We start from the raw sequence: 57,671 nt of genomic DNA, 5'->3' as shown, positions 1-57,671 counted from the left end.
ACCTTTTCCAGGAAGACGTTGCGAATGCTATATTTCATCGTATCGCCGGTCGCACGGTCTTTGCCGTACATATCATAGCAAAACTCAAGCTCGGTAATCCCGTCCCGCGGCAAGTCCGGAATTTCCATCGAGCATACATTCCACTGCCGGTCTTTCAAATTGATGACATTGGAGCCTTCACGGTGATAAATATCGGGAATTTTGATCGTGCCGTCATTTTTTATGCCTACTTTAATATGCGGGTTCGACATTCCGCTGCAGTCCGGGTAAATTTCGAAGGAAATCCGGTTGAAGTTCTCCCAGTTCTCATGATCGAACGTCCGATAGACGCCTACATGCCCGTAAGTGCTGTAATCTCCGTCGCTAGGCGAACCCTCCGGCCATGTATCCATAACAAACGGAGAAGTCAGCTGCAACAGACCGCCTTCAAGCACGCTTGACGCCCCGAGTCCACGATGCATCCACCGATTGCCGCCCGCGGCCTGATCGAGAATGACTACCCTGTCCAATACTTCCTTCTTCAAGCTGTCCGCTTCCAATGACGCACTCTCGTCCACCTTCAGCGGTCTGTGAATCAGATTTGACAGTTCAAGTTCACGTGCTATTTTCGATGCCATGATTCCGTTATCCCCCCTTTTAAGCTTCCAGCTTGGATATCGTTCGTATAGCCATCCATGCAGCGCCCTTTAATCCGATAAAGGCCTCGTCGATCACCGACTTCCTCACGCCGTTAGTAACGAAACGCATCGTCTTCGCCTGCAGCCGGGGCTGCAGCTTATCAATAAACCAGCTTCCATTAACAACACCGCCGCCAAGTACGACAGTGTCCGGATCGGAGAAGCGGACCATATTCATAATCGTTTCCGCTACAGCCTGCAGCGCAGTATCCACAACCTCTGTACAGAGCGGATCACCGTGGTCGTAGCCTGTAAAAATCTCTTCGACACCTACACGGCCTTCATTCGGGATGACAATGGCCGAATCGGGATAGGACGGCTTCAGCGCAACGATCCGATTGTGCATCCCGAGCCCGGAAGCCAACAGCTCCACACAGCCCTTCCTTCCGCATATGCATTGAACATCGCTGTCATAATCTACGACATGATGCCCAACCTCGCCCGCATTGAAATGCCCGCCGATAATCGGCTCGCCGTTTACTACACTACGGGCGGCAATCCCCGTACCGATATTCATATAAATAAAATTGTTCGAATAGGTGCCGCAGCCCCATTTCTGCTCCGCGAGCGTTGCACTGTAGACATCATTGCCGATTGTGCAAGGCATCGCGAACAGCTCGCTAATCTTCTGGGCGAGCTCGATCGGCTGGCTTCTGGAAGTATCAATTTCGAGCCAGATGCCCTCGCTCGTGTTGACCCGTCCTACTACGCCGATACCGATCGCCGCCGCTTCACGCTGCAGTCCCACATGTTTGATATAATCTCTGAGACTTGCCGCTATCGTCTCGAATACTTGATCTTGTGATACTACTGTCGATGCATAAACCTTGCTTCCGAGCACCTCGCCGTCCAGCGAAACTTCCCCGATCAAGATTTTGGTTCCTCCCAAATCAACAGCCAGTACAGACTTCTCCATTGTGGTTCCTCCTGATAGCACTTGCTTTTTTGGCGCAGGAACTGAAGACAAATCATGGTGCGAAGACCTGTTTTTAATTGTCATCCTGAATGAACTCAACGAGCTCGCCGCCCGGCGCGCGAACGTAGGAGAAGCTCAAGCTGACGATTTCGCCCGAGCGGGCCGGAATATTACTATGGCGCGGAACGCCAAGAGGCGTTGCTCCCGCCGCTACGGCCCGACGCACCGATTCCTCGATATCCATCGTACGAACTGCCAGATGCTCCCACATCCCATCGACAAATTCCCTCTTCGTCTCGTAGATTTCCAGGAAATCGCCATCACCCAGATCCACCAACACCGCATGATCCTCCGCCCCATCCTTGCCCCATTCCACGACAAAGCGTGCGCCAAGACCTTCTATATAAAACTTGACTGTACCTTCGATATCCCGTGTCTTTAGGCAAACATGATGGATACCCTGCTTTTTAGTTGTTGTATACATGGTCTCACTCTCTTCCTGGAATTGTGATGAGTTGCCGACGGCAAGCCGGTATTAAACCAAGCTCCAATCAAAAATAACGCAGGGTTTCGTCAATGTGCTGTCAGCAATTCCCGCATACACTTCTCCACATGCGCTTGGCGCATAGATATCATAAATGTTCTCTACCTGGAGCAGCCCGTCGCGAATCCATTCCATAGCTTTCCTGATGCTCCCATGATTGCTGTTAGGATGGAACTCCGAAGAATGTCGCGGAAGGGACCATTCCCAGCCGGAATTAACCTGTACATATCCATAGAAAATGCTGCGCAGCAAATCATGCGCAAACTTGTCCGTAGAACGGAACCAAGGCACGCCGACCAAATACAGTTCCCCGCCCTTGCGCAGGTTGGCAAGCAAGGAATACACCGCCTCTTCCCTGCCGGAGCAATCTATCGCCAATCCAGCCGTTCCTTTCAGTCCCGGCACTTCATCCGGTGAGGTATATACATGGCGCAATCCGCAAGAGCGGGCTGTTGCTCTGCGGCCCTCGTTCGGATCAAAGGCATAGACCTCATAGCCGCAATGCTGCATCACTTGCGCGCACATGAGGCCCACAATGCCAAGCCCCGTTACCATAACCGATTCTGTCGGGCGGATTCGGGAATGAATCATGGAGGTCATCGAGACTGCCGGGAATCGGCCAATCACGGCATGCTCCGGCTTCATTCCCACCGGGACAGGAATATAATCATTGAATTTGACCCGGCTGTACGCCTGATGCGGGGACAACGCAAGCACATGTTCGCCCACTCTCACATTTGTAACCTCTTCCCCCACCTCAAGCACCTCGAGAATAGCGGCATAGCCAGTCTCTACCGGATACTTCATTCCCCCGGAATGGTCCATATATGCGCCCATCTCCGAGCCATTCGAAATGAGCGATACGATCGTTCGCCCTATAATTTCATCGGCTGCAAGCGGCGACGGCTCCCAATCGCACTGCACAAGCGATGCTTGCTGCTTGCCTGTGAATCTGATCGCCTGATTTGTCTGAATCACAGTAACATCTCCCACTGGTTTAGTAACAAAGCTGATGCATTGGCAGCAGAAAACCCTCTTGGCTTCATGAGTTAGCTCATCAGCTTCTGCATGCCACATCTATGCTGTGCTAAACTTCTCTGTCTACAGCCGGCCGAAGCTGCCCCAGTTGCTCCAGCAGCCCGGTATAACACCGTTCTGCGCCATCAAACTGGGGATACTCAATCTCCGATTCATGTTCTACAATCAGCCATTCGGTTCCGGAGCGGCTGCATGCCTCAAGAATAGCCGGCCAATCATTGTCATCTGTAGCGCTGCCGATGAATGTCTCGTGGCCAAGCTTACAGGAGAACGGCTTGCAATGCACAAGCTGTACTCTCCCCGGGTGATCTGCAATAGCCTGGGCCGGATCAGCCTCCGCTTCAATGCAATTGCCTGTATCCAGCTCCAGTATGATGCCGGAATGGGTATGTTCGCTAAGAAGCGACCACGGCGTTGACTCGCCAAAATGCGTATTAAATTCATGCGCATGGGTATGGTAGCCGATGCGGAAATTCCGCTCTTCCGCCAGCCTCGCAAGTTCATTGATGCGGACTGCATACTGCACCCATACATCCGCGCAATCCTCGCTCTGCTTATGTCCAATTTGCCAAGGCCCGCCCAAGGCCGGGATAATAATATTGGTCGTTCCGGCGCGGGTGTGGTAGTCCAGCGTTGCGTCAATCGTATCTGCCTGCAGCAATTTCCATTCCGTATGCCAGCCGCAGTTGACGAGTCCGATTTCCTCCAGCAGATCTTTAATCTTCTCCGGCTCATGAATGAACGGGCCGTAGAATTCCACCCCTTCATAGCCGATGGCCTTGACTCTGCGCAGCGTCGACTCCAGGTCGCGCTGAAGCTCCTTGTATACCGAATATAATCCTAATGCTACTGACATCGAACCCACTGACACATCGCTCCCTCGTTATGTTCTAGCTCTGGCGAGCAGCCCAGTCCACACCGTTCTTCATGAGCTGAATCATTTGAGGGTGGCCCAGCGCCTCCGGATTATGTCCAGGAGTCAGCGCCACTACTTTGCCTGCCCCAACCTTATGTGCCCATCCCCCTACTGCCGTCACATGCTGGGAAGTGCTGAACAGAATCACATCGGTTTTCGTCGTATCCACTTGACAGTAGTAATGCTCGTCGATAGCAACGAACGGCTCGATGCCCTCGATAATCGGATGCTTGAAGCTTGTTACCGGGTTATTCGTCACCTCCACGTGATGGGGAGAATGCTCGATGAATCGGCCGGAATTCAGCTCCAAATAGAACGGGCTGTCCGTCTCGATGAGGACAAGTCCTGCATGTATGAACATAATGCCCATGCCGTTCCTCACCTTCTGGACAATCTGCCGCTGCTCTTCCGGGGTCATATTGGTCTCCCCTTCAGGACGCCCGTTGGTAAAGAACAAGGCCAAATCTACCAATGCCTCGGTCTCAATCAAATCTTTCGCCCGGTCAGTGAGGATAACCTCCCATTGCTCCGAATCGAAAACCTTTTCCATTACCGGATCTATGACTTCCTTCGGGTGGTTTATATCATCGCGAATAATATACACTATGCTCTTCATTGACCTGCACTCCTCACCATTGCGATGTTTTAAGCTTCCATACCTGTCTTCCATAGATAAATCTATCGGATTTCCTCATCCTATCTTTTTAAATCCCGCCCCTTCCCTTGCGGGAAAGGACGGGTCTGTTAATCTTTACTTTTTGGATGCAAGCCAAGCATTGACCTGTTTTTCCACTTCTGCTCTAACCTTATCAAGACCTGCAGCCTTGGCTTTATCCAGATATCTCTGGTATGCCTTATCCACATCTTTGAGAAGACCTGCCTCCAGCGGGTATCCATATTGGCTATTTACATCATTAAGTGCTGTATACTGCGTCTCGAAGCTGCTTTTATCCATTACAAAGCCTTCAAAAATGTCGGGTACCACTTTTTTATTGATCTTTTCCATCATGGTGTCATAATTTACCCAAGCATCGCTTTTGCGCTTCTTGAAGTTTGCATTTGCAAACATACCGCTGGGGAAATAGTTGAAGGATGCACCGTCTGCAATGTTTGACGTATCAATCATTCCATCTGCAGTCAGGTTGTAATTAACACCCTCTGTACCATAAGCAATTAACTTCCAGAGATCTTCATGCTGCTGTATATAATCCAGAACCATCAGTGCTCGTTCAGGATTCTTAGCATTCGTTGAGATTGCCGTCATATTGCTGGTTGTGGAGCCTTGAAGAACGGAGTCTGGATTTCCTTCAAAATACATAAAATAATTCAATTCCCAGCCCTCAGCGCCATGTTCTTTTGCTACCTGTGTCGCATGGTTGTTATAGCCGGGCAACTGTTCATTGAAGGATGCCGCTGCTACTCCGTTGAGTACCTGCGATACGCCCCAGTTAGTGCTGGTAAGTACGCTGGAAGACCAAAAGCCTCGGTCAGCCCAATCCTTCATTTTATTCATATATTCTTTGAATTCAGGGGTCTCGATAACACTGAGCACTTGACCGTTTCTGGGGTCATAAACAAAGTTGTAAAGTCTGTCATGAATTTCATCGATGCCGATATATGGTGTGGTGTAAATCCAGGAAGTACCGTATACCTGACTCTGATAATCATCACTCGGGGTTATTCCCGGCTCATTGTCCTTGATACCCTGCAGATAGGTCTCAATATCATCCATCGACTTGATTTCAGGCAGATTGTGTTTCTTTCTTAAATCCTCTCTGTATACGAAGGCGGGTGCTGTTACTCCTGTTTCCAAACCGGGAACACCATAGATCTTTCCGTTGACAGATGCTGCATCCCATGTCGTTTTCGGAATATTCTTCCAGATGTAAGGTGCATACTGCGGCAGCAGATCATCAAGCGGCTTAAATGCGTTCTTTGATGCATAGCTTTGATAATCCAACCAGCCGGGAGCCGCCTGCATCAGGTCATATTCTTCTCCTGAAGCAATTGCCAGAGCATAGTTGTTTCTGTAATCATTGCCTGCTGCATAAGTGAAATCAATAGTCGTATTAAGTTCCTTTTTTAATCTGTCATTGAGCTTATCCCAATACTGCTTTGCCAGGTCCGTATTATTGGGTGCATCGGAAATCGCATACATTCTCAGCTTCACATAATCCAAATCACCCTTATACTCTGTGCTCTCCGTACTTTCTGTCGGTGCCTTAGTGCTGCATGCAGCACTGCTAAGAACCATCGTTGCTCCCAATAACCCTACCGTCAGTTTCTTAATACTTTTTCTCATCTTTCAGTTTCCTCCTCTTTTTGATATGAATTGTTCCTGCTTTTTGACCCTTGCCCCAATTTTCAAAAATTAGGTTTATATAGTAATTTGCATTACTACCACTTTGGAATTATCCTTTTACCGCTCCGATGGAAATACCCTGAACAAAGTACTTCTGCAGGAAAGGATATAGGAAAATAATCGGTCCTGTTGCCACAATCGCGTTCGCCAGCTTCTGTGTCTCTGTCGGCAGAATTTTGCTGGAAAAGTTCTCCGCTCCGACCGACGCGATCTTGGAGGCAGCATTCAGGATGTTGTATAACCGGTATTGTAGAGGCCACAAATCGGCTTTTGTAATATAAAGGGAAGCCAGGTACCAGTCATTCCAGTATGCAAGTGCCAGAAACAAGGCAATGGTGGCCAGGATCGGCTTTGACATTGGCACGACGATTTGTACAAGGGTACGAAACTCCCCAGCTCCTTCCAGCCTTGCAGATTCCACAAGGGCATCCGGAATCGTCTTCATAAAATTACGAATGAGCAATATATAGAATGAGCTGCAGATGGACGGAATGATCAACGCCCAGATGCTGTTCTTTAATCCCAGCTTGGTAACTACGATATACCAGGGTACCAGACCGCCGGAAAAAAGAGTCGTAAAATAAATAATGAAAGCAATGACATTGCGATATCTTAATTCGCTTCTGGAAATCGCATAACCGCAGAAGGTCATGACCATCAGACCAATGCCGGTTCCCGCACCGGTTACAAAGATACTGACACCATAGGCTTTAGCAATCTGCATCGGAAACAGGAAAATACTACGGTAGCCATCCAGCGAAAATCCCCTGGGCAGAATGGAGTAACCGTTTTGCAATATCTGTGTGCTGTCTGAAAGAGAACCGGAAATCACCAGAATAAAGGGTAGTACACAGACAATAGACACAATTGAAAGAACGATATAGAAAAATATTTTTAATCCTTTTTCACTGGCAGATAATTTATGATTATTCATCTTTCTCAACTCTCCTTATTTAGAATAAGGCGTTTTCCGGACTCGTCTTACGTATGATCTTGTTTACGGTGACCACAAGAATAAGGCCGAATACGGACTGGTAAACACCTGCCGCCGTAGAGGTACCCAGATTGAAATTGACGGTCATCGCACGGTATATGTAGGTATCCAGAACATCCGTTACATTGAATAACTGTCCGTTTCTCTGAACCAGGTTATAGAACAATTCAAACTGTCCTCTCATGATACCGCCAAGGCTGAACAGCACCAGCATAATAAATGTTGGCTTTAACATCGGCAGTGTTATGTACCTGATCTCCTTAAATAGGTTACAGCCGTCGATTTTTGCTGCTTCATAAACCTCCCGGTCAAAGCCCGTGATTGCAGCAAGATAAACCACCATACCAAAGCCGGTACCTTTCCATAGGAAGAAAAATGTGATGATAAATGGCCATATCCATTCAATCATATACACGCTGATCCCGCTCCCGCCCAAAGCCTTCAGCAGCGAATTGAGTACACCATAGTTGCTGTTGAAAATATTATAGGCAATCGTTCCCACGATAACGTAGGATACAAAGTGCGGCAGCAGCATAACAGATTGCGTTACTCTCTTAAAAAGCCGTCCGACAACCGTTGTAATCATGATGGCAAACATACACTGCATGATATTTCCCAGGAGAATAAACACCAGATTGTAAAGGATCGTATTCTTGGTCAAGTAAACAATCGGTGCACTCCATCCGCCGGAAACGAAATACTGAAAATTCTTTAGTCCCACAAACTGACTGTGAAGAATACCCTTGCCAAAGTCATAATCAACAAATGCATAATACACACCCATCATGGGGATATAGCTGAAAATCAGGAAAAAGCACAACGCCGGAAGCGTCATTGCATATAAAGTCCTGTGTCTGTACAGCTCATTGAATACACCACCCTTCTTTTGTTTAATCAACTGGTTCTGCGCTGTCTTTTTCGTCTCCCTGTCCATTCGCATCGCAACTTCTCCCTTTACTATTGGTATCGATACCAAAGCCTCTTTTTAAGGGCATTTCAATTTCAAATTTACCTAACGAAATATTGAAAGCGGTGCCAAAATGATAAAAAAAATAAAAGCAACCTCGATTTATCATTTTCTGGCATTTTACCCCCTAGCCTAAACCGTTTTGGTACCGGTACCAAAATGAAATAAAAAAATATAAGCAACCTCCATTTATCGTTTTTTGGAATTTTTACTTCCTGAACTGAACTATAAATTAAACATTTCATTTTTGTCAAACATAAATTTACATTGACGAAAAATTTGGTATCGGTACCAAAACGAAATAAAAAATAAAACTGACCTCCACTTATCATTTTTTTGGAATTTTCACTTCCTGAACTGAACTATAAATTAAACATTTCATTCTTGTCAACATCATTTTAACATCAATTTTACATTTTCTGTCTGTCCTCTTTATTTTGGTATCGGTATCAAAATCATTTCGATTACGTTGACTTTTAATTTTTCCCATACTACAATTAAGAAAAATATTAGATTACTTGTTTTTCCCTGTTTTTTAAGCATATGGTACACTTTATGCGACATCCTGGTACCGGTTACAATATCATATGTTAGTGTTCCTGTATAGATGTTAGATGTTATAGCAGAGAGGAATTTTTTCATGTCGGATGATCAGAAAAACCTTACCATTTATAAAATCGCAGAGTTGAGCGGGGTGTCTGTTTCCACAATATCCCGCGTTATCAACAACAGTCCTTATGTTTCCGCAAAGACAAAGGCACATGTGACTGACATCATTAACAAATACCACTTCTCACCAAGCTCCGTGGCACGTGCCATGACCAGTAACCATACCCAGACGCTGGGAGTTATCGTATCAGATATCACAAATCCTTACTTTAGTGAGCTGTATCTGGAGATCCAGCGCTACGCAGTAGACTTCGGGTATTCCATCATCTTATGCAACACCTTTTATGGTGGGTCCAACCATGGTGTTTCCGATGCCATACCGGAAAACACCTATTTCCAGATGATGCTGGATAAAAAGGTGGATGGTGTATTGATTTTGGGAGGTGAAATCGACCGAGATCAAATTTCTGATTCCTATAAAGAAGCCTTAAACCGTATGGGCAGACAGATTCCAGTAGTCATTCTGGGACAGTCCGTTCCGGACTGCAGTTGTACCTTCTTGAACCGAAATTTAAGCGGCGGTATATCTGCCCTGATCCATCATCTACTGGCGCTGGGTCGCCGCAGGATAGGCTTTGTTGGAGGTGAGGAAGGGATTCGTACTACCACAGCCAGACTGGCTGCCTATACACAGACGCTGAAGAACCTGGCGATCCCCTTTGACCCTTCCCTGATCTCTTTAAGTAATTATTACGCACCAGACGGCTATCGAGCTATGGCTAAACTGCTGGAACAAACGGAAACGACCCCTACCGCAATTATCTGCATGAACGATGCAGTAGCGCAAGGTGCCATCCGGGCGATAGCAGATAAAGGACTACGTGTACCGGAAGATATCTCTGTTGTCAGCTGTGATCAGTTTCCCTCAGGCGAATATAACTGCCCCCGCCTGACAACGCTGGACCAGCAGAACAGTTACCTGGGACGCATGTCCATCATGACCTTGATAAGCGCTATCAATAATGATTCCGAAGGGATCAACATTTCCCATGAGCCCCGTTTAATCATCCGGGAATCTTGTGGTGCCCGTCTGGGTTTTCAATTCGAACAATAACAAGGGGATCTTCCTAATGGAACGAAAAATCCATGTCACCATATTCAACGAGCACAATCAGGACCGCAGTGAGCCCGTGAAATCAATCTATCCCGATGGTATTCATGCTGCTATCGCCCAGGCTTTTCATGGCTATGATGATTTTGAAGTGACGATTGCCACTCAGGATATGCCTTCCCATGGACTTTCCGAAGAAATCCTGGCGACTACCGATGTTCTTATCTGGTGGAGCCATATCGACAATGCCGCTTTCGATGACACGGTCGCAAACCGCATTTGCTATCATGTCGTCAACCGAGGAATGGGCTTTGTCGCCCTCCATTCCTCCATCTTTTCGAAACCTTGGCAGAGAATGCTCGGCATTTATTATGATGCCGGTCTTTGGGGGCGCTTTCGTACCATGCCCAAGGGCGAAAAGGAAAGAGTCTGGGTCACCAATCCCGGCCATCCCATCGCCTATGGCATCAACGATTGCATCGAAATTCCCGCAGATGAAATGTACGGTGAACCGCAGCTGATTCCCGAACCGGATCAGACCGTCTTTATTGCCTGGTGGGAGGGCGGCGATGTCTGCCGCAGCGGCAACGTTTATTACCGCGGAAGAGGAAAACTGTTCCAGTTCACCCCCGGACACGAAACTTTTCCGATCCTGTATCAGAAGGAAATCCATCAAGTACTGCGCAATGCCGCGAAATGGATGGCACCGAGTCCCGATATGACGATTCCGACATCGGCCGACGGTTACCTCCCCCGCGATGCTCGCGAAAATCTGGATCACAGACTATAAGAAAGGTAGGGTGTTAAACGGATGTATGCAAAACTAAAACAAAAAGGGATCCATCACGTTTGCCTGCGCGTGCCTGATTTACATGTTGCCGCAAACTTTTACAGAAACGCCTTCGATGCCGAACTGGTTGCGGAATGGGGGGCGGAAGGGAAAGAGGATCACGCCTTTATTCTGGATCTGGGTACCGGCGATTACTTAGAAATATTCGGCAGTCCCGAACCGTTTGCCCTTGGCAAATGGCAGCATGTCGCCATTTGGACCGACAACATGGAAGCCGCTTTCGAAAGAGCGATCGCCAACGGAGCCACTGTCGCCTCCAAGCCTGCGATCTCCCACATTCCTACCCGTTCCGGCCAGGTCGTTCATATGAAATACGGCTTTCTTAATGCGCCCGGCGGAGAAACCGTAGAGCTCATTCAGGATGTGGATGCAGATGCCCATATTTAAGCGGGGTAACTATGAAAAGCTGAGTCAGTTTCACTGCTCCATATTGGACCATTTTCATATTTTTTCTCAATGCGATTCTTAATAAATGCCGATAATCGGCCAGATGATACTTTTCAGAAAAGATGAATTAAATAACAAGGGGACCGGCAAAACCAGCCAGACGAATGTCCAAATGCGACCTAGCCACGCAACTCCGGCAACGGAAAAGCCTCTTCTCTCCATTGTACGCTCGATTACGACCCCCGTCCCATTAATTACAAAATAGAGCAACGGCATTCCAAAGCTTTGCCGGACGGGTAAAGAGATTGCCAACTCATGTAATATTCCCGAAAATATAAAGGAGGCGAATGCCGCTCCGTTCTTACCGATACTACCGCTCAGTGGACGGTAAACGCCCAAAGTCGTCATTTCCGAAAATGCCAGATTCCATCGCCGACTCCAAAATTCATTCAAGCTCCTTGACATCGCTGGATTGCGAAATAATGGCTGACAATCAAACCCCGCAAGTCTCCAAATCCCTGCCCATATTTTCAGTAGACCAAAATGGCCCGCAAAACTTAACCCTGCCATCAATAAAACGGTCGCCCCGATCATGCCGTAGCGATAATTCCAGTTCCATTGAAAAGCCGAATGCCATACGAGCCAAGATAAACCCATTAATAGGAGGCCCCATATTACTCTTAGAATTCCCGATACGATATATTTTCCGGCGTCCCTATTGGCTCCTGCCTTCCGTTTCGCGAATACATAAGGTCTCATTCCAATCCAGAGGTGAAAGGCTATCCAATGGAGCACGGGCAGCTTCCGTTTGTCCCGATTTGAACATTCAACGTAAGTAACGGATTTCATGGCATATAACAATACCCCGATAATGGCTATCATCCTTAAAGCGGGAGGTTGGAAGAGCATGATTCTATCTGTTAATAATAGTGCGCACACCGTCATGCCCCAGACTAGTCCGCGTTTTACAGCTATCGATCGCATCTGAGCCATTCGATATCCCAGCACTGGAATACAAACGCAGATTAGCAAAATCAAAGCGGGAGTCATGGAGCCCCCCAGACGCGCAGGAGAGCCGCTCCGCCGTACACGATCGTGAAAAATACGAAGCAGAGGGAAAGCAGCCATTCCCCGTATCGATAAACCCCTCCGCTCGGAATTCCTTTTTTATCGAAATAAAAAAACTGTATAACCAGACGGGCTCCCCAATACAGGGTAATAAAGAGACAGATCGCTGTGGCCAGTTCAGTACCATCCGCCAAACTGGGAGCCAGAAAGATCGACAAAATCGCAAAAAACAAATTGGTGCACAAAATGTAGCCGGCATACGTCCAGAACACCTGCTTGATCAACGTGCGAACGGACGATAATTCGTTTCGCCATTGAAGCAGATAAGGTACGGCAAGACTGCCGACTACGACTCCCAATTGCAAATAACCCGCCCATCTGATCAGTTCCGTCCACTCGTTCGTCATCTGATTCATGCGATGATCTCCTCTCCCACTTCAACGAATCGCTCTCTCAATCCCGCTTCGGGCAGCATACACGCGTCTCTTCTGCCGAACAATCGATAACGTCTCCGTGCGATGACGTCATACGCTTTGTCTCGGATCTTCAAGGGAAATACGACAAGTCCATAAAGAAGCGGCCAACCCCCGTCGAGCTTACGAAAGACGCGGAGAGCTGCATTGGACTTCATATAGTAGCGCCCGTCTTGTATCAGAATGAACGTTTCCTGATTATCCAGGGGCAATTCTACTTGCTTTAGAAGCCGTTGACCCGCCTTCGATTGCAAGGGGGCAAAACGGAATCGGCCTGCCCGATCTCGCCTGTATACAAATCGTGCCAGTCGATGACAGAGCGTACATTCACCGTCAATTAGCAAATAAATCAGCTCTTTCGAGTCGATAGGGTTCTGTTGCATCCCATCATCCCCTCCTCTCCCTTGAATTGTAACGGGTCTGCCGCACGTTGCTTAGTTCCAACTTCTATAGGCGGATGCCAAAAAAGGTACTACATTACGTAGTACCCCGCGTTAAGTTTGCTAAGTGCGATACCTCTCACGCTGTCCTTCTCTATTCCTCGCGCCCTTTCCGGAATAGCCCCTTCCTCTTCACCATCTCGACGGCTTCCTTGCTACTTTTCGCGCCGAACTTTTTCAGTATTTTGTTGACTTGGTTTTTGAGCGTGCTTTCGGCTTTGTACAATTTTCGCTCAATCTGAGCTTGCGTATAACCCTCTTCGATTAGTTCGAACACTTCGCGTTCCGCTTCCGTCAGCTGTTTCAACTGTTCCTCCCGTTTTAATCGGGACAACTCTTTCAGGAGCGCTTCCATTGCCGCCGAATGATGGTGGGCGCTGCGAATCATATGCGGCAATTCCTTGAAGCGGGTCTTGTCCAAATAATGGATTGCCCCTGCCGTAAAAGCCTGCGTCATCACATGCTCGTCGGTTAGAGAGGTCAGCATAATGATTTTGGTAGGGCGAATTTCAAGCATTTCAACCGCCGCATAGATGCCGTCCAAGCCCTTGTCGGTCAGTTGAATATCCATTAATACGACATCGAACGATACCGTATACGCAAGACGGATTGCTTCTTCTGCGCTCGTCGCTGATCCGACCACCAGCATATCCTCTTCCTTATTCAAAAAAGCGGTAATCGCTTTAATCCAATCCGTATCATCCTCTACAAGAAATACTTTAATATGGCTCATACGGATTTCCCCCTATTCGCTTGGATGATTTTGTGACGAGGAAAATAAAGCTCGATCGAGGTGCCGATATTTTCTCGGCTACTTATCCGGGCTAAGCCTCCGCTTTTCTGCATAACCTGATAGACATACGAGAGACCGAGACCGAAATTTCGGGACCTTTCTTTCGTGCTGAAGAATGGTTCAAACACATGAGCCAACCGTTGCGCCGATATTCCCGCCCCGTTATCTTCCACCGTCAGAAGAATGCCTTTCTTAATCGCGTTCAGTCGGATTTCAACCGTTCCTCCGGCAGCAGGCATAGCCTCTATCGCATTCAATAGAAGGTTGTTGACCACTTCTTTCATATGTACGGGATCACATCGTACGGTCGGGCGGACGGAGTAATCTGCAGTTATCTTTATGTTGTGATCATTCAGCAACAATTGCTGTCGGTGATCGAGGCATTCCTCGCACAATTGATCCAATCGACAAGGCTGCTCTCTTAGAACAATTTCCCTCGTCTTCTCGTGAATTCGAGAGACCATGGTCAACATATGTTCGGAAGCGCTCGAAATGATGTCCAGATGCTGTCTGGACGCTTCGTCGTTTGCAGGAATAGTCGATTTTAAGTTTTCGGAGCTGATGGCGATTTTACCGATTTCGTTCTTTATCGTATGATTTAATAAGGCGGATCCCGAACCAACTGCCTTCATTGCGCCTTCAAGAGGATCACGCTCAAACCGCAGCTTGACGCCCAGCACGCCGTATAAAAAAGTACCTAATAATCCCGTGGCAAGAGAATAACCAATAAACACGGATATGTAATTAAAAAAATCGAATTCCGGCCGTATCGCCCTAGCTCCGTAAATAAACACAAGTACGGCCAATAGCGTCGGCACGACAATAATGGCGGTGACAAAGCGCTTCTTCTTATTTAAGTTGTCTCTTTCTTTTAGCGAAGAGACAATAATAACGTAGCAGGAAACTAAGTAATAAGGTGCGGTCCAGACGAGTAAAAGCTTATCATTTATTAAATATTCCGGAGACGAACAAGTCGCTGCCAGCATGATGCCCACGGGAAGCAGTGCCGCCCACTTATAAATCCTCATTTTAGACCGGCTTACTCCTGAATAAATAAGACTGAATACCAGCACTCCATAAGGTGTCATGACAAGGTTAATAAATTGCGTCACATGCGAACCCATATCGAAATTAGCTTTATATAAGGAATCCGTTACCCCGCCGATGGCAGCACAGCACAAAAAGAAGGTCGCCCAACGGTTAGTCTCATTTCGGATGTCATTAAACAAAATAACGACAGCAGCCGACAGTAAGGCAAAAAAGTAAAAAAGCATTTCTTCCAGCTCCGTTTGCAAGATACAGTATTTAACCCATTTGCTCCGAATAAAAGGCTTAGCCGTTCACTAATAACGATATCACAAAATTCAGTTCCTATCAGTTTAACTTCTGAGGCCACCAATTAATAAAAGCAACCTCGAGAGGTTGCTTTAACTTGGTTCGATTACCGGAGCCGTGGCTGGAGCACTTCATCCATTTCGAAATGGCCTTTGTTACTTTTTCCAGCGGCAGACGAGCATCAACTTTTCACCGCGCAGTTCGGCCGTCAACGTACCGCCCATGTTGTTCATCAGACTTTTCGCGATAGGAAGGCCAAGCCCAGATGTTTGGGCGGATCGGGCACGGTCTGCAGTGTAGAACCGATCAAACAAGAGGTTAACATCGCTTCCCACTAATTCCTTCGCATCGTTAATAATCGTCAATTCTACTGTCTCCCGCTGCCGTTCTAACCAAATTTCCACTTGACCGGCCGCATACTTCACCGTGTTGACAAGCAAGTTTTCAACCACTCTCCGCACAGCTGATTCGTCGGCGTATATGGACAAATTTTCCTCCGGTAGGCGTATGTCAGGCATGATGCCGCGTTCGTTGAACGAATCGTAAAATTCGACCAAAATGTCGGAGATCATGGCGGTCAACCCAAGCCTTTCAGTTTTAAGGGGATAATCCAGAGATTCGATCACGGAAAGCTCAAAAAAATCGTTTAACAACGCCTGCAAGCGTTTGGTCCGATTTTTAACGATATTGACGTACTCGAGTTTCTCTTCAGGCGTTATGGTCTCCGCCTCCAACAGTTGGATATAGCCGAGAATAGAGGTTAGCGGAGTACGGATATCATGGGAAATGTTCACGGCCGCCTGCCGAAATTCGTTTTCGATTTGTTTTCTTTGTGCTCCTGCTTCGACTATTAAATGAGACTGACGATTGATTTGCCCAGCAAGCGCTTCGAGCTTCAGGTCGAATAGAGCGACATCGATTTTTTTACCAGTTACTCCTTCGTTGTAGCTTCGCAATTGCTCCGTCATCCGTCCTAACTCTCGCCTTAGCATCAGTAGATGGACAAGCAGGAGAGCTGCTGCCGCCATCGATAAGATCGTCAGGATAAGCAACAATCTCCCCACTCCCATCTATTATTTAATATCCTTTCGGCGGAACACAAAAATACCGAGCATAGCACATAAGGCAATTGTCAGCAACGGCACAAGCAGGAGCGCGGGCAAATCTCCGCTATCGATGCTGGGTTTGCCGATATCCCCAATCAGTTTAAAGATGGAATAATCGTACACCTTACCAAAGAATTCGACTTTCGAACCTATGCCAGCCAAAACTATATCGACCATCAGTAAGAAAATCATCGAAAACCCGATCGTTTTTCCGCTGTCAGTTAGGATTACAGCAATCAGCGCCCCGATGGCTGCGTAGGCCGCCGTATACAATAGCGTCAGCCCAAGCACTCTAGGTATGAAAAACTCAGTACTTCCCTCCGGCAAATGACCAAAGCCTGAAAGCAGCGTGACTTCCACCGTACTGACGATAGGAAAAACGAGAGAAACCAACATGACTCCGACTGCGAATCCGGTTAGTTTTGCCACATACAGTCGCCCTCTTGTGTTGCCCGACGAAGCGATCGTTTTCATGATACCTGTAGCATACTCGTTGGAAATGAAGAATCCGGCCAACACTGCTACACCGAATTTGATAGCGTAGGTATTGCTTGCAATAAAGGTGCCCAGAAATTCGGCTCCCGTGAATTGCGGCTCTCCACTGGACTGGTGATCAAAATAATACATTAAGGGATAAACAAGCGAGATTGCGGCAAGCGCGATCAGCAACGTCCAGAACGATCTGTTCTTACGGAGCTTAAAAAACTCGACTGCAATCAGATTATACATGCGGATTACCTCCAATCCGCTTCGTGAAGTAACTCTCCAAGTCTTCGCTCATAGATGTGAACTTCTCAACCTCCAATCCCGCAGAGAACAGCGCAGAAGAAATTTTACTTGGCTGCTCAATACGGTTATACAATTTGATGCCTCCATCCTGCATCACTTCGAAATCAGTTGTGCCCAGCTCATTCTGAATAACGGCTGTTGCCATGCCCGGATCATTCACTTTAATATACACATACTGCCGGCATTTTTCGTCCAACTCTTTGGCAGTGAGCTGCTCCAGTAGCCGACCGCGATCGATAATGCCATAATGACTTGCCATCAAATGCAACTCGCTAAGTATATGGCTTGAGATTAGGATCGTAATGCCCGACTCCCGATTTAATTTCTTGAGCAGCTCCCGCATTTCAATAACGCCCATCGGATCCAATCCATTTGTCGGCTCGTCCAGAATCAGGAATTCCGGATCGCCCAGCAAGGCGATCGCCAGACCTAGCCTCTGCTTCATTCCTAGTGAAAAATTTTTCGCTTTTTTCTTGCCGGTTTCTTCTAGCCCAACCTGCTTCAGCATTCTGGGAACGCAATCTTTGCCGGGAATACCTCGTAGAATCCGGTTCGCTTCCAGATTCTCGCTGGCGGTCATGTGAGGAAACAGGGCAGGGCTCTCGATACTAGAGCCGATTCGTTTGCGAGCCTGGATTAACGCCTGCTCTTCGCTGGTGCCGAACAGCTCAATCGATCCCTCGGTCGGAAAGGCAAGTCCCGTCACAAGGCGGATCAACGTTGATTTTCCCGCTCCGTTCTGCCCAATGAATCCATAAATCGAGCCTCTGCGAATGGACAAATTAACTTTGTCCAGCGCTCTATGGCCCTTAAACTTTTTGGATAGCTGATTTGTTTTTAATACATACTCCTGCAATTTTCATGGCCTCCTTTATGTGATAGACCAAGTATAGAAACCAGAACATAAGTAGAACTAAAGCCAAAACTTAAGAATGTCTTAAGGCTTTAGCCGATAGCCCATGCCCCATACCGTCTCTATAAAATCGCTTCCCGGAGCAGCCTTTGACAGCTTGCTTCGCAAATTGCTCATATGAACATTGATGATGTTGTCGTCGCCATAGAATGGCTCCTGCCAAACGCTTTCGTACAGATTGGATTTCGTGAATACCTTCTTCGGTGTCGACAATAGCAACGAAAGAATCTCAAATTCTCGAGCGGTGAGAGTCAATTTAGCCCCATCTGCTGTAACCGTCATGGCGTCTCGATCAAGTACAAGCCCCTTATGCTGCAGCACACTAGGCAAAGCCGGTTGCGCGATTCGCGCATACATGCGAAGTTGGGAATCGATTCGCGCAGATACTTCCTCAACATCGAATGGTTTCGTAATGAAATCGTCCGCTCCTCCGCGCAGGACAGACACTTTGGTCTTCGGCTCCCCTTTGGCCGAAATGATAATAACCGGGATATCGTCACGTCTGTCTATCCGATTGAGAAGCTCTTCTCCTGTCATTCCCGGCAGCATCAGATCGAGAAGCAACATACTCCATTGGCGCTGCTCCAGGTAGAGAAGCGCCTCCGTTCCGGAGTAGGCGGGCTGAGGAATATATCCGCTTTTCTTAATAATGCTGCACAGCAATCGACTGATGTCATTATCGTCCTCGGCAACGAGAATATGTATCGGATTGTTCATTATTTCTCCTTTGTTATCTATGAAAATAATCGGTCAGCTTCATACCGGATATCGTATTAAACCGATATTACCACCAGACCTCCATTAGTTCCAGAATATTCTTATAGAGGATTACCGGACAATTCATTGATGCAAGCGGAGGCTCGCATTTGTAATAATCTCCCAACCGCGCGAACGACCCAGTTTGGTTCGATCTCCACTAGGCCATCAATTAAAAAAGCAACCCCGAGGGGTTGCTTTTTTAATTGGGTGGACCTAGCTTGATCGACCGCTGACCTCATCTCTGCCAGCGTCCCGCTCTGCCGTCTGAGCTCATGCACCATACTAAATTTTATTCAATTAATGTAGTCATACAAACCTAATTTTTTTAAATAATTTCCTTATGCCTTTAGGTAACAAATAAGCTGCAGGGAATGCGATCGCAAATGAATTCCTCCACGTTACAAGCCACTTTTCAATAAACATCGTGTGGAACCCGATATTGATTACGCTCATCGTGAAAGAAATAATACAGGACATGCCGAGTGCCATCAACAAGGTAAACAGTATAAATTCGTACTTTTTATTTATTGTCATTTTGATCTTCCCCCGAGGTCTAGTTGCACATGCAAAAAATAAAAAAACGGCATCTCTGCCGTTAGGATGGTTAAGTATGGTGGACCCTAGCGGGATATTGAAATTCCGATTAACCTTACTGAAGAAGTAAATTCGACGATGACGTTCATAGCGGTAAATTTCAATGCCGTACTCCTTACTTCGTTCCGTCCGTGCGGAACGCCCCAGCTTGGTTCGATCTCGGCCATGCCACCAATTAATAAAGCAACCCCGAAGGGTTGCTTGAATGTTTAATTTGGTGGACCCTAGCGGGATCGAACCGCTGACCTCTTCGCTGCCAGCGAAGCGCTCTCCCAGCTGAGCTAAGGGCCCATAAATGGCGACAAAATAGAGTTTATCACAGAGATTAAGTTGCTGTCAACGGGTTATTGCGCCATTTTTTCTCAACAGCGAATTTTGAAGCCACTCCAACCCATTTAGCGCGACCTAGTCGTGTTAATTCCGCGAATCACGCTTTTTTCCGCATTTAACACGCCACAGCCGTGCTAAATCTGCGGAAATCGCCTTATGAGTCATTTTAACGCGGCCCAGCCGCGTTAAATCAAAAAAAATTCAAATTCAAATGCCATGCTTGCTCATCAACGTATTGAGCTCTTTAAGGAACATGTTGATGTCCTTAAACTGACGGTACACCGACGCGAAACGCACGTACGCAACCTCATCGACCGAATAGATATGTTCCATGAGCAGCTCCCCAATAATTCGGCTTTCCACTTCGGCATGAGCCGTATTGCGAAGCTCGCGCTCGACGTTCGAGACGATGATTTCCAGCTGACCGACGGATACAGGACGCTTCTCGCAAGCGCGCAACAGCCCGCGAAGCACTTTATCCCGGCTGAACTCCTCGCGGCTTCCATCCTTCTTAATGACGATTAACGGGGTTTCCTCAACGGTCTCGAATGTCGTAAACCGACGGCTGCATTTCTCGCACTCCCGACGGCGGCGGATTGATTTGTTGTCGTTGGCCGGACGCGAATCCAGCACCTTCGTCCCGCTGTAATCACAATAAGGGCATTTCATAACGGCGATTCCGCCTCCTCAGCATTATTTTTTTATTTCCAACCCTTCCCTTACATGAACAGAAAAATAAAGCACATAATACAGTTACCAACCGCAAGGAGGTGAACAACAATGGCTAACGGACAAAACAGCAGCAGCAATACATTGCTCGTCCCCCAAGCAACTGCAGGATTGAACCAACTGAAATACGAAGCCGCACAAGAGCTTGGTATTGCCATCCCACAAGATGGATATCAGGGAAATATGACAACGAAAGACAACGGTTCAATCGGGGGTAACATCACCCGCCGCTTGGTGCAAATCGCCGAGCAACAACTGGCAGGTAAATAAGTGATGAGATCAACAACCGAAGGCACTTAATACCGGGAAGCTTTGAAGCGAATAGCTTCAGGGCTTCCTCTTCTTCCTATCTATAACGTCTCGTACACTTTCTGATACTTCTTATAATAATACATCACACGTTGCACGTAATGTCTAGTCTCTCCGTATGGAATATCTCTAATCGTTTTCTCATCCCCGTCCCAAACCCCTTTATCCAGCCACTGTCGCACTTTCCCTGGGCCAGCATTGTAAGCGGCGAGCGAAAGGATCAGATTGCCTTCAAATTGGCGATTAAGTTCCTTTACATACCATGAGCCGAGAGCGATACCCGCGTGAGCTTCGTTACCTGCGGCTTTCACCGTAATTTCTCCGAAATCACCCTGCTTCAAAATCCAAGCCGCGGTCTCTGGCATAATCTGCATAATACCGACTGCTCCCTTAGGGGAAACCGCATTCAACTTGTAGTTAGATTCCACTCTTATGATCGCTGCAATAAGCAGAGGATCTAGTTTATAGATCGCGGCGTTGCGTTTGATCTCTTCCGTATACGAGATCGGATAGATCCATCGATCAAACTTATCTGATTGAAAGAACAGCACGCCTAACAGTGAGCCTAGACAAACAATAAGAATGGAAAAAACCAGAAGGAAGGCAACTCCCTTTCGTTTTGCGCTTTTCTTCATCCGAGCCTCTTTTCCCGCCAAAAGCGATCGATTTGCGCCTCGGTTTCCGCGAAACTGCCGCTATTATCAATCAAGATATTTGCCCTCAGCTTCTTATCCTCAATGTTCATCTGCGCATTCAGCCGCTTCAAAGCTTCCTCGGAAGTAAGCTTGTCCCGTTCCATCAGCCGTTGCAGTTGTTGCTCTCGAGGAACGTAAACGACCATGATTTGTTCAAAATAAGACTCCAACTCCGATTCGTACAGCAGTGGAACGTCCACGACAACGAGCTTACGCGGGGTATGATTTTCATGATAAGCCATCCGCTCCTTCATTACCGCCCGGATAGCCGGATGGGTAATCGCCTCCAGTGCTTTACGTTCCACTGGATCTGTAAAGACGATCGCGCCCAGCTTCTTCCGGTCAAGCGTCCCATCCGCTTGCAGGACGGCTTGTCCGAACCGCTGCGCAATCGCGAGCAAAGAAGGCTGCCCGGGCTCAACGACCTCCCGGGCTATTCCGTCCAAATCAATCAGTATCGCTCCGCGCTCCGTAAGGCTTCTGGCGACCGTACTTTTGCCGGTGGCGATGCCACCCGTTAATCCGATGTTCATCATTTTTCTTCCTTTAAGTATAAATTATCCTTTTAGATCCATAGCTTGAATATTCCCATGGCGATAAGAATGATACCAGGCAACATCGACAGCGGTCTTACCCATCGCCACCCCGATACGACGAAGCCGACTCGCGTTCCGAGCGAGAGGAACAGGCCGCTTGCAGTCGCGATCAGGACTGCGGTCAGAACAGGCGGATAACCGACTAACGCGGCTCCGATTCCCGCTCCGAATGCATCGAGGGATAACGCGGTTCCCAAGAAAAAGGCTTCTCCGGCACTTATCGTGCCCGAACGGTCCATATCTGCCGCAGATGGAGTGCGCAAAATTTGAATAATGAAGCCGAACAATTTAAGCTCCAATTTGAGAACGGGCCCCTCGGGGAGGACCTTTGCCGTTTCGTTCATTATACCGTTGCTATCTGCTTGAATGTTCTGATCATCCGCCTCGTAATTACGATTGCGAATGAACTGGATTAATGCAACTAATCCGATTCCGATAAGAATAATCGCGCCTACCGCCGAAGCCCCGTGAGGCGACATCCAGGCCGACATGGCTACTCCGGCCATCATCGCCAACAGAATGATCAGTCCTGAACAGGCCGAGATGATCAGAATGGAAGAGATCGGAATTTTGATTTTCCTAACCCCGTAAGTGATGCCGACTCCGAATCCGTCGAGGCTAACGGCGAAAGACAACAAGATAAGCGAAGCGACAGGTGCCATCATCACGAATTTCCCCCTGCATGGATGCTTACCCGAATCTCCGTTTCCGGAGCCAGGTTCTGTTCATCCTATGCAAGAGAAGATTTGATTGCCCCGCTCAAAACAATTTTAATGTGCGAATGCCTATTTCTCCTCGCCGTCTAATCGGCGTTTAACGGCATTGCGACGCGGTTTGGTCGCTGTTGAAAGCTCTTTAGCTTGACTCCCCGTTCGAGGCAGCTTCTGGCACTTTGGACAAATATGAGTGCCTCTGCCGCCGACGACCGACTTCTCTATCGGAGATCCGCACGTGCCGCACGGCTCGCCCGTTCTGCCATACGCCTTCAAGCTATGCTGGAACAATCCCATCTCGCCCTGACCGTTCACGTAGGACTTGATAGAGGAGCCTCCTGCTTCAACCGCCGACGATAAAGTATCCACGATGGCCTTATGAAGAAGCTCTTGTTCCTTCGGCTTCAGTTCGCACCAAGGCTTCTCCGGATGAATGCCCGCCGTGTGCAGCGCTTCATCCACATAGATGTTGCCCAAGCCTACAACGACTTCCTGATTGAGCAGCAGCGGTTTGATTTTCGTCGACCGCTTGCCAAGCGCGCGCCGGAACGCATCCAACGTGAAGCCTTCGTCCAACGGCTCCACTCCCAGTTTATTCAACGGCGGAGCTTGTAATTCATCTCCAGGGAAGAAGAGATGCATCGTTCCGAACTGCCGCACATCCTTATAACGCAATTCCGTTCCATCCGTGAAGTGAAAAATGACATGCGTATGCAGTTCCGGCGGCTCATCCTTATCGTATAGGCCATAACGTCCCTCCATCCGAAGGTGGGACACAAGTACGAGACCATCTAGAATGAGCCTCAGAAACTTGCCTCTTCGCTCCACGGATTGGAACGTTCTACCTTCCAGCTCTGCGGCGAACAGAAGCGGATCATCCGGCTTCTGCAGTATGCGCGGGAGGTTCACCGTAACCTTCTCGATGGTTTTGCCGACGATGAGTTGGTTTAATGTTCGGCGGACGGTTTCCACCTCTGGCAATTCCGGCATCGAAGATCCCCTCCTTTATTTCGCTTCGTACCAATTGCTGCCGCTGCTAACCTCGGCTAATAAAGGAACGTCCAATTGAAGCGCAGTGCTCATCACTTCCGGTACTAATTCCTTCATGATTTCCATCTCGTCTTCCGGCACCTCGAATACCAATTCATCGTGTACCTGTAGTAGCATGCGGCTACGCAATCCGCGTTCCTGAAGCGCTTCGCTCATGCGCATCATCGCCAGCTTGATAATATCCGCCGCGGTTCCTTGGATCGGCGTATTCATCGCCGTCCGTTCCGCGAAAGACCGTAAGTTGAAGTTGGAATGGCGAATTTCCGGCAAATAACGGCGACGATCCAACAACGTCGTCACATAGCCGTCTTTTCTCGCTTGTTCCACGATATCCACCATATATTTGCGAACTCCCGGGAAGGCCAGGAAATATTGCTCGATAAAATCTGCGGCCTCTCCACGGGTGATATTCAAGTTCTGAGAAAGTCCCCAATCGCTTATTCCGTACACGATTCCGAAGTTGACGGCCTTCGCTTGCCGACGCATATTGCTATCCACTTGGTCGGCTTGAACGCCGAAGACGTCCATCGCTGTCTTCGTGTGAATATCCATCTTCTTCAGGAACGCTTCCTTAAGCCCGTCATCTCCGGAAATATGGGCCAAAACCCGCAATTCAATCTGAGAATAGTCGGCCGCCAGAATCGACCACCCCGGCTCCGACGGTACGAAAGCTTTGCGGATTTGCCGCCCTTCTTCCATCCGAATCGGTATGTTTTGCAAGTTGGGGAATTGGCTCGACAGCCTGCCCGTCGCCGCTATCGTTTGTTTGTAGAACGTATGGATTTTACCGCTAGCCGGGCGAATTTCCTTAAGCAGGCCTTCGATGTAGGTCGATTGAAGCTTCGTTAGCTGGCGATAGTGCAAAATTAGACGAACAATCTCATGATGCGGTTCGAGCTTCTCGAGTACTTCCGCATCGGTCGAATAGCCTGTCTTCGTCTTCTTAACGACAGGAAGGCCGAGCCTTTCGAATAACACTTCGCCCAGTTGCTTAGTAGAGCCAATATTAAACTCGAAGCCGGCCGAATCGAATATCGCCTTCGTCATCTCTTCGATTCGGCGTTGGAACTCCGTCCCTAATTCTTGCAACGCTTCTGCCTTAACCGTTATTCCTTGCTTTTCCATACCGGCAAGCACGCTGGATAAGGGCTGTTCGAGCTCGTAATAGAGGCGGTTCATCCCTAACTGCTCAAGCTTCTCCGCAAGAAACGGCTTGAGCCTGCGCACCGCATCGGCTTTGGCTGCGAGATGCTTGGCCAGCGAGTCCCCGTCGGGAATGCGCCATTTGGCGCCCTTGCCGTACACGGCTTCGTCCGAGGGAATGGGAGCCAACCCGTTACGATGCAGCAAGCCATGGAGAGACGGATCCGCTTCGGTAGGATCGAGCAAATAAGCCGCGAGTTGCACATCGAAGGCTTGGCCCTTGAGAGCTATACCTGAATCCGCCAATACAAGCTCCACGCGATGCAAGTCATAACTGATTTTCGGCGCCTCAGCATCTTCGAGCCATGCTCTGAGGGTTGCTGCTTCAGGCGAAGATAGTAAAGAATAAGGAACCGAATAACATTGGGAACCTTCAACGATCGAGATTCCGATTCCTTGCGCATGATGCGGATTGTCTCCGAAAGACTCGACGAGTACCGCTTCGGCACGGTTTAACACACGATATAGACCGTCCCATCCGGCCGTTTCTACTGTAATAACCTCATACTGGGACGCCGTTAACGCATTCTCCTCTTCAGAAGCCTCGTCCGCGCCGCTCAAATTCAACCTCTCGACGAGGTTCTTGAATTCCAGCTTCCGCATCGCTCCTGCTAACACGGAGGAATCGTAGCCTTTCCATGCGACGTCTTCCAGCTCATAATCAAGCGGAACCTCGCGGAAAATCGTTGCCAGCTGCTTGCTCATTCTAGCGTCGTCCTTATGAGCTTCAATATTGTCGCGCAGCTTGCCTTTGATCTCTTCGACGTTCTCCAATACTTTCTCGACCGTGCCGTATTCATGCAACAGCTTAAGCGCCGTCTTCTCTCCGACACCGGGGACGCCGGGAATATTATCGCTAGCGTCTCCCATTAAGCCTTTGAGATCGATGATTTGCGCGGGAGTTAAGCCGTACTTCTCCCCGATTGCGCCTGGCGTATATTTCTCAACCTCGCTGACCCCTTTGCGCGTAATCCACACGCTCACTTGCTCCGTTGTCAGCTGCAGCATATCTTTATCTCCGGATACGACGATGGCGGATTTGCCTTGCTCTTCCGCAAGCTTGGCCATCGTTCCGATAATATCGTCCGCTTCATAGCCTGCAAGCTCGAACTGCGAGATCGAGAAGGCTTGAAGAAGCTCCTTCAGCAACGGAAACTGCTCCGATAGTTCGGGAGGCGTTTTCTGGCGGCCACCCTTATATTCCGAATACCCTTCATGTCGGAACGTGACCTTCCCCGCATCGAAAGCGACCAGCACGTGGCTCGGCTTTTCTTCCTCCAACACCTTAAGCAGCATCGTCGTAAAGCCAAGCACCGCATTCGTATGAAGCCCGTTGCTGCTCGTCAAAGGCGGTATCGCGTAAAAAGCGCGATTGATGATGCTGTTGCCGTCGATTAAAACCAGCTTGTCCATTCCATTGCTCATGACCTAGCGTCCACCTCACCGACATTATTCGTAAGATTATCATAACATACTGCCAATAGTGCCGCACCCCGTAGCTGCCTTCGAGCCAAACAGAGAAAGGAGCCTCCCCTAAGCCGTTAGGCTTTGGGGAAAGCTCCCATGATCGTCTCCGTTGGATATTCGCTTGGCCTGCCGATTAAATAACCTTGCGCGAAATCGAATCCCATCGCTCGCAGAAGCCGCAATTCCTCGGGCCTTTCGATCCCTTCCGCAACCGTTTTGATATTCATCTTCTTGGCAAAGCGGACGAACGTTCTCAACATATGCTTCTTCATCTCATCCTTGTCGGCCATGCGAATGAGCGAGCGATCGACTTTGATGTAATCCGGACTTAATTCCACGATGGACTGCAAGGAAGAATATCCAGCTCCCGCGTCGTCTATCGCAATCTCATATCCTTGCCTACGGTAATGCCCCAATATTTTCTTGGCGGCTTCGAAGTCATCGATCGAGCTTCGTTCCGTTAGCTCGAAGACGACTTGGCCCGGAAATAATCCGCGCTCGTTAAGCCATCTTACCGTTTGGCCGGAAACGAAATGAGGATCGTTAATAATCCCCATCGTGACGTTGATGAAAATTTTCTGGATCGTTCCCAAAGTCGGGCAATGTCGAATCGCTTTCTCTCTGGCCAATCGGTCCAACGCAAAAGCCATATTGTTCCGCTCCGCGAATTGGAAGAGCGAGAGTGGGCCATCGAACAAGCTGCCTTCCGGACATCTCGTAAGTGCTTCATAACCGAAAACTCTGCCATCCCCAAGCCTCATGATCGGTTGGTATACGCTTCTAATGCTGCTTTCCGATAATAGACGATCCAGCTCCTGGCGCAGCTCCCAATCGGTCTGATCGATGAGGGAGTCTCTTATCTGTGCCGTCGCTTTAAGGATACCTTGATAGACGACATCTTTAATTTGCCCGATTTGGCCTTGTTTCCAGTCCCCTAGAGCGGCATATCCGATCCCTCTCTCCCGATATCTGGGAGATTGGGCGAAAGATTTGCCCGTTAAGCCGGAATGGGCGATAATCGCTTCCTTGACCCGTTTTGCGAGTCCGCGCAAATAGGATTCGTTCTCTTCCTCGGCAAGGGAACCCGGCAATTCCGCATACAACCAGAGATGACCCGCAACCTCGTCTCCGAACCATAGATCGTTGCGGCCCATAGATAAGGAAAGCCAACTGGACCATTGAAAACTTTCTTCCCAGAGCTCCGTCCAGAATCCATTTCTCCATTCGGATAAATCAATACCTATGATACCTATATTGTGATGATGTTCGATTTTCTCGATCAATAGCTCCAAGCCGAACCAAGATGACTTCATGCCCTATATCACCATCTTCCAATGAACTTCTAAGAATCTAAATTTACCAAAGTTATGTAAAGACACGAACGGCACTTTGTTAATGTGCGGTTAAATCCGCGACGACGGGCTGAAATTCGACATTTTCCGCGATGGATTCCCATACCAATGCATTGCCGTTAAGTTGCTTGGCTTTCTTCTTAAGCAAGGCTGCCCTCTCGGACAAAGCTTCGGGTGTCCAGCCTGAACTCGACTGGCATAGGAGCAAGGATAGGGAGATCGAGAGTCCCGCAGCTTCCAGCGGGCGACCTGCACGGTCGAGAACCGGGCCGGTATGTTTCCCGGTAAATGCGCCGATTCCTTTTTCAAACCGATGAATAACCTCTCTTGCCATCTCTTCGAGATCCGATCCGGAAGAAATAACGATAAAATCATCCCCGCCGATATGCCCGACGAAGCAATCCGCTTTTGTCTGAGCTCTTATTGTTTCCAGTAAGGTTTCGCCCGTAAATCTTAGGACATCGTCTCCCTTATGAAAACCGTACTGATCGTTATACCACTTAAAATGATCCAAATCCGCATAGAGCACCGCAAACGGGCGTCCCTCCCCGAGTCTGCGAATCAGCTCCCGGCGAATCGGTTCATTGCCCGGCAATCCGGATAGCGGATTTGCCCATTGCGCATCGGCCATGCGAGATTGCGTTATCCATTCCAACATGGACCGTATCGAAGTTATGCCGGATACGAGGCCGTCTCGTGTGACAATGACCGCATCATACAGTTTGTCCGGTTCGCGTGCCATTGCCATCTGCGAAGCTTGGTCGACGGTAATCGATTCCTCGACGATCATGGGATGGGTGTCCATGATTTTACCGACCGAACGATTCCAATAGAGCGGTAATCCGAATTGGCCCGACAGCAATTGATGCAGCTTTTCCTTCATTAATAACCCGATTGGTTTGCCGTTATCCGCGATAACGATTCCTTGACCTTCCCGATGAAGTTCGAAGTGTCGGGAAACTTCGGAAACGGGTGTCTCTCTATTCATGGTCTTAACCGGCTCAACCAATTCCGTCAAAGTGCCGGTAGCTCCTTGATAACGTCTGTTCACTTCCGAGCGTATTCGAGTCTGAATATCCGGTGCGAGTACCATCCGGTCTTCGACTCCACGATCGAGCCATTTGCCTTGCACGTAATTCATACCGCTCGCGACAAGCGCCGGTAGCAGCTCTTCTTGGTCTAATCCGTTCGCTATCAGGACGATCTGTTCTTTGCGGGTCAAGGAAATAACCCCTTGAAGCATGCTTTCTTCGACGGGATCAAACCCCTTGCCGCTCACCCAGCCTACGTTCATCTGCGCGTAATCCGGATGCATGTCCATCATCCGGCGTAACGAATCGAAGCTAGGCGTTATGCCGGACAGAGCGATTCGAAAGCCTTGATTCCGATAATGGCTAAGCGCAGCTTTCATCGTTACTCCATGCTCGCCGTCCCCTCCGACCATCATCAGCACGACATGCTCCGGCCTTAAGTTGGCCGCTTCGATTCTCCTCAAGGTACTTCCCGGATAGAGCCTTGGATCGAAAATAATTTTGGCAGGAACGGGAAGAAACAGCTTCACGTCGCCATTCCTGGAAGGAAAGCCTCTAATGGCAGCCTCGCGAAAACGCCGATCCACTTCGAAAAGTTGCCCCGCTTGATCCGCATTCTCGTAAAATTCGCTCAGATTGATTCTTGCTCCGCTATGAGCTTTTACGGGGATCGCCTCAAAGCCGTATAGCGATCCGTCCAACAACGAGACAATCGGCAAATAATTGACTTTGAAATCGAAATCTACCGTTAGGGTCGGATATTCTGACAGCGGCAGCCTTATAGGGTTACCGGCGAAAAACATGCGTTGCCAAGCCGCTTCATAGGCCGCTAGTATCGCTTCATCCCATGATGTCGTTATCCCCGCGCTGTTTTCCCCATTGGAGGAATTGTCGATCCAGCCGAAGCCGTAACGAAGGCTGCTTCCATTCTCTAATCTTCGAGAATAGCGGAAGTCGGTGAATACACGGATCATCGTGTCGCGCAGCAGAAAAGCCATCCGGCCCGCGGCAATCTCCGGAACCTCTTCGGGGGCGGCGGAGCTACCCTGCTTATCGGAAGCAAAGGATACCGTTAGGATCAAGCTTGTGCCGGACATCGTCCAGTACAGAACCGAATCGGACAGCTTAGCGAATCGAAGAGAAACGGCTTTCAGCAGACGACGAATCCGCAAAGGAATGATCGCCTGGCCTTGGTCGGAACGAGCTTGATTCGAATGTGATTGATTCGATTGGGTCTGTTGTGTCTGGTTGGACAGGATTTGTCCGCCTTCCCAGCGCACGATGAATAGCCCATGACTATGCAGGGTCCCATTTAGTTCGCCAGTCAGCGTGCTATTCCGTTCGCCATTCTGCATGCCATTTTGTTCAACATCCTGCGTGCTATTCCGTTCATCGCCGGCAGCTCGTTTTCCCGTTCGCAGCGCCGCGACTAACTCTGGATTTATCCATCCGCTCATCAAATTCATATTCGTATGCCCCCAACCGACGATTGTGGATTCCATACCTGGGAAAGATCGTTCTATACTATCACCGTACCATGACAGTGTTTTCGTGACCGTTTACTTTTGTTGCCTGAATGTAAAACCGCTACTTCTCCATGAATTCAATTCGTTTCAAGACTCTATTTGCATGATCGCTGTTGCATGCCAACTCCGATCTCCCGCTGTCCGCCTCTTCTGTCACCGTAGGGATCCCATAAGGTGATCCCATTACCTTATTTCCATGCACAACGAGTCATCGACATGCAATAAGGTGATGCGATAACGTTATTCACTCGCAGAGGCTACGAAAATAGCATTCAGAAGCAAATAGCGTTATGCCATCACGTTATCGCAAAACTATTGTTCACGATCCACCCAATAAGGTGATGGGGAACCGCTATTCTAAATCCAAGTCGGTGCTCTAGGTCCAAGCGAGTATTTGCGCACGCGAACTCCATGGGATTCGGCAATGAGTAACTCCATTTGGCCTTCATGCTTCAGGCGAGGCTGTTTCGGCGCTATGAAGGCACTTTTTTGGCCTTCGTGCTTCAAGCGAGGCTGTTTCGGCGGAAAACAACAAAAAACCGCGATCTCCCATCAAGGGAAAACGCGGTATGCTTCACTCGCCATCGATTCAATAACCATAACATAATCGAAAATTGCAGGTTTATCACGCAAACCGTCACGCCAACACAATTACTGGTTCAAATCCGGACGTTTGCCCGTCATCAGATAGACGACGCTCTCGGCAATGTTCGTCGCATGGTCGGCGATCCGCTCGATGTAGCGGCCTACGAAGCTAAGCAGCATCGCTTGGCTGACCGTCTTTGGATTCTCGACCATGAGCGAGAACAGCTCGCGGATGATTTGCGAATATAACGCGTCGACTTGGTCGTCGTCCTTCGCGCTCTTGTAAGCGAGATCGACGTTCTCGTCGACGTAGGATTGCAACGATTCTTTGATCATGACCGCAACAAGCTCTGCCATTCTCGGCAAATCGAGCAGAGGCTTGATCAACGGTTGGCCGTCCAATCGGATAACTGCTTTAGCGATATCGACGGACAGGTCGCCCATCCGCTCCAAATCGGAAGAAATTTTGAACGCGATCAGAATACGGCGCAGATCCTTCGCGACCGGCTGTTGCGTAGCGATCAGCTTCGCGCCGATCTCGCTGATCTTCTCTTCCATTTGATTCAGCTCGGAATCCGATTTCACGATGCGTTTCCCCGTCTCGACGTCGCCCTTCTTCAGCGCTTCCATCGATTCGATAAGCGCCTTCTCGACGCGATTTCCCATCTCGATAAGCAATTGTGTCATTTCTTCCAGTCCATGATCGAACTCCAGCCGTTTAACCATCATCATCCCTATCCATCCTCTCTCGGAATCAACCGAACCGTCCACTAATGTAATCTTCCGTGCGTTGGTCAGTCGGATTGGAGAATAAACGCTCCGTCTCCGAATATTCTACGACTTCCCCGTTCAGGAAGAAGACGGTTTGTTGCGATACCCGAGCGGCCTGATGCATGTTGTGCGTAACCATGACGATCGTGTAACGATCCTTCAGCTCTTGTGCCAGTTCTTCGATCTTCAACGTGGAGATCGGATCGAGGGCCGAAGTGGCCTCGTCCATGAGCAAGATGTCCGGCTCTACCGCTAATGCGCGCGCAATGCACAGACGCTGCTGTTGTCCGCCGGAAATGCTGAATGCGGAACGCTTCAGATGATCCTTTACCTCATTCCAGAGAGCCGCCGAGCGGAGGCTCGTTTCCACGATTTCATCCAGCTTCTTGCGGTCGGTAATCCCGTGTAAACGCGGACCGTAGGCGATGTTGTCATAGATCGATTTCGGAAAAGGGTTCGGCTGTTGGAACACCATGCCCACGCGTTTGCGAAGCGTCTCCACATCGACTTCGTCGGAGTAAATGTCGGTACCCGCTATCTCGACCGAACCTTCGATTCTCGTGCCGGCAATCATGTCGTTCATCCGGTTAAACGTTCGGAGCAGCGTGGATTTTCCGCAACCGGAAGGACCGATGAACGCCGTAATGGCTTTCTCCGGAATCTCCATATTGACATGCTTCAACGCGTGGAAATCTCCGTAAAACAAATCCAAATCATTGATTTCGATAATGGAGTTCATGGACCATTCTCCCTTTTCTGAATTAAGTGCCAGTTATTATCCGAACCGCCCAGTGATGTAGTCGCTAGTCTCAGGTTTTTGCGGATTGGTAAAAATGTTGTGGGTCAGATCGTATTCCACGACCGAGCCCGTTAAGAAAAACGCCGTTTTCTCGGATACCCGTGCCGCTTGATGCATGTTGTGGGTCACGATAATGATGCAATAATCTTCCTTCAGCTCTGCGATCAGTTCCTCGATTTTGGAGGTCGACACGGGATCGAGCGCGGAAGCCGGCTCATCCATCAGGATGATATCGGGCTTAACGGCGATCGAACGAGCGATGCACAACCGTTGCTGCTGACCGCCCGAGAGCGCCAGCGCCGAATTGTGAAGCCTGTCTTTCGTTTCTTCCCATAAGGCGGCTTTCCTTAAAGACTGTTCGACGATCTGGTCCAGTTCGCTCTTCTTCTTGACTCCGTGATAACGAGGCCCGAAGGCAATGTTCTCGTAGATCGATTTATGAAAAGGATTGGGACGTTGCCAGACCATGCCGATTTTCTGACGTAACGATACGACGTCCGTCGTCGGACTGTTAATGTTCTGATCCCTAATCCATATTTCTCCTGTCACCGTGCAATTCGGGATAAGATCGTTCATCCGGTTCAAGCTTCGCAAGAAAGTCGATTTCCCGCAGCCGGATGGTCCGATTAGCGCCGTTACTTGTTTCGCGGCGAAATCGAGCGATATATTCTTGACGGCAGGCCTATCGCCGTAAGCAACGGTCAAGTCTTTGGCAGACAATCCGATGGATTCCATGCGATAACCCCCTTATTTGATTGCGGTAAATTTGCGGTACATGTAACGTCCGAGCCATCTCGCGCCAAAGTTGAATAGCAGAACCGTAATGACGAGCACGGCGGACGCTCCGGCCGCAATCTCCGCGGCATCCGGCGCCAAGCCTTCGGAATTGATCTTCCAGATGTGTACGGCAAGCGTCTCGGCCGGTCGGAACGGATTCAGCGGCGAGAACGGGCTGAACGGATTCCAATCCGTGAAGTCGAGCCGCGGGGAGCTCATCCCTGCGGTGAACAACAGCGCGGCTGCTTCGCCGAACACCCTTCCGGCAGCGAGAATCGTGCCCGTCAGAACGACCGGAAGCGAGATCGGCAACATGACCGAAGTGATCGTTTTCCACTTGGATAAGCCTAACGCAAGGCTTGCTTCCTTCTGCTCGCGTGGAACTCCCTTGAGCCCCTGCTCCGTAATCCGGACCATGAGCGGCAAGTTAAATACGGTCAATGCCAATGCGCCGGAGAAAAGCGAGAATCCGAATCCGAACAAATTGACGAGGACCAGAAGCCCGAACAAACCGACGATGATCGAAGGCACCGACGACAGCACTTCCACGATTAAGCGGATGAAGTTCGTAATCCGGTTCGCGGGAGCGTACTCGCTCATATAAATTCCCGCGCCTAATCCGATCGGGACCGTGATCAGCATCGTCAGGACGAGAAGGAATACGGAGTTGAACAATTGCGGTCCGATTCCACCGCCTTTGCGAATCGTCTCGGGTGCGGAGGTTAGGAAATGGAAGCTGATATGGCCCAATCCCCTGTAGAGGATGTAACCGAGCAAACCCGCTAATACTAGAACGATTAAAGCCGCTACTGCGATAATGATCGACGTCGCGATTTTGTCCGCTGTTTTAGCTCTCATATTTTCGATCTCCCTTCCAGCCAACGCACGATGAATACGAAGACGAATGTCATGAGCATAAGGATCATAGCCAACGACCATAGAGCATTGTTCGCTACGGAACCCATTGCCGTGTTCCCCATGCTAAGCGTAATTGCGCTCGTTAGCGTGGAGGCGGATTCGAACAAGGAGCGCGGAATGTGCGGCGCGTTCCCGATAACCATCTGAACGGCTAGCGCTTCGCCGAACGCCCGGGCGATACCGAGCACGATACCAGTCATTAACGCAGGCATCGTTGTCGGAAGGACAATTCGATATATGGTCTGCCAACGCGTGGCGCCGAGCGCGAAAGATCCTTCTTTAAGACCTTTAGGCAACGCGGCTAACGCATCGGTAGCTATTGTCGTAATCGTGGGAAGAATCATAATGGAGAGCACGAGCGCTCCCGCCGCGATCCCGATTCCTTGCCCGGGAAACACGTTGCGGAAGAACGGGACGATAACGCTTAACCCTACGAACCCGTATACGACCGAAGGAATGCCTGCCAATAGTTCAATGACCGGCTGTAAGTATCGGCGACCGAATTTAGGCGCGATTTCTACCATGAATACCGCGGCGCAGAAGCCGAGCGGAGCAGCGATGACGGCTGCCAGAATCGACGTGCTGAATGATCCGAAAATAAACGGCAGCGCTCCGAAAAACGGAGGTTCGCCTTCCGGCGCCCATTTGAGCCCGGTTAGAAGATCGAGTACATTAACGTGATTGATGAAAAAAGTACTGAGTCCTTTGGAAGCGACAAAATAGACGATAGAGAAAATGGTGGTTATGAGAAACGCTATGCATAGCAGGGTATAGATCTTACCGACCCATTCCTCGGCTATATGCGGTTTCGCTTTTTGTCGTTCTAACGGCTGAGCCATAAATCTCTCCCTTTACATAGCCAATCAAGAGGCTTTAGTCGATCTGCCTCTTGATTGGCGCATGATATGGAACCCTGATTACTTCGTGATATTGCCGTTTACATCGCGTTTGACTTCCATTTTGTTAGCCGGGATGTAACCAAGCTCGACAACGTCACCGTTCTGAACTTCATCGCTCAGCATGTAATCGAGGAATGCTTTTACAGCTTCGTTAGGTTGGCCTTTTGTATACATGTGCTCATAAGCCCATACTGGATAAGTGCCGTTCGCTACGTTGTCTACGTTCGCTTCCACGCCTTCGTATTTAACCGTTTTAACGGAATCGTCCAAGTAAGACAGAGCCAAGTAACCGATTGCTCCCGGCGTTTCGCCGACCAGCTTCTTAACCGTACCGGAGGAATCCTCTTGGATCGAACCTTGAAGGTCTTCCGATTTTTGGCCTAATGCGTACTTCTCGAAAGTCGCGCGAGTACCGGAGCTGGACGGACGGTTGACGATTTGGATTTTTTGATCGTTGCCGCCTACGTCTTTCCAGTTCGTTACTTTACCCGTGAAAATATCGACGAGTTGTTGTTTCGTGAGGTTATCTACCGTCACTTTCGGGTTAACGACCGCAGCCATTCCGACAACCGCGACTTGGTGATCGACTAAAGCGGCTGCTTTGTCCGCATCCAGCTTCTCTTCCGCGAATACGTCGGAGTTACCGATGTCCGATTGTCCTTCGGAAACTTGAGTCAAGCCCGTGCCGCTTCCGCCCGCTTGAACTTGAATGGAAACTTTCTTGTTCGAATCCATGAACTTCTTCGATACTTGATCGACGAGCGGCTGGAGTGCCGAGGAACCCGTTGCCAGGAACGAACCTGAGATCTCGCTATTATTGTTCGGGCTGTTGCTTGCCCCGTTGCTTGCGTTATTTCCGTTCTTATTATTTTGGCCGCATGCAGCCAGGACTACCGTCAGAGTCAACACCATCATTACCATCAAAGCCTTTTTCATTTCTTGTAGATCCCCTTCCAAGTCTCGTGTTTTTTTGCTTACAGTTCATATTGTAGAAGGTTCTCATTAGACTGATGTTTTCGTTGTGTTAACTAAGTGAAAAAAATAAATACATTAATTCTATGTAAATGTTAATATTATAGACAAATTGAATACTACTCTCGTAAAAGCGGGGTTTTTATCATCAGTCTATTAAAAATGAAACTACTCGTCCTTATAGATCGCTACAAACAAGTAACCGCGGTCGCCAACGCCCTTCATATGAAGCAACCTACGATTAGCTTCCATATGAAGAAGATGGAGGCCGAATGGGGAGTTAAGCTTTTCGAAGCCAAAGCCGGACGAATTTATCTAACGAATGCAGGGAAAATCCTCTTGCCTTATGCAACCCAGATCAGTGCGCTCTATTCCGAAGCGGAGTCGAAATTGACGCAATGGCGCGATAACGAAAGAACCGTTCTGCGTGTGGGATGCACCGACTGCGCCTTAACCGCTCTTGCTCGTTCAAGTTGGCTAACGATCCTTAAAGACAAAATCGATATTCAAATTTCAATCCATACCGGTGAAGAAGAAGCTCTGTATCATCAATTACAAACGGCTATGTTGGATATCGTGATCTGCGGTCAGCCGCCTCGCGATTCCTTCGACTTCCATTACGAAAAAATGAAATCGAGCTCGCTCAAACTAATCGTACCGTCCGATCATGCTTTAGTTCAGGCAGGCGAGTTTGCTCCGCACGATCTGTACAAGTTTTCTTTCGTCGATCATACGGAGTTCTCCTTAAGTGAGAGCATTGTCTTATGGAAAGCGCAGCTAGGATGGAAGTTGGACGTTACGGCAAAATTCGAATCCGTTGAAATGATTTTTAGCGCGGTACACGCCCGAATGGGTTTATCGATATTACCGGAGGTTGTCCTACCCGATCCTGCCGGCAGGGTAGCGGCCCTAGATCTTCCGGGACAGTCCGCGCCATGGAACTTATATGGCTCCTGGAGACCTAACTACTGGAACCCTACCCTGCTTAAGCAGATTATGGAATCCGCTTTGATGTGAGATAAGAGATTAGCTTACCGATTTTTACGGTCTTTAATCCACAGTGGGATACGGAACACGATGTTGAACATCAGGATAATGAATACGAGCACGGCCGCAGCTTTATCCGAGATCGATACCGCATCGGGCACGATAGCTTCGGATTGCACGTACCAGAGATGAACGGCCAGCGTCTCGCCGGGTGAGAACAGATTGAAATCCCACATTTCGCCGGATGTCGTCACGCCCGCGGTCAGAATAATGACCGCGCTTTCTCCGAAAGCCCGACCTGCAACTAAGCATATCCCCGTTACGATTCCGCTAATCGCGGTCGGAACCAATACGCGCCGAATCGTCTGCAGATGGGTCGCTCCTAAAGCGAAGGATGCTTGCTTCATTTCTTTGGGAACGGCGCGAATCGCTTCTTCCGTTACTCGAGTCATCACCGGTAGATTCAAGAAGGCAAGGCTGATCGCTCCGCCGATTATGGTTAATCCGATCTGGAACATTTCCACGAATAACGCGATCCCGAATAAGCCGAAAATAATAGAAGGAACGGATGCCAAGCCTTCCACGCATATTCTTACGAACCCGATCCATTTGTTGTTCGGGGCGAATTCCGCCAAATAGATTCCGGCCGCCATACCGAGCGGAATCGAGATGAGCAAGGAAATGAACAACATATAGAAGGAATTGAATAACGCGGGCCCTATGCCGCCCCCTTCTTCCATCTCGCTTGGCAATCCCATGATAAAGTCCCATGTCAGGCTAGGTAATCCTTTTTGCAGGATCAAATAAAGCAACGCGCAAATGAACAAAACGATGCAGGCGGATATGCCCCATACGAAAACGGTAAAGATCCGATTGTTAATGTTGTTGATTCCTCTACCCGTTCTAAACATCCCGCTAGTTCCCGTGGAAGCCGATTTCATTGGTGAGCTCCTTTCCGTTGCAGCAAGCGGACTAGCACGATCATCAAGAGAGAGATAACAAGCAATAGGAAGCCCATCATATACAGCGCGTTATTCCATGTAGAATCGAACGGAACATTGGCAATCTGCATGACGATGTTGCTCGTCAATACCGAAGTCGGCTTAAACAGCGCATCCGCAAGCTGCGGCGTGTTTCCGATGACCATAACGACCGCCATCGTTTCGCCGATCGCGCGAGCCATACCTAAGATGACGCCGTACATAATCCCGCTCCGTGCTGCCGGAATCGTTACCTTGAAGATCGTTTGGAATCGGGTTGCTCCCAGCGCATAAGAAGCATCTCTGTACTTACGCGGGACTACACTGATTGCATCGTCGCTGATCCGGCTGATCGTCGGCAGCACCATAATCGTTAGGACGATCGCAGCGGCCAATATTCCGTCTCCCATATTCGTGCCGGTAACGTCCCGGAGCAAGGGAATCAAGATCGTTAAGCCGAGAAAGCCATACACGACCGAGGGGATGCCCACAAGCAGATCCAGAACGGGACGCAGCAAGTTACGCAACCATTTGGGCGCGATTTCGGCGAGAAAGACGGCGATGATAACCGACAACGGAACAGAAATCAGGAGAGTTAGCAGCGTTAGCGCGAACGTGCCGAAAATGAATACGAATGCGCCATAGCTTTCGTTCTCCGGCGACCAATCGGTCGAGAAGAAGAACGTCATTGGCGAAACATCACGGAACGTTAATACGCCCGTACGGAACATAAAGAACAGGATGCTGAACAAAATAAGGCAGACGAACGCCGCGCTTGCGATACAAGCGATTTTGAACGCCCGATTATAGAACAGCAGGCGATTTTTCCGATCGAGGACGTTGCCCGAACCGGCTTTAATGCTGCCCCCGAGCTCGCTCGTGGATGAGTCGATGATCGGTCCTTGAGCAGTAGAGTCCAATTGCATAGGGGTATTGCTCCTCCCAGTAAGAAACCAGCCTCGCGTAGTCCGCTATGCTGGTCGCTTTCTTAATGTGTAGTTATTGAAGGGAGTGGTACCCAAGCGGAGCCACTCCCTATCGCGATTACTTGATTGCGGAAATCGGAATGAATTTCAGCTTTTTCAAGGAACCGTTTTGGAATTTCGCGCTTTGAATATACTCGATGAACGCTTTAGTCGCGCCATCCGGCTGACCTTTGGTCATGTAGTAACCGTAACCCCATACTTTATAAGTACCGTTGATGACGTTTGTTTCAGAAGGAGCAACGCCGTTGATTTGCAAAGCTTTCATATTGCTAGTTACGTATACGAGATCGATGTATCCGATTGCGTTAGGAGTTGTCTCAACTGCGGTTTTCATATCGCCGCTCGATTTAACTTCTTTGTAGTTATTGCCTTTGCTTAAGAAATCGGATCCAGCTAAAGCTTTCATCTGGAAATTAACGCGAGTACCGGAACCGAATGCACGGTTTACGACGATAATGTCCGCATCGGAACCGCCAACGTCTTTCCAGTTCGTCACTTTACCGGAGAAAATGTCTTGAAGCTGCTTCGTAGTCAAGTTGTCGACCTTCACGTTTTTGTTAGCGACGGCAGCGAACGGGATAACCGCTACTTTGTGCGCGACTTGGCCGTCGAATTTTTTGAAGCCCGGTACGTCTTGGGAAGCATCCCAGTCTACCGCGCCGATATCGGCGATGCCCTTGCGGACGGATTGCGGTCCGGTAATCGAACCGGCCGCGGAAGCCGAAATTTTAACTTTCGGATTCAATTTCTTGAATTCGTTTGCCGCTTGCAGCGTTAATGGCAGAAGCGCGGAGGAACCGTTAACGACGATTGTGCCTTTCAGGGAGCTAGCCGCGCTTACTGCGGATACAGATGAAGTGACTAGCGCGATCGCCATGGCGGCGACGGATAAAGTTTTGAATAATTTCATGGATAAATAAATCTCCTCTCGAATGTACCGATTGTTTTACGTTACTGCCGCTTATCGGGTTGTTGGTTTCCAATGTCCGTTAATGTCCAGGAATACGCGGCCATCGTTAATGACGGCGAACGGAGCTCCTGCTTGAACGACGATCTCGCTTACGGTTTCGTCAAGCGTGTACAGCTGTTTCGCTGCGCCTGTTGCCGGATCGATCTCGTAGACGAAGTTGTTTGCTCCGTTTCCTTCCGTTAGCAAGTACCATTTGCCACCGGACAATACGGCATCGTATACGTCTTTATCGCTGAACAGCGTTTTGAGCGTTTTGTCTTTGCTGACGGAAACCAACGTGGATTTTGCTGCATCGTCGCTGCTTACGCTCACGAACGATACGCTTGAAGCATCAGCGGAAGCGTGAATGAACACTTTGTCGTCCGCGGAAGTCGTCAGTTGTACGGCTTTATTGTCTTTAACAGAAGGATCGACCTTGAACAAGAAGATTTGCGGCTCGGTTCCTTTCATGTCGATTGCAACATCGTCGCTCTCAACCGGTTTCGAGCTGTCCGCCACGACTGCGCCTGGCTTCGTTACCGTATAAGTAAATGTGTTACCGTCCGTGGATACGGATAAGTTCGCTTTATAATCCACTTTGTCGTCGACGATTTTCGTAATCTTGCTGATCGAAGGATCCAGCTTGGCGATTACGCTGCCTTTGTCCCCTTGCAGGAAGTAGATCGACGAGCTATCCGCTGACCACACCAACTCAGGTTTGATGCTCGTATCGCCGCTTACTTTAGTAGGAACGATTTTATCGAATTCGATGACATAAACTTCTCCGTTTGCATTCGTGTAAGCTGCTTTTTTACCGTCAGGGGCAACAGCTAATTCCGATGCATCCGACGAGATAATCAGTTTCGAGTATTTGCCGGTTTGCGCATCGACCAAATAATCCGAACGGCCCGTTTCGTTTTCTTGCGAAGCGATGAATCTAGTTGCGTCTACCCATTGAATATGATCCACGTCTGGCAACAGGTTGGCATCGATCCAGATTGTTCCGGATGCATCCTTAGCGAATTGAGCCCCTAATGCTTCGACATAAGCTTTTAATTCCACATAGGAAGAGCCTTTAACGCTCTTAACCGGGAGGTTAAGCTTCTGCTCCACACCGTCTACATTAATCAGGTTGCTGTCATTCTTCAGAAGTACCGTGTGTCCGTTCAATCTAGCTTGAATTTCTTCCTTGGTTACTTGCAATTTCGCGCCTAGCGTTAGGCTGATATCCCGGAGAGAGACAAGCGTTCTCCCCTTCTCGAAGAACGTGTTGATGTTCACCGCTACTCCATTTACGATGTAAGCTGAACTAGTAACCTGCACTACGCTTGCTTTCGTTGCAGTTGCCGCGGAAGCCGCTCCTACGGCGGATACTCCGATTGCCAACGCTAATACAGAAACAGCTGACGCTTTTTTTAGCAACATCGACTCTGATCACCCTTCTGATTATGGTAGATTCTTCTTACTAGTGTGAGTATAGTACGGGTTTGTAAAGCGTCTGTTCAAGAATCGTTTGCTAAATGTTAAATTTACCAATTCATTTGCCGGACGAGCTTCTGAAACTCCTTGCGAACTTCATCGGATCGGATTCTTGCATCGCGCGAAGCATCCATTAATCTGGAAGCCGCTTCCTGGTTTAGCTCCGAAGAACTCCACAACTGCGCGAAAGTATCTTCCGTCTTCTTCACTTGGACGAAGCCTTTGTCCGCCCCTTTCTTGCCTTCTCCCGCTAGCCGGGTCGCGCTTTGTACCGCTTCCGTCATCGACCTCAGCAGCCCCGATATCTGGCCTGCGGATTGTTTGGTCTGGTCGGCCAGCGTGCGGATTTCATTCGCGACAACTCCGAAGCCTTTGCCGTGCTCCCCCGCTCTAGCCGCCTCGATCGTCGCATTCACCGCGAGCAGATTACATTGGTCTGCAAGGTCCGCGATTAGCCGACTAATCCCGTCCGCTGCGGACGTTCTTTCCGTAAGCTCGATCACCGCCTTCTCTTGCTTCGTCGCATTCATAGACCAGAGCTTGAATAGTTGCAGCATCTCGCTTAATTGTTCCCGGCCTTCGTCGGTAATTTCGCCGATCCGTTCGCTGCACGCTTGCGTGTCGCCCGTCGCTTCGGTTACTCCCTCTATGGAAGAATGAATGCTCGTGATCATCGATTCGGTATCTTTAATCGTACGAATTTGCCGGCTAACCGCTTCCCGTTGCAGCAATCGGGATACGTTTAGCAGATCGTTCATCGTTAAAATACCGATGAATTTCCCGCTCTCAGTCAGAAGCACCGCATCGTAGAAAGTTTCTTCCGAACGCGAAAGCGCACGATCGATGAGCTCTTGAGGCTCGATGGAAATCTCGGCGATAAGGGGGATTGGATCCATATGCGTGGAGATTGGCCTATGCCCGAATAACGACATTCCATATAAAGAGCCCAACAACCGGAAAAATCGATCCTTCATAATTAAGCCGATCGGACGATGCTGTTCATCGCACACAACGACGCATTCGAACTGTTTTTTCCTTCGGAACAAATCCACCAATTCATCGCTTTGCATCGTCATCGATATGACCGGACAACCTTTCATCCAATCCTTCACGACGATAGGCTGAAATATTTCCGTCACGGCAGCTTCGATTTTAACCGCTTGATATTCGGGTTTCTCAACTTGGAGTGGCGATTCATTGTCGGTTCTAACGAGAACTGTAGCACTTGCCATATGAACACCTCATTCGGAATGGGATGAGAAAATATTTCCTTTATTAGAAACTATCAAATTTATGTCATCCATTTGTTCTAAGTTCGTTAACGGAATGTAAAGTTTGGAAAACCTATGATTTTACGATAGATTGATGCCGAGATGATATTCCCGTAATAATGAATCTCTAAACTCATTCTTAGGTTCACAAGACTAAGGAGGGTAATTATATTGAAGAACATGACGAAAAAAGCATTCCCGCTCGCAGTCGTTGCATCCGTTGCGATTACTGCGCTCACAACCGGTCTAACGCCAGGTTTTGCCACTGCGAAAAAAGAAGAAACTCCTAAAGTCAAAAACGTAATTTTCCTGATCGGGGACGGTATGGGGCAATCGTACACTTCGGCTTATCGCTACATGAAAGACAATCCTAAAACACCCGTAAAAGAAAAAACGGAATTCGATAAATATCTGGTAGGAGCGCAAATGACATACCCGGATGACGAGCATCAAAATATTACCGACTCTGCTTCCGCTGCTACGGCCATGTCTGCAGGTGTCAAAACTTATAATGCGGCAATCGCCGTCGATACTAAGCAAAATGATGTCAAAACGGTGCTTGAAGCAGCCAAAGAAAAGGGCAAGTCCACGGGCTTGGTCGCCACCTCGGAAATTACGCATGCCACTCCGGCAGCTTACGGCGCACACGACATTAACCGTAAGAACATGGATGCGATCGCCAACGATTATTTCGATGATCGGATCAATAAGAAACATAAGATCGACGTCCTGCTCGGCGGTGGATTGAATAACTTCGTTCGTAAAGACAGAAACTTAACGGATGAATTCAAAAAAGACGGCTACAGCTATGTAACCGACCGCGAAAGCTTATTGAAAGACACGAACAAACAAATCCTCGGCTTATTCGCTCCAGGCGGATTGGATAAGGCTATCGATCGTAACGATAAGACTCCTTCGCTACAAGAGATGACGAAAGCAGCGATCCAACGTCTCAGCACGAATAAAAACGGCTTTTTCTTAATGGTGGAAGGAAGCCAGATCGACTGGGCCGGCCATGATAACGACATCGTAGCAGCCATGAGCGAGATGGCCGATTTCGAGAAAGCATTCAAAGAAGCGATCGATTTCGCTAAGAAAGACGGTCATACGTTAGTCGTTGCGACTGCCGACCATTCAACAGGCGGCTTATCCATCGGCGCAAACGGCGAATACAATTTCGATGTTTCTCCGATTAAAGCCGCTAAACGCACTCCTGATTTCATGGCAGCCGAGATCGTTGCGGGCGCCGATGCTGCGGCAACGCTGAAAAAGTATATTAACTTAGATTTGACGGCCGAAGAAATCAAGTCCGTCGTCGATGAAGCGGCGAGCAAGGATGTAACGAAGATCGACAATGCAATCGAGGCTATCTTTAACGTTCGTTCGTTTACAGGTTGGACAACGGGCGGACATACCGGAGAAGATGTTCCGGTATACGCTTTCGGTCCGGGCAAAGAGAAGTTCGCCGGACTCATCGACAACACGGATAACGCGAAAATTATTTTCAGCTTGATTTACGGCAAATAAGCTATCGACAATACGCACAAAAAAATAAGCCTGCTTATCGTGTGATATCCATACGATAAGCAGGCTTATTTGATTAGAGCGGATTATACCTCGTCAACGTTGACCCAAGCGCCGCGTTCGATCGACAGATCTACCGCTTCCAGCACTTCTTGGCATTTCACGCCGTCTAGGAACGTTGGCGTGAACGGAGAATTGGTTGTCATATGCTGTACGAATTCATACACGATATGAACGAATGCATGCTCGTAACCGATAATGTGTCCCGTCGGCCACCAGTTGCCCGCGTATTTGTGCGACGGTTCCGTCGCCATAATGCGGCGGAAGCCTGCCAAATTCGGCTCGTCTTCGCGGAAATACACTTCAAGCTCATTAAGCTTCTCGAGATCCCAGCGGATGGAGCCTTTGCTTCCGTGAATTTCGAACGTATTATGGTTTTTGCGGCCAGCCGCAAAACGGGAAGCGACGAACATCCCCATCGCGCCGTTCTTGAAGTCGGCCAAAAATCCCGTAGCATCGTCGACGGTAACTTCGCCCTTCTCCGTTGCGGAACCGGATCCCGTGAGCCCGGATGATTCCGTAAGGATCGGACGTTCCTTAACGAAAGTCCGGTTATGTCCGACAACACGATCGAATTCCCCGATCAAGAACCGGGCAAGGTCGATACTGTGCGCGTTAATATCTCCGTGCGCGCCGGAGCCCGCGACTTCCTTCTTCAACCGCCAAGCGAGCGGAGTATTCGGATCGACGAGCCAATCTTGCAAGTAGGTCGCGCGATAGTGATGAATTTCGCCTAAGCGGCCTTCATCGATGATTTGTTTGGCTAATTGAACGGCAGGCAAAAAGCGATAGTTAAAGCAGATCGCGTGCTTGACGCCCGCTTTCTCCGCCGCGGCTAACATCTCGCGTCCATCCGCTAGGTTAAGCGCCAGAGGCTTTTCGCAGAATACGTGTTTCCCTGCAGCGATAGCCGCAAGCGTAATCTCCTTATGCGCATCGCTCGGAGCGTTGATATCCACGAAGTCGATATCTTCGCGAGCAATCATTTTCCGCCAATCCGTCTCGTAAGATTCCCAGCCGAACTTGTCGGCCGCTTCCTTGACGCCGTTCTCGTCGCGCCCGCAAATCGCTTTCATGACGACATCCGCCGCCGGATCGAAGAACATTCCTACGTCTTTGTAAGCATGGCTGTGGGCTTTACCCATAAATTTGTAACCGACCATGCCTACGTTGATTTTTTTCTTGTTTACGCCCACCACATTTCACCCGCGCTTTCCTTCAAGATGAGTGAGTTGAGGAAGCTAGCCGCTTTAGTGAAGCCTTCGTTGACGCTCATTAAGCCATCTTCGTGCTCGATGCTGATCGTGCCCTCGTATCCAACGAGGCGCAACGTGCTGACGAGATCTTTCCAGAACTCATCGTCATGTCCGTAACCGACCGTGCGGAACACGAAGGAGCGGTTCATAATGTCGCCGTAATGCTTCGTATCGAGAACGCCGTTCAGCGCCGTGTTGCGTTTGTCGATCTTCGTATCCTTAGCATGCACATGGTAAATGGATTTTCCAAGCGCTTTAACGCACTCGATCGGATCCATGCCTTGCCAGAACAAGTGGGAAGGATCGAAGTTAACTCCGATATTATCTCCCGCTTCTTCCCGAAGACGCAATGCCGTCTCGGTGTTGTATACGAGGAAGCCCGGATGAGCTTCGATCGCCACTCTGACGTTATGCTTACGAAGGAATGCGGACTGCTCTTTCCAATAAGGAATCGCGATCTCGTTCCATTGCCACTCCAGCACCGTCAAGAAATCAGGCGGCCAAGGGCAAGTGACCCAAGATGGGTACTTAGAATTGACCGACTCCCCGGGGCATCCCGAGAATGTAATTACGGTATCTACGCCAAGCTTCTCCGCCAATTGGACGGTAGCTACGAAATCGTCATGATGGGATTTGGCGATCGCCGCATCCGGATGAAGCGGATTGCCGTGGCAGCTTAGCGCGCTGATCGTCAAGCCGCGGGAATCTACGGCATCGCGAATACGGCGGATTGCCGCATCGTCGTTCACAATGTCCTGCGCGTTAACGTGCGCGGTTCCCGGATAAGCTCCGGTTCCGATTTCTACGGCTTGTAGACCGGCCGCTTTAATGGTATCAAGCGCTTGCTCGAATGATTGCTGGCTGAACAATACTGCAAATACTCCTGCTTTCACTTGTTAACCACCAAACCTTTCTGATACGATTGTTGGTCATGCACATCAAATATGTACACGTGTTCATTCAATTCTTATTCTAGTTTACATGATAACGCATACTTATTTCCACCCATATTTGACAATGGGCGAAAGCGAGCCGCCAGCATGGGCGACTCGCCTTTATAATCCCATTTGCGTTAGATTTAAGTCTATCGCAGTTTTACCGCAATTTCATTTACGGATTAAGCTTATTTTGTATTAATATTTGGAGTCGGGATTCAAGAACGCTTCCACGTTAGCCGGCGTTACAGGCGTTGCTTCTAGCACGATATGGTGCGGAACGCTCTTCTCCCAGAAGCCTTCAATCCCTTTGCCTTCCAAGATCAATGTTGCCATTTTAACAGCGGTTCCGCTCATGGTCGGGGAATACGTCAAGGAAACGACAACTTCCGGCTTCGCTTTTTCTTTAATCATCTTGTAAATTTCTTGCATACCGCCTGAGCTGACGATAAACATCTCGTCTTGTCGCTTGGCATCTTTGATCGCTTGTACGATTCCTACGGTCATATCATCATCCTGAGAATACACCCCATCGATTTCCTTGTTGGCTTGTAAAATGTTTTCCATCGCCTTCAAAGCTTTCTCGCGGGTAAAGTCGCCTGGCTGGGAGGCAATGATCTGAACATCCGGGTAATCTTTAATATAATCGCGGAAGCCCTTAGAGCGCAGATCGGTTACAGAAGACGGAACGCCGCTAATCTCGACGACTTTGCCAGCCGCTTTCCCCTTACGTTTGATCAGATCGTCGACCAAATACTTGGCATCCCCGTAGCCAATTCCGTAGTTGTCTCCGCCAACGTACAAGCGATAGCTTTCCGAATTGACTGCACGATCAATTACAATAAGCGGAATACCTGCTTTCGCTACCTTCTCTGCGGCAGGTGTTAGCGCTGCAGATTCGATGGGCAACATAACGATAGCATCGACTTTTTTAGTAATCAAATCCTCAATGTCCGACGTTTGTTTAGCCGGATCTTTCGCTGTGTACACAATAGATTTGATGTTCTCATGCTTATCCGCCTCTGCTTTAGCATTTCCAATCAGTGCGCCCATCCAACCATGATCGGCCGCAGGAAGCGAGATGCCGATCGTGTAGTTGCCACCGGCTGCGTTCCCCGTTCCTCCCGACGCGCTTGCGTCCGGGCTTGCTGAGTTACTCGCTTTGGGACTTTCAGTCTTGTTTCCACTATTACAAGCCGATAATACAACAGCGAATGCAAGAACAAATACTAAAGATACTAGCGACTTTCTTCTCATATCGAAATGACCCTCCCATTGGTTTTAATGTCATACTTGAACAAACAACTTAGTAGGTCGATTAATCTCGCTTCTGAAGCAGAACTGCTGCGATGATGATTAAGCCTTTAACCACCCCCTGTAAATAAGGTGAAATGTTAAGAAGGTTCATTATATTGCTTAGAACCCCGAGGATCAGTACCCCGAACAATGTGCCAACGATGCGACCCCGCCCTCCGGAAAGGCTAGTCCCACCTATGATTACAGCGGCAATCGCGTCCAACTCATACATATGGCCAGAGCTAGACGTACTGATGGAATTCAGTCGCGACGTTTCGATGACGGCGCCGATCGCTGCAGTTAACCCACAAATAAGATAAGAGATAATAGTTACCCTAAAGACTGAAATCGCGGACAGCCGAGCGGCTTGAGTATTGCCTCCAACCGCGTAAATATGGCGGCCGAACACCGTCTTCTCAAGCACGATATAGCTAAGTAGGAATATGAGTCCAAATATAATTACAGGAATTGGAACTCCTGCTAAATATTCATTTCCGATCTTGCTATAGCTCGAATCGAAACCTGAGATCGCTCCTGCATCTGCATAATAGAGTGCTAAGGAACGCGCGATCGTCATCATCGCTAGCGTCGCTATAAACGCCGTTATTTTACCGTAAGTGATAACCAAGCCGTTAATGACTCCGAGTAAAGCCCCCGCAACCAAACCTAGCACTATTGAAATCCAGATCGGCAGCTCATAGGTAACCTGTGCAGCCATGATGACCGTACCTGAAAAGGCAAGCACAGAACCCACGGACAAATCAATGCCCCCAAGAATAATAACGAAGGTCATTCCTAGTGACAGTATGCCTACGATTGACACTTGTCTGAGCACATTGGTGATATTGCCGATGTCTAGAAAATGCTCGTTTAATATCGCTGCAAGCGCAACTAGTACGAGAAACGCAAAGATAACGCTATATTGATCCCACAAGTATTTCCCCCATCGCATTCCTGCAGATGGATTTTTAGATTCGAAATCCGTTGCCACTTGGGACATCGGGTAGTTCCCCCTTTGTAATTAAAGACCAGTTGCCATAGCCATAATGTTTTGTTCATTCGCGTCACTTTCATGAATTTCGCCCTTTAGACGACCACGATGCATGACGTATATTCGATTACATAGTCCAAGCAATTCAGGTAATTCCGACGAGATGACAATTACCGCTTTTCCTTCCGTTGCGAACCTAACGATCAGATTGTAGATCTCGCTTCTGGCACCAACGTCGATTCCCCTAGTAGGTTCGTCCATGATGAACAACTCTGAATCCGAAACGAGCCACTTCGCTATGACGACCTTCTGTTGATTGCCGCCGCTTAAGTTCTTGACGGGACCATTCAGTGCTTTTGCTTTAATATTCAGCTCTTGAATTTTATCGCGCACGACCTTGATTTCGCTCTTCCTTCGGATCAGGTTCCAACGACTCACCTTGGCAGGATTAGAAAGAGTCATGTTCTGTGCCACATTCATCTCCATCAACAGTCCCGATCCCTTGCGATCCTCCGTAGCGAATCCGAATCCCAGCTTTACGGCATCGAGTGGATTACGGATTCGAATCGGTTCGCCCTTCCATACCACAGTTCCGCTCTGAGCTTTCCAATCTCCGAACAGAGTACGCATAAGCTCCGTTCTTCCAGCCCCGATTAATCCAGCAAAACCGATAATTTCTCCACGTTTAACATGAAAATGGATATCCTCGAAATGAGGGGCGAGTGTGAGACCTTCAACTTTAAGAAGCTCGTCTCCGAATCGTTCAGGCCGTGCAGGATACATCTCCTTCAACTCTCTGCCGACCATGAGGTTAGCAATGTCCCTCTCGGCCAATCCTTCAAGGCTCCGCGTGGTCACATTCTGACCATCACGCAAAACCGTAATTCTATCGCAGATCCCTTTTAGTTCATGCAGACGGTGGGAGATATAAATGATCGATACGCCTTGCTCCTTAAACCGCCGTATCAATGTGAACAATTGGTTCGCTTCACTCTCCTCCAACACGGCTGTCGGTTCATCCATAATCATAATTTCGCTTTTCATAGAAAGTGCCTTTGCGATTTCTACGATTTGTCGTTCCCCAATGCTCAGATTATAGATGGGCTCCGACGGATTCAGCTTTAATCCGAACTGATCTAACAATTGCTTCGTTTGCCCGATCATACCTTTGAAATTCGAGAACAGCCCCGCTACCTTCTGTTCTCGTCCCAGAAAGATATTTTCCGCGACCGACATATGCGGAACTAAGTTTAGCTCCTGGTGAATGATGGAGATCCCTAGCTTCTGGGATAGATGCGGAGAACCGATATGTACGGCTTTACCCTTCAGTTCAATGGCTCCCTTATCGGGTACATGAATGCCCGCCAATACTTTCATTAACGTTGACTTTCCTGCGCCATTCTCCCCGACAAGCGCGTGTACCTCGCCTTTGCGTAGCTCGAAGGAAACATCTTGAAGCGCTTTCACTCCGTAAAAGGTTTTGGTAATTCCCTTCATTTCCAAAATCATTTGCGGCACCTGCTTTCTTTCGGTTCTACTACATTCATCCTAAAAAAAATGGAAACCTTCTACAATCAACTAAATTGCGCTTATGGGCTACACATTCTTGCGGCAGCCTGAGATTTGTATAACTAATTTGCGCGTACTATAGAAAAAACCTCCGGGAATTATTCTTCCCGAAGGCGATTCTGGCGGTAGAGCACAAGGAAGATGAGCAACCCCTTGAGCACTCCTTGCAAATAAGTAGAAACATTTTGCAAGTTCATATAGTTATTAAGGATGGAAAACATCAATACGCCTGATACGGTACCTAGTATCGTCCCTTTGCCCCCCCTTAGCGAGGCTCCTCCTAGAACAACGGCCGCAATCGCATCCAGCTCATAATATACACCGGAATTTGCGGTGGAGATTGAATTTAACCTAGCCGTTTCAAGTACGGCGCCCAATCCGGCTGCCATACCGCTGAGGGCGAAGGCGATTACCGTCACCATGCGGATATTGGCTCCCGAGCTGTACGCGGCGCGGGGATTTTGTCCGACGGCATAAATATATCGTCCAAACAATGTACGGGAGAGTAGGAAATGTGCAGAGATTGCTGCCAGAATGAGAGGAAAGACAACAACCGGAATACCTAGCCAATAGCCGTGCCCAAGAAAAGTATGACTGATTCGGCTACCCGATATTGCACCTGCATCCGCTACCCACATCATGAAATATCGGTAGATGAACATCGTTCCTAACGTCGTGATGAAGGAGGGAACCCTTCCATAAGTAACGATTATGCCATTCAAGCTTCCGAGCAATATACCCGATATTGCACCTAACAGGAATGAGCCGGGAATATCGAAGTTGAATAGGTTCTGTCCCCATAGGATAATAGCTCCAGAGAAGACGAGAATCGAGCCTACCGATAAATCCAGCTTGCCGATTAACACGACGAAATGAACCCCTAAAGCGATCATCCCGATAACCGATGCTTGGCGGAAGACATTCATGATGTTATTCCAGGTCCAGAAGTAATCACTCGTGATGGATGCCAAGAATACAAGAATAATAAGTGTCACGAAAATTTTGTTTCGCGAGAACCATCTTTGATATCTTTCCGTAGTCACGAATGTTGGCTGCTGCATTGGTTTCCCCCTGGCCGACTAGCCCCGAATTCCCGAAGCCGCTTGCAAAATCCGTTCCTGAGTCGCTTCCTCATGAGTGATTTCATTCACTATCCTACCTTCATGCATAACCAAAATCCGATTACATAAGCCAATCAGCTCGGACATATCGGAAGAGATAACGATCATCCCCTTGCCTTCATTAACCAGCTCGTGCAGCAATACGTAAAGCTCGCTCTTCGATGCGACGTCAATCCCTCTCGTTGGCTCGTCCAGAATATACAAATCGCTTTCCGCCACCAGCCATTTGCCAAGCATAACCTTCTGTTGATTGCCCCCGCTTAAAAATTTAATCTCTTGCTCCGGATCATGTGTCTTAATATCTAATTGAATGATGGCGTCCAAAGCTTTATGGTGTTCCTGCTGCTCGTGAACAAGATGATAGCGATGAATCTTCTTCAAGCTTGCGATCGTTAAGTTGTGGTATACGTTCATATCCATGAATAATCCCGATTCGATACGGTCCCTATTCACATAACCAAAGCCAGTATCGATCGCCTGCCGCGGGGTAGACAGCTGAATCGGTTGCCGATGCCAATACACTTTCCCTGACTCCGGCTTAACCTCCCCGAATATCGTCTTGGCAAGCCCTTCCGTCCCTGAACCCATCAAGCCGGTAATTCCGAGAATCTCGCCCTCATTGAGCTTGAAATCGATCTTCTCAAACCATGGCTTGCGTGTCAGATTTTCCACTCTGAGCAACTCAACGCCCGTCGGTTCCGATATCGGTGGAAAGATTTGCGTAAGCTCCCGTCCAACCATCTGTTTAACTAATTCCTTCTCGGATAGCTCGTTCACGTTGCTGGTAAGAACCTTCTTGCCGTCTCGGAGTACTGTCACTCGGTCGCATATTTCAAATATTTCGTTTAACCGATGGGTAATGTAAACGATTCCAACTCCATTTGCCTTAAATCGTCGAATCATCCCAAACAAACGAATTCTTTCCGAATCGGATAAGGAAGCAGTTGGCTCATCCATGACGAAGATGTTCGCCTTTAAGGATAACGCTTTGGCAATTGCCACAATATGATGCTCGCTCATAGAAAGATCTTTCACTTTCGTATTCGGATGGAGGGGCATACCTAGCAATCTTAGAATGCTCTTCGTTTCCCGTTTCATCTTCATCATGTTCGAGAACAAACCGAGCCATCGCGGTTCGGATCCTAGAAACACATTCTCAGCGATACTCATTTCAGGAACTAGGCACGATTCCTGATAGATCATCGAGATTCCCATCCGCTGAGCTTCAATGGGGGAAAACAGAGGGACGGGCTTACCATTGACGACCATGTAACCGTCATCTGGACGATGAACACCTGAAATTAACTTTGCCAAAGTGGATTTTCCGGCACCATTTTCCCCTACTAATGCATGAACTTCCCCAGGACGCAGCTCAAAATCGATATTATCGAGTACTTGGACCCCATAGAACGACTTGGTTATTCCTTTCATTTGCAACAGCACGGAGTCACACTCCTTTGGGAAAACCCCTATATCTTAGTTTAGAAGATAACTACGGTATGGGAAAATGAATGATCTTGCGGTTATTGGCGCTATTTATTCACATTCTTGCGGTGTCTCGTGAATCATATTGTATTTTCTTACCTTATCATACATAATTCGTTTCAAAGGGGGGAAGTGTTTTTTTGCGATGAACAAGCCCTCGATACTTCAGGAAATACCACTATTGGCAAGTTGGTGCGACTGGACCGGGATAGATCCTCTCCCTTTAATAGCGGGAGACCGTTCTTGTATATTATGGCTCCGATCGGGTACCGGAGAAGCGTGTTCCATCCATTGTCGATTACCGATAACGGAAGGAGCGTTCTTGTTCGTCCCTCCGAACGCTGAAGTGACGCTTCGGCCCTCAACAGGACAACCCATTCGAGCCGTCGTTTTTTACGTGACAGGCCTTCAAGTACAAGGATTGGTAACAGGTTTATTATCTAGGCTTGAGAAGCCTTTTGTCATTCCAGTCGAACCCCTCAACATACGAATTAATCGAATATTGGAAGATATGCTTCACGAGGCTCGCAACCCTCAGCTCGGGAGCCAAGAAGTCATTTCTTCCTTACTACAAACTTTACTTATCCATTTTCTTAGAGAGATGGATTCCCTTAAAGAACACATTCCGCTAGTTGAACCCTCTCCAGTTGTTCCAGAAACGGCTCGTTCCCCGAATAATGAGACCGCTATTAGTCTTGCGCAAAATGTAAGGGGTTACATTGAGCGAAATTATCATCTAGAGCTTTCTTTAAGCGATTTAGCCCAGCTTGTCTTCGTAAGTCCTTATCATCTAGCCCACGTGTTCAAAGAGGATGTCGGCATGTCGCCTATTCAGTACTTGATTAAATGCCGAATCGATGAGGCAAAACGCCTTCTTATCGACACCAATCATTCCGTTCGTGATATCGCCCAACAAGTCGGTTACCCGAATGCAAACTACTTTAATCTGCTATTCAGTAAAATGACAGGCCATTCTCCAGGGAAATTCCGTAAGCAAAATTGAGCGATAGAAATTCAATTGAATACCTAACTCCCTTTTCCCTCAGCAAAACAATAAAACAGTGACCTAGAAGTTGGCTCAAGTCCAACACTAGACACTGTTTTATTGTTTGTTGTACGTTTAGACAAAGCTAATGGCTTGCCCTTTGCTAGCAGACTCGTATACGGCTTCCAAAATTTCTTGGACGACCAAAGCTTGCTTGGCCGTAACCACTGGCTCCCGATCATGCAGGATCGCTTCGATCCAAGCGCGTGCTTCCTGTTCGGCAGCATCGTCCGGCAGAGGATTGCCGCCGAAATCTCCAGACATTTGAATTTCTTGCGTATAGAGACGGCCATGCTCTTCGCCGTTGACTCTCAAGCCCTTCTTCATATCCGCTCCGGCTTTCGTACCGCAGAGGGATACTTTCGCTTCATCCACGTCGAGCGTATTCAGCGCCCAACTGGACTCCAGCCATACCGTTGCACCGCTCTTCATCGTGATCATTGCGAAAGCGGAATCTTCGACGGTGAACTTGGACGGATCCCAGTTCCCCCATAGATTAGCCTGGCTTCCTTGCTCGGCTAGCTTACGGTAAGACGTGCCCAACACCGTTCTCGGTTCATAGTTATCCATCATCCACAATGCGAGATCCAGCGCGTGCGTTCCGATATCGATAAGCGGACCTCCGCCTTGCTTCTCCAGGTCTAGGAATACTCCCCATGTCGGCACCGCCCGACGGCGAACCGCGTGCGCTTTAGCTACATAGATCTCGCCGAGATCGCCTGCGCGACAAGCTTGATGAAGCCACTGGCTGTCCGCGCGGAATCGGTTCTGATAAGCGATGCTCAGCTTCTTGCCCGTTCTTTGCGACGTTTCCAACATGCGTCTGGCATCCTCTGCCGTCTTGGCCATAGGCTTCTCGCACAACACGTGTTTGCCGGCTTCGAGCGCCGCGATCGAGATTTCCGCATGAGTATCGTTAGGGGTGCAGACATGCACGACATGTACATCCTGGTCTCGTAGCAATTCATAGACATCGTGATAGACTCTGGCGTCATGAGTTCCGAATTTATTTTTCGCATCATGCGCTCTGTCCGGTGCCACATCGAAAAAAGCGACTACTTGCGCTTCTGGGATTTTGGCGAGTGCCGGCAAATGTTTCCCCATCGCAATACCGCCGCATCCGATCATCCCTACGTTAACTTTTGTCAAAATGCTTGTCCTCCTTGCGAGTTATCAGGATTCATTCTACAATTAGTGTATCACAATTCAATAGAAATCCCATCCGCTCAGGTGCGAGGATTTTATGTGATTTTGTCATATACGGGAGTTAGGGGATGAGTTGGTGCAGGCAGTCAGAGAGAAAATCGAATACGAGAATCCTTTGCTATCCTTGAAGATCTGGCAAACTACGCGTAATGACGCGGGCAGCATAACATGGCACTATCACCCCGAATGCGAGTTATTACTTGTCCAGAGTGGCAATCTTAACGTAGATCTCAGCGACGAGTCCTATGCCATGCAGGCTGGGGATATCGTGATTCTCGGCAACTCACAGCTTCACCGCGACCGCAATCCCGGTGGAACACTCGATTATATCGTGCTTCAGTTTGATTTGAACAATTATTTTGACCAAAGTACGATTCCCTATTTGCAATATTTTAATGAAACCAAAGTACCGCTAAGCGCCATGAACTACATTTTTCGCGACAATGTAGAAGCCCGCTATGCCGCCGCCGATTGTATTCGCCAAATTCACCAAGAAGCTCTGAATAAAGAAAGCGGTTACGAGCTTGCGGTAAATATGCTGATCAAGAAGTTGCTTCTTATTCTCATTCGCAATGACAATCGCGGGTTGCTCGCTGACCAAGACCGGGTCGAACGCATTCGTCTCAAGCCGGTTCTGGATTTCGTCGAGTCCAACATAGAAGATCGAATTACGGTAGAAGACGCATGCAAATTGGCTAATATGAGCTACTATTACTTCGTGAAGTTTTTCAAGAAGATCATGGGCTTCTCCTTCACCGAATACGTCAATTTCCGCAAAATCAAACGAGCCGAGCAGCTCCTCCTGACCCGCGATATGAGCGTTAGCGAGGTGGGCGACCAGATCGGAATGGCAAACATGGCCCACTTCTACAAAATGTTCAAGCGTTTCAACGGCTGCTCGCCTAAAGAATTCCAACGCAAAATGCTCGCCTGGGGGCGGGGTTAGTTAATCAAATTTATATGTATCTCTTGAAAAAACCGATTTCTTTGTGTTATTTTATGGTCACAACCTATAACGTCACGGTCGTGAAGCACACGCCGCTCTTTCCGGATACATTCCGGTTTGGGCGGCATTTGTTTTTTATCCCATTAGAAAAGGTGAGAGGTATGAAGCTGACAATGACGAATGAGATCCAGATGTCCGATCAATTGGCTCAAGCATATGAAGTATGGATGAACAAGTTACGCGCGGCAAGCAAAGGTGAACGCAAGAGACGATTATCCATTTCCACGAATCATGCCGAGAAAATGTTTGTCAAGCAAGTCTGGTGGCCTGCCTTTGGACAGTTTACGCATTTACATGCGGAATACGAAATTAAAGACTTCAAAGACGGCTGGAGATATCTCGACTTCGCTTATATTACCGAAGGATATCAAATTTGCATTGAAATTGATGGCTTTGGAACGCATTGGAGAGACCTAAGCAGATCTCAGTTTGCAGACCATTTAATGCGTCAGAACCATTTAATGATCGATGGCTGGTATGTGCTTCGGTTTTCCTACGATGATCTCATTGAACGGCCTCGCGTTTGCCAACAAATCATCCAACAGCTCCTTGGGAAGTTAGGGGGCAGCTCTTCGAGAATAGATATGAAACTGTCGACTATTGAGCAAGCTATTATTATACTAGCCGCTTCTCTATCTACACCAATCACACCCACTTTTGCTGCCAAACAACTTGGGGTGCATCGTACCACTGTTATGAGACATATCCAGTCTTTAGTTCGGAAAGAGTTATTGATTCCTACTAGAACTGATGTCAGGCGTATCTGTAGTTACAGACTAAATAAAGCATTTCTTTCAAAGGTAGTTTCCTAATCTCTAGAAAAATATCTGGATTGACTCAAGTGATCGTCGCATTTTGCGACTATGAGTGAGGAGTTACTCTGCCGGCTCTCTCTATCGTCGCATATTGCGACTATGAGTGAGGAGTTACTCTGCTCGCACACTCTATCGTCGTATTATGCGACTATGAGCGAGGAGTAACTCTGCGCGCCCTTCCTATCGTCACATTTTGCGACAATGAGCGAAGAGTTACTCTGCCGGCTCTCTCTATCGTCGCATATTGCGACTATGAGTGAGGAGTTACTCTGCTGGCTCTCTCTATCGTCGCATTTTGCGACTATGAGCGAGGAGTTACACTTCGGGCTCTTTCTATCGTCGCATAA

The 57,671-nt window shown here is 48.6% G+C and carries 55 protein-coding genes and 1 tRNA gene (1 of these 56 running past the window's edge); 9 read left to right on the top strand and 47 right to left on the bottom strand.

The genetic code is table 11. The features are described from left to right. The 9 genes from L3D05_RS21400 to L3D05_RS21360 form a co-directional block, all read right to left on the bottom strand. Positions 1-617, bottom strand: partial view of a glycoside hydrolase family 9 protein gene (locus L3D05_RS21400; protein ID WP_239618385.1) — the start only. It extends 1,783 nt beyond the left edge of the window; the window shows 617 of its 2,400 coding nt (coding positions 1-617); it begins with the start codon at positions 615-617; the stop codon falls past the left edge of the window. A gap of 19 nt (positions 618-636) precedes the next feature. Beyond that, positions 637-1,593 (bottom strand): ROK family protein, encoded by a 957-nt coding sequence (locus tag L3D05_RS21395; RefSeq protein WP_239618384.1) that lies wholly within the window; start codon positions 1,591-1,593, stop codon positions 637-639. Between the two features lie 73 nt (positions 1,594-1,666). After that, complete coding sequence (locus tag L3D05_RS21390; protein WP_239618382.1) at positions 1,667-2,077, bottom strand: VOC family protein; 411 nt, start codon at positions 2,075-2,077, stop codon at positions 1,667-1,669. Positions 2,078-2,128: 51 nt separating this feature from the next. Next, positions 2,129-3,115 (bottom strand): zinc-binding dehydrogenase, encoded by a 987-nt coding sequence (locus tag L3D05_RS26810; RefSeq protein ID WP_239618380.1) that lies wholly within the window; start codon positions 3,113-3,115, stop codon positions 2,129-2,131. 109 nt (positions 3,116-3,224) lie between these two features. Continuing rightward, positions 3,225-4,031 carry a sugar phosphate isomerase/epimerase family protein gene (locus tag L3D05_RS21380; protein ID WP_239618419.1) on the bottom strand — a complete coding sequence of 269 codons (807 nt, stop codon included), beginning with the start codon at positions 4,029-4,031 and terminating at the stop codon, positions 3,225-3,227. Positions 4,032-4,065: 34 nt separating this feature from the next. Further along, positions 4,066-4,707, bottom strand: coding sequence for a ThuA domain-containing protein (locus L3D05_RS21375; protein WP_239618379.1), 642 nt, complete (start codon positions 4,705-4,707; stop codon positions 4,066-4,068). Between the two features lie 135 nt (positions 4,708-4,842). Then, a complete protein-coding gene (locus tag L3D05_RS21370) occupies positions 4,843-6,393 on the bottom strand; it encodes an extracellular solute-binding protein (protein ID WP_239618378.1) in 1,551 nt (516 codons plus the stop codon). Between the two features lie 109 nt (positions 6,394-6,502). After that, positions 6,503-7,387 (bottom strand): carbohydrate ABC transporter permease, encoded by an 885-nt coding sequence (locus L3D05_RS21365; protein ID WP_239618377.1) that lies wholly within the window; start codon positions 7,385-7,387, stop codon positions 6,503-6,505. 19 nt (positions 7,388-7,406) lie between these two features. Further along, positions 7,407-8,387, bottom strand: a complete 981-nt coding sequence (locus L3D05_RS21360; RefSeq protein ID WP_239618375.1) for an ABC transporter permease — start codon at positions 8,385-8,387, stop codon at positions 7,407-7,409. A 667-nt stretch (positions 8,388-9,054) separates the two neighbouring features. Between L3D05_RS21360 and L3D05_RS21355 the strand changes: the two genes are divergently transcribed. Genes L3D05_RS21355 through L3D05_RS21345 form a run of 3 tightly spaced genes read left to right on the top strand, consistent with a single transcriptional unit; the run spans position 9,055 to position 11,371 of the window. Beyond that, positions 9,055-10,137, top strand: coding sequence for a LacI family DNA-binding transcriptional regulator (locus L3D05_RS21355; protein WP_239618374.1), 1,083 nt, complete (start codon positions 9,055-9,057; stop codon positions 10,135-10,137). Between the two features lie 16 nt (positions 10,138-10,153). Beyond that, positions 10,154-10,924 carry a ThuA domain-containing protein gene (locus L3D05_RS21350; protein ID WP_239618373.1) on the top strand — a complete coding sequence of 257 codons (771 nt, stop codon included), beginning with the start codon at positions 10,154-10,156 and terminating at the stop codon, positions 10,922-10,924. 21 nt (positions 10,925-10,945) lie between these two features. After that, the gene (locus L3D05_RS21345; protein ID WP_239618371.1) at positions 10,946-11,371 is read left to right on the top strand and encodes a VOC family protein; all 426 of its coding nucleotides are present in this window, start codon (positions 10,946-10,948) and stop codon (positions 11,369-11,371) included. Between the two features lie 78 nt (positions 11,372-11,449). Here L3D05_RS21345 and L3D05_RS21340 read toward each other — a convergent pair whose 3' ends face one another. From L3D05_RS21340 to nrdR, 12 genes are all read right to left on the bottom strand, one after another. After that, the gene (locus L3D05_RS21340; protein ID WP_239618369.1) at positions 11,450-12,028 is read right to left on the bottom strand and encodes an MBOAT family protein; all 579 of its coding nucleotides are present in this window, start codon (positions 12,026-12,028) and stop codon (positions 11,450-11,452) included. A 389-nt stretch (positions 12,029-12,417) separates the two neighbouring features. Next, positions 12,418-12,855 carry a hypothetical protein gene (locus L3D05_RS21335; RefSeq protein ID WP_239618367.1) on the bottom strand — a complete coding sequence of 146 codons (438 nt, stop codon included), beginning with the start codon at positions 12,853-12,855 and terminating at the stop codon, positions 12,418-12,420. Next, a complete protein-coding gene (locus L3D05_RS21330; protein WP_239618366.1) occupies positions 12,852-13,295 on the bottom strand; it encodes a thiol-disulfide oxidoreductase DCC family protein in 444 nt (147 codons plus the stop codon). Before L3D05_RS21330 ends, L3D05_RS21335 begins: the two co-directional genes overlap by 4 nt. Positions 13,296-13,446: 151 nt before the next feature. Further along, entirely contained in the window at positions 13,447-14,085 is a 639-nt protein-coding gene (locus L3D05_RS21325) for a response regulator transcription factor (protein WP_239618365.1), read from the bottom strand. Next, the gene (locus tag L3D05_RS21320) at positions 14,082-15,419 is read right to left on the bottom strand and encodes a sensor histidine kinase (protein ID WP_239618363.1); all 1,338 of its coding nucleotides are present in this window, start codon (positions 15,417-15,419) and stop codon (positions 14,082-14,084) included. The genes L3D05_RS21325 and L3D05_RS21320 overlap by 4 nt, the downstream gene beginning before the upstream one ends. 216 nt (positions 15,420-15,635) lie before the next feature. Further along, entirely contained in the window at positions 15,636-16,535 is a 900-nt protein-coding gene (locus L3D05_RS21315) for a sensor histidine kinase (protein ID WP_239618362.1), read from the bottom strand. An 18-nt stretch (positions 16,536-16,553) separates the two neighbouring features. Then, positions 16,554-17,315 (bottom strand): ABC transporter permease, encoded by a 762-nt coding sequence (locus tag L3D05_RS21310; RefSeq protein WP_239618361.1) that lies wholly within the window; start codon positions 17,313-17,315, stop codon positions 16,554-16,556. Then, positions 17,308-18,231, bottom strand: coding sequence for an ABC transporter ATP-binding protein (locus L3D05_RS21305; protein WP_239618359.1), 924 nt, complete (start codon positions 18,229-18,231; stop codon positions 17,308-17,310). The genes L3D05_RS21310 and L3D05_RS21305 overlap by 8 nt, the downstream gene beginning before the upstream one ends. Positions 18,232-18,312: 81 nt before the next feature. Continuing rightward, positions 18,313-19,005, bottom strand: a complete 693-nt coding sequence (locus L3D05_RS21300; RefSeq protein WP_239618358.1) for a response regulator transcription factor — start codon at positions 19,003-19,005, stop codon at positions 18,313-18,315. A gap of 348 nt (positions 19,006-19,353) precedes the next feature. Next, complete coding sequence (locus L3D05_RS26805; protein ID WP_500786048.1) at positions 19,354-19,581, bottom strand: DUF2798 domain-containing protein; 228 nt, start codon at positions 19,579-19,581, stop codon at positions 19,354-19,356. Between the two features lie 275 nt (positions 19,582-19,856). Next, positions 19,857-19,932 (bottom strand) — tRNA-Ala (locus L3D05_RS21295). Between the two features lie 246 nt (positions 19,933-20,178). Beyond that, positions 20,179-20,640 carry a transcriptional regulator NrdR gene (gene nrdR / locus L3D05_RS21290; protein ID WP_239618356.1) on the bottom strand — a complete coding sequence of 154 codons (462 nt, stop codon included), beginning with the start codon at positions 20,638-20,640 and terminating at the stop codon, positions 20,179-20,181. 111 nt (positions 20,641-20,751) lie between these two features. Between nrdR and L3D05_RS21285 the strand changes: the two genes are divergently transcribed. After that, positions 20,752-20,970 (top strand): alpha/beta-type small acid-soluble spore protein, encoded by a 219-nt coding sequence (locus L3D05_RS21285; protein ID WP_239618355.1) that lies wholly within the window; start codon positions 20,752-20,754, stop codon positions 20,968-20,970. 80 nt (positions 20,971-21,050) lie between these two features. On the opposite strand, the gene L3D05_RS21280 is transcribed toward L3D05_RS21285, so the two are convergent. From L3D05_RS21280 to L3D05_RS21220, 13 genes are all read right to left on the bottom strand, one after another. After that, on the bottom strand, positions 21,051-21,644 hold the full coding sequence (locus tag L3D05_RS21280; RefSeq protein WP_239618354.1) for a lytic transglycosylase domain-containing protein: 594 nt from the start codon (positions 21,642-21,644) through the stop codon (positions 21,051-21,053). After that, complete coding sequence (coaE, locus tag L3D05_RS21275; RefSeq protein ID WP_239618352.1) at positions 21,641-22,237, bottom strand: dephospho-CoA kinase; 597 nt, start codon at positions 22,235-22,237, stop codon at positions 21,641-21,643. The genes L3D05_RS21280 and coaE overlap by 4 nt, the downstream gene beginning before the upstream one ends. 32 nt (positions 22,238-22,269) lie before the next feature. Next, positions 22,270-22,965, bottom strand: coding sequence for a sporulation membrane protein YtaF (gene ytaF / locus L3D05_RS21270; protein ID WP_369417996.1), 696 nt, complete (start codon positions 22,963-22,965; stop codon positions 22,270-22,272). A 120-nt stretch (positions 22,966-23,085) separates the two neighbouring features. Then, on the bottom strand, positions 23,086-24,003 hold the full coding sequence (gene mutM, locus L3D05_RS21265) for a DNA-formamidopyrimidine glycosylase (protein WP_239618351.1): 918 nt from the start codon (positions 24,001-24,003) through the stop codon (positions 23,086-23,088). A 15-nt stretch (positions 24,004-24,018) separates the two neighbouring features. After that, complete coding sequence (polA, locus tag L3D05_RS21260) at positions 24,019-26,679, bottom strand: DNA polymerase I (protein ID WP_239618416.1); 2,661 nt, start codon at positions 26,677-26,679, stop codon at positions 24,019-24,021. Positions 26,680-26,807: 128 nt separating this feature from the next. After that, positions 26,808-28,046, bottom strand: coding sequence for an EAL domain-containing protein (locus L3D05_RS21255; RefSeq protein WP_239618350.1), 1,239 nt, complete (start codon positions 28,044-28,046; stop codon positions 26,808-26,810). Between the two features lie 79 nt (positions 28,047-28,125). After that, positions 28,126-30,582, bottom strand: coding sequence for a GGDEF domain-containing protein (locus L3D05_RS21250; RefSeq protein WP_239618348.1), 2,457 nt, complete (start codon positions 30,580-30,582; stop codon positions 28,126-28,128). 711 nt (positions 30,583-31,293) lie between these two features. Continuing rightward, a complete protein-coding gene (phoU, locus tag L3D05_RS21245) occupies positions 31,294-31,953 on the bottom strand; it encodes a phosphate signaling complex protein PhoU (RefSeq protein ID WP_239618414.1) in 660 nt (219 codons plus the stop codon). Positions 31,954-31,981: 28 nt separating this feature from the next. Then, positions 31,982-32,737, bottom strand: coding sequence for a phosphate ABC transporter ATP-binding protein PstB (gene pstB / locus L3D05_RS21240; RefSeq protein WP_239618346.1), 756 nt, complete (start codon positions 32,735-32,737; stop codon positions 31,982-31,984). A 36-nt stretch (positions 32,738-32,773) separates the two neighbouring features. After that, entirely contained in the window at positions 32,774-33,532 is a 759-nt protein-coding gene (gene pstB, locus L3D05_RS21235; RefSeq protein WP_239618344.1) for a phosphate ABC transporter ATP-binding protein PstB, read from the bottom strand. A gap of 12 nt (positions 33,533-33,544) precedes the next feature. Next, positions 33,545-34,432 carry a phosphate ABC transporter permease PstA gene (gene pstA, locus L3D05_RS21230; RefSeq protein WP_239618342.1) on the bottom strand — a complete coding sequence of 296 codons (888 nt, stop codon included), beginning with the start codon at positions 34,430-34,432 and terminating at the stop codon, positions 33,545-33,547. Next, positions 34,429-35,331: a phosphate ABC transporter permease subunit PstC gene (pstC, locus tag L3D05_RS21225; protein WP_239618341.1), complete on the bottom strand. Its 903-nt coding sequence runs from the start codon at positions 35,329-35,331 to the stop codon at positions 34,429-34,431. The genes pstA (L3D05_RS21230) and pstC (L3D05_RS21225) overlap by 4 nt, the downstream gene beginning before the upstream one ends. A 78-nt stretch (positions 35,332-35,409) precedes the next feature. Continuing rightward, complete coding sequence (locus L3D05_RS21220; protein WP_239618339.1) at positions 35,410-36,327, bottom strand: phosphate ABC transporter substrate-binding protein PstS family protein; 918 nt, start codon at positions 36,325-36,327, stop codon at positions 35,410-35,412. 198 nt (positions 36,328-36,525) lie between these two features. Here L3D05_RS21220 and L3D05_RS21215 point away from each other — a divergent pair, with 198 nt between their 5' ends. After that, complete coding sequence (locus tag L3D05_RS21215) at positions 36,526-37,380, top strand: LysR family transcriptional regulator (RefSeq protein ID WP_239618338.1); 855 nt, start codon at positions 36,526-36,528, stop codon at positions 37,378-37,380. 14 nt (positions 37,381-37,394) lie between these two features. On the opposite strand, the gene pstA (L3D05_RS21210) is transcribed toward L3D05_RS21215, so the two are convergent. The 5 genes from pstA (L3D05_RS21210) to L3D05_RS26605 form a co-directional block, all read right to left on the bottom strand. After that, a complete protein-coding gene (gene pstA, locus L3D05_RS21210; protein WP_239618337.1) occupies positions 37,395-38,291 on the bottom strand; it encodes a phosphate ABC transporter permease PstA in 897 nt (298 codons plus the stop codon). Next, positions 38,288-39,256: a phosphate ABC transporter permease subunit PstC gene (gene pstC, locus L3D05_RS21205; RefSeq protein WP_239618335.1), complete on the bottom strand. Its 969-nt coding sequence runs from the start codon at positions 39,254-39,256 to the stop codon at positions 38,288-38,290. Before pstC (L3D05_RS21205) ends, pstA (L3D05_RS21210) begins: the two co-directional genes overlap by 4 nt. Before the next feature lie 118 nt (positions 39,257-39,374). Next, a complete protein-coding gene (locus L3D05_RS21200; protein ID WP_239618333.1) occupies positions 39,375-40,226 on the bottom strand; it encodes a phosphate ABC transporter substrate-binding protein in 852 nt (283 codons plus the stop codon). Between the two features lie 51 nt (positions 40,227-40,277). Further along, on the bottom strand, positions 40,278-41,690 hold the full coding sequence (locus tag L3D05_RS21195) for a copper amine oxidase N-terminal domain-containing protein (protein ID WP_239618331.1): 1,413 nt from the start codon (positions 41,688-41,690) through the stop codon (positions 40,278-40,280). 104 nt (positions 41,691-41,794) lie between these two features. Continuing rightward, positions 41,795-42,976: a methyl-accepting chemotaxis protein gene (locus L3D05_RS26605; protein ID WP_305037460.1), complete on the bottom strand. Its 1,182-nt coding sequence runs from the start codon at positions 42,974-42,976 to the stop codon at positions 41,795-41,797. A 219-nt stretch (positions 42,977-43,195) separates the two neighbouring features. Here L3D05_RS26605 and L3D05_RS21185 point away from each other — a divergent pair, with 219 nt between their 5' ends. Then, positions 43,196-44,542, top strand: coding sequence for an alkaline phosphatase (locus L3D05_RS21185; RefSeq protein WP_439647968.1), 1,347 nt, complete (start codon positions 43,196-43,198; stop codon positions 44,540-44,542). Between the two features lie 83 nt (positions 44,543-44,625). Here L3D05_RS21185 and L3D05_RS21180 read toward each other — a convergent pair whose 3' ends face one another. The 7 genes from L3D05_RS21180 to L3D05_RS21150 form a co-directional block, all read right to left on the bottom strand. Then, on the bottom strand, positions 44,626-45,762 hold the full coding sequence (locus L3D05_RS21180) for a Gfo/Idh/MocA family protein (protein ID WP_239618412.1): 1,137 nt from the start codon (positions 45,760-45,762) through the stop codon (positions 44,626-44,628). 23 nt (positions 45,763-45,785) lie between these two features. Continuing rightward, on the bottom strand, positions 45,786-46,748 hold the full coding sequence (locus L3D05_RS21175) for a sugar phosphate isomerase/epimerase family protein (RefSeq protein ID WP_239618327.1): 963 nt from the start codon (positions 46,746-46,748) through the stop codon (positions 45,786-45,788). A gap of 240 nt (positions 46,749-46,988) precedes the next feature. Further along, positions 46,989-48,047 (bottom strand): substrate-binding domain-containing protein, encoded by a 1,059-nt coding sequence (locus L3D05_RS21170; RefSeq protein ID WP_239618326.1) that lies wholly within the window; start codon positions 48,045-48,047, stop codon positions 46,989-46,991. Positions 48,048-48,108: 61 nt separating this feature from the next. After that, on the bottom strand, positions 48,109-49,086 hold the full coding sequence (locus L3D05_RS21165) for an ABC transporter permease (protein WP_239618325.1): 978 nt from the start codon (positions 49,084-49,086) through the stop codon (positions 48,109-48,111). A gap of 21 nt (positions 49,087-49,107) precedes the next feature. Continuing rightward, positions 49,108-50,586 carry a sugar ABC transporter ATP-binding protein gene (locus L3D05_RS21160; protein WP_239618324.1) on the bottom strand — a complete coding sequence of 493 codons (1,479 nt, stop codon included), beginning with the start codon at positions 50,584-50,586 and terminating at the stop codon, positions 49,108-49,110. Between the two features lie 158 nt (positions 50,587-50,744). Next, positions 50,745-51,707 (bottom strand): ABC transporter permease, encoded by a 963-nt coding sequence (locus tag L3D05_RS21155; RefSeq protein WP_239618323.1) that lies wholly within the window; start codon positions 51,705-51,707, stop codon positions 50,745-50,747. A gap of 18 nt (positions 51,708-51,725) precedes the next feature. After that, on the bottom strand, positions 51,726-53,210 hold the full coding sequence (locus L3D05_RS21150; protein WP_239618322.1) for a sugar ABC transporter ATP-binding protein: 1,485 nt from the start codon (positions 53,208-53,210) through the stop codon (positions 51,726-51,728). Between the two features lie 223 nt (positions 53,211-53,433). Here L3D05_RS21150 and L3D05_RS21145 point away from each other — a divergent pair, with 223 nt between their 5' ends. Continuing rightward, positions 53,434-54,255 (top strand): helix-turn-helix transcriptional regulator, encoded by an 822-nt coding sequence (locus L3D05_RS21145; RefSeq protein ID WP_239618321.1) that lies wholly within the window; start codon positions 53,434-53,436, stop codon positions 54,253-54,255. Between the two features lie 117 nt (positions 54,256-54,372). On the opposite strand, the gene L3D05_RS21140 is transcribed toward L3D05_RS21145, so the two are convergent. Further along, positions 54,373-55,425, bottom strand: coding sequence for a Gfo/Idh/MocA family protein (locus tag L3D05_RS21140; RefSeq protein ID WP_439647967.1), 1,053 nt, complete (start codon positions 55,423-55,425; stop codon positions 54,373-54,375). A 154-nt stretch (positions 55,426-55,579) separates the two neighbouring features. Here L3D05_RS21140 and L3D05_RS21135 point away from each other — a divergent pair, with 154 nt between their 5' ends. Beyond that, complete coding sequence (locus L3D05_RS21135; protein WP_239618319.1) at positions 55,580-56,449, top strand: helix-turn-helix domain-containing protein; 870 nt, start codon at positions 55,580-55,582, stop codon at positions 56,447-56,449. A gap of 161 nt (positions 56,450-56,610) precedes the next feature. Then, entirely contained in the window at positions 56,611-57,321 is a 711-nt protein-coding gene (locus L3D05_RS21130) for a helix-turn-helix domain-containing protein (RefSeq protein ID WP_239618318.1), read from the top strand. Positions 57,322-57,671 lie beyond the last annotated feature (350 nt).

The sequence above is a fragment of the Cohnella mopanensis genome (genome assembly GCF_022352055.1).
Lineage (GTDB): Bacteria > Bacillota > Bacilli > Paenibacillales > Paenibacillaceae > Cohnella > Cohnella mopanensis.
The sequence above is the reverse complement of the archived record's forward strand: the minus strand, read 5'-3'. Positions and strand labels throughout refer to the sequence as shown.

Coding starts and splice junctions, on each gene's coding strand:
- L3D05_RS21395 (WP_239618384.1), bottom strand. CDS start 1,593: ATGGAGAAGTCTGTACTGGCTGTTGATTTGGGAGGAACCAAAATCTTG.
- L3D05_RS21390 (WP_239618382.1), bottom strand. CDS start 2,077: ATGTATACAACAACTAAAAAGCAGGGTATCCATCATGTTTGCCTAAAG.
- L3D05_RS21380 (WP_239618419.1), bottom strand. CDS start 4,031: ATGTCAGTAGCATTAGGATTATATTCGGTATACAAGGAGCTTCAGCGC.
- L3D05_RS21375 (WP_239618379.1), bottom strand. CDS start 4,707: ATGAAGAGCATAGTGTATATTATTCGCGATGATATAAACCACCCGAAG.
- L3D05_RS21370 (WP_239618378.1), bottom strand. CDS start 6,393: ATGAGAAAAAGTATTAAGAAACTGACGGTAGGGTTATTGGGAGCAACG.
- L3D05_RS21365 (WP_239618377.1), bottom strand. CDS start 7,387: ATGAATAATCATAAATTATCTGCCAGTGAAAAAGGATTAAAAATATTT.
- L3D05_RS21360 (WP_239618375.1), bottom strand. CDS start 8,387: ATGCGAATGGACAGGGAGACGAAAAAGACAGCGCAGAACCAGTTGATT.
- L3D05_RS21355 (WP_239618374.1), top strand. CDS start 9,055: ATGTCGGATGATCAGAAAAACCTTACCATTTATAAAATCGCAGAGTTG.
- L3D05_RS21350 (WP_239618373.1), top strand. CDS start 10,154: ATGGAACGAAAAATCCATGTCACCATATTCAACGAGCACAATCAGGAC.
- L3D05_RS21345 (WP_239618371.1), top strand. CDS start 10,946: ATGTATGCAAAACTAAAACAAAAAGGGATCCATCACGTTTGCCTGCGC.
- L3D05_RS21340 (WP_239618369.1), bottom strand. CDS start 12,028: ATGGGTTTATCTTGGCTCGTATGGCATTCGGCTTTTCAATGGAACTGG.
- L3D05_RS21335 (WP_239618367.1), bottom strand. CDS start 12,855: ATGAATCAGATGACGAACGAGTGGACGGAACTGATCAGATGGGCGGGT.
- L3D05_RS21330 (WP_239618366.1), bottom strand. CDS start 13,295: ATGCAACAGAACCCTATCGACTCGAAAGAGCTGATTTATTTGCTAATT.
- L3D05_RS21325 (WP_239618365.1), bottom strand. CDS start 14,085: ATGAGCCATATTAAAGTATTTCTTGTAGAGGATGATACGGATTGGATT.
- L3D05_RS21320 (WP_239618363.1), bottom strand. CDS start 15,419: ATGCTTTTTTACTTTTTTGCCTTACTGTCGGCTGCTGTCGTTATTTTG.
- L3D05_RS21310 (WP_239618361.1), bottom strand. CDS start 17,315: ATGTATAATCTGATTGCAGTCGAGTTTTTTAAGCTCCGTAAGAACAGA.
- L3D05_RS21300 (WP_239618358.1), bottom strand. CDS start 19,005: ATGAACAATCCGATACATATTCTCGTTGCCGAGGACGATAATGACATC.
- L3D05_RS26805 (WP_500786048.1), bottom strand. CDS start 19,581: ATGACAATAAATAAAAAGTACGAATTTATACTGTTTACCTTGTTGATG.
- nrdR (WP_239618356.1), bottom strand. CDS start 20,640: ATGAAATGCCCTTATTGTGATTACAGCGGGACGAAGGTGCTGGATTCG.
- L3D05_RS21285 (WP_239618355.1), top strand. CDS start 20,752: ATGGCTAACGGACAAAACAGCAGCAGCAATACATTGCTCGTCCCCCAA.
- L3D05_RS21280 (WP_239618354.1), bottom strand. CDS start 21,644: ATGAAGAAAAGCGCAAAACGAAAGGGAGTTGCCTTCCTTCTGGTTTTT.
- coaE (WP_239618352.1), bottom strand. CDS start 22,237: ATGAACATCGGATTAACGGGTGGCATCGCCACCGGCAAAAGTACGGTC.
- ytaF (WP_369417996.1), bottom strand. CDS start 22,965: ATGATGGCACCTGTCGCTTCGCTTATCTTGTTGTCTTTCGCCGTTAGC.
- mutM (WP_239618351.1), bottom strand. CDS start 24,003: ATGCCGGAATTGCCAGAGGTGGAAACCGTCCGCCGAACATTAAACCAA.
- polA (WP_239618416.1), bottom strand. CDS start 26,679: ATGGACAAGCTGGTTTTAATCGACGGCAACAGCATCATCAATCGCGCT.
- L3D05_RS21255 (WP_239618350.1), bottom strand. CDS start 28,046: ATGAAGTCATCTTGGTTCGGCTTGGAGCTATTGATCGAGAAAATCGAA.
- L3D05_RS21250 (WP_239618348.1), bottom strand. CDS start 30,582: ATGAATTTGATGAGCGGATGGATAAATCCAGAGTTAGTCGCGGCGCTG.
- phoU (WP_239618414.1), bottom strand. CDS start 31,953: ATGGTTAAACGGCTGGAGTTCGATCATGGACTGGAAGAAATGACACAA.
- pstB (WP_239618346.1), bottom strand. CDS start 32,737: ATGAACTCCATTATCGAAATCAATGATTTGGATTTGTTTTACGGAGAT.
- pstB (WP_239618344.1), bottom strand. CDS start 33,532: ATGGAATCCATCGGATTGTCTGCCAAAGACTTGACCGTTGCTTACGGC.
- pstA (WP_239618342.1), bottom strand. CDS start 34,432: ATGAGAGCTAAAACAGCGGACAAAATCGCGACGTCGATCATTATCGCA.
- pstC (WP_239618341.1), bottom strand. CDS start 35,331: ATGGCTCAGCCGTTAGAACGACAAAAAGCGAAACCGCATATAGCCGAG.
- L3D05_RS21220 (WP_239618339.1), bottom strand. CDS start 36,327: ATGAAAAAGGCTTTGATGGTAATGATGGTGTTGACTCTGACGGTAGTC.
- L3D05_RS21215 (WP_239618338.1), top strand. CDS start 36,526: ATGAAACTACTCGTCCTTATAGATCGCTACAAACAAGTAACCGCGGTC.
- pstA (WP_239618337.1), bottom strand. CDS start 38,291: ATGAAATCGGCTTCCACGGGAACTAGCGGGATGTTTAGAACGGGTAGA.
- pstC (WP_239618335.1), bottom strand. CDS start 39,256: ATGCAATTGGACTCTACTGCTCAAGGACCGATCATCGACTCATCCACG.
- L3D05_RS21200 (WP_239618333.1), bottom strand. CDS start 40,226: ATGAAATTATTCAAAACTTTATCCGTCGCCGCCATGGCGATCGCGCTA.
- L3D05_RS21195 (WP_239618331.1), bottom strand. CDS start 41,690: ATGTTGCTAAAAAAAGCGTCAGCTGTTTCTGTATTAGCGTTGGCAATC.
- L3D05_RS26605 (WP_305037460.1), bottom strand. CDS start 42,976: ATGGCAAGTGCTACAGTTCTCGTTAGAACCGACAATGAATCGCCACTC.
- L3D05_RS21185 (WP_439647968.1), top strand. CDS start 43,196: ATGACGAAAAAAGCATTCCCGCTCGCAGTCGTTGCATCCGTTGCGATT.
- L3D05_RS21180 (WP_239618412.1), bottom strand. CDS start 45,762: ATGGTCGGTTACAAATTTATGGGTAAAGCCCACAGCCATGCTTACAAA.
- L3D05_RS21170 (WP_239618326.1), bottom strand. CDS start 48,047: ATGAGAAGAAAGTCGCTAGTATCTTTAGTATTTGTTCTTGCATTCGCT.
- L3D05_RS21165 (WP_239618325.1), bottom strand. CDS start 49,086: ATGTCCCAAGTGGCAACGGATTTCGAATCTAAAAATCCATCTGCAGGA.
- L3D05_RS21160 (WP_239618324.1), bottom strand. CDS start 50,586: ATGATTTTGGAAATGAAGGGAATTACCAAAACCTTTTACGGAGTGAAA.
- L3D05_RS21155 (WP_239618323.1), bottom strand. CDS start 51,707: ATGCAGCAGCCAACATTCGTGACTACGGAAAGATATCAAAGATGGTTC.
- L3D05_RS21140 (WP_439647967.1), bottom strand. CDS start 55,425: ATGATCGGATGCGGCGGTATTGCGATGGGGAAACATTTGCCGGCACTC.
- L3D05_RS21130 (WP_239618318.1), top strand. CDS start 56,611: ATGAAGCTGACAATGACGAATGAGATCCAGATGTCCGATCAATTGGCT.